The following is a 56,650-nucleotide window of genomic DNA, read 5'->3' as shown; positions in this document are numbered from 1 at the left end:
GCGTCCGCGCCACCCTCACCGCGCAGCACCAACCCGTACACGGTCACCTTCGACCCGGGCAGCGGGACGCGCCCCAGCTCGTGGGCGAGCAGACCACCCACGGTGTCGACGTCCTCGTCCTCGATGTCGAGCCCGTACAGCTCGCCGAGGTCCTCCACCGACAGCCGCGCCGAAACCCGGTAGCGGCCGTCGCCGAGGTCCTCCACCGGCGGGGTCTCGTCGGTGTCGTACTCGTCGGCGATCTCCCCGACGATCTCCTCGAGCACGTCCTCGATCGTCACCAGCCCGGCGATGCCGCCGTACTCGTCGACCAGCAGCGCCATGTGGTTACGGCGGCGCTGCATCTCGTCGAGCAGATCGTCGAGCGGCTTGGAATCGGGGATGAACACCGCGGGCCGCATCACTTCGCGCACCGTCACCTTGCGGCTGCGATCGGCATAGGGCACAAGGTCTTTCAGGTACACCACGCCGAGCACGTCGTCGACGTTCTCGCCGATCACCGGGATCCGGGAATGGCCCGACCTCACCGCCAGCGACATCGCCTGGGACGCGGTCTTGTCGTGTTCGATCCAGACCATCTCGGTGCGCGGCACCATCACCGCGCGGGCCAGGGTGTCGCCGAGTTCGAAGACCGACTGGATCATCCGTCGTTCGTCGTCGGCGACGACGCCGCGCTCCCTGGCCATGTCGACCACCTCGCGCAGCTCGATCTCGGAGGCGAAGGGGCCGTTGCGGAATCCCTTGCCCGGCGTGATCGCGTTGCCGAGCAGGATCAGCAGCCTGCTCACCGGGCTCAGCACCGCGCCGATGACCTGCAGGGGCACCGCGGCGCCCAGCGCGATCGAATAGGCGTGCTGGCGGCCGAGGGTGCGGGGTCCGACGCCGATCACGACATAGGACACGACCACCATCACCGCGGCGGTGACCAGCAGCGCCGTCGCCGGGCTCCACAGTTGCAGTGCCGCGGCGGCCAGCAGGACGGTGGCGGTGATCTCGCACAGGATGCGCAGCAGCACCATGAGATTCACGTACCGCGGGCGGTCGTCGACGATCTTGCGCAGCCGCGCGGCGCCGGGGCGTTCCTCGCGGACCATGTCGTCGAGCCGGGCCCGCGACACCGTGTTCAGCGCCGAGTCGACGCCGGCGAAGATCCCGCCGAGGCCGATCAGCACGATCGTCAGCAGGATCTGGGTGACTGCCGTCACGCGGGGCCCAGCGCGTCACCCGGCGCGGTGAAGCCCGCCTTGCCGAGCAGGCGGGCGTCGCGCTCGGCCAGTTCGGCGCGGCGCTGTTCCTCGCGCAGGCTCACGTACCACTCCTCGAGCAGCTGGCCCTGCAGCGCGAACATCTCCTTCTCCTCCTCGGGCTCGGCGTGGTCGTAGCCGAGCAGGTGGAGGACGCCGTGCACGGTGAGCAGCGCCAGTTCGTGGTCGAGCGAATGCCCGGCCTTCTGCGCCTGCCCCATCGCGAACTCCGGGCACAGCACGATGTCACCGAGCATCGAGGGACCGGGCTCCGGGCTGTCGGGACGCCCGCCCGGCTCGAGCTCGTCCATCGGGAACGACATGACGTCGGTGGGGCCGGGCAGATCCATCCAGCGCACGTGCAGGTCGGCCATGGTGTCGAGATCGACGAGCACCATCGACAGCTCGGCGGCCGGATGCACGTCCATCCGGCCGATCACGAAACGTGCCACGCTGACCAGGTCTTCTTCGGGGACGTCCATGCCCGATTCGTTGGCGATCTCGATGCTCACCTGTTCAGGGTACGGGCCGCGGTTCGAACGAAGAAACCGCATCGGTCCAGCGTGGCGCGGGTAACCGCGGTCCAGCGGATGCGGGTTCCCCAACGGGACCCGCATCCGCTGCTGACTGCTATCCGCGGTTGGCCCGCCCGGCCGCGCGGCGCTGCGCGCGGTTGCCGGGGTAGTGCGGGCCCGGCACCGCGCGGGTGTCGGATTCGTACCGGTCGTAGGCGTCGACGATGTCGGAGACCAGCCGGTGGCGCACCACGTCGGCGCTGGTGAGCTCCGAGAAGTGGATGTCGTCGATGTCGGTGAGGATCTCCGAGGCCGCGCGCAGACCCGAACGCTGCCCGTTGGGCAGGTCGACCTGCGAGATGTCACCGGTGACCACCATCTTCGAACCGAAGCCGAGGCGGGTGAGGAACATCTTCATCTGCTCGGCCGTGGTGTTCTGCGCCTCGTCGAGAATGATGAACGAGTCGTTGAGGCTGCGGCCACGCATGTACGCCAGCGGCGCGACCTCGATGACGCCCGAGGCGAGCAGCTTCGGGATGGCCTCGGGATCCATCATGTCGTGCAGCGCGTCGTAGAGCGGCCGCAGGTACGGGTCGATCTTGTCGTTGAGCGTGCCGGGCAGGAAGCCGAGCCGCTCGCCGGCTTCGACCGCGGGCCTGGTGAGGATGATGCGGGTGACCTGCTTGGACTGCAGGGCCTGCACCGCCTTGGCCATCGCCAGATAGGTCTTGCCCGTACCGGCGGGACCGATGCCGAACACGATGGTGTTGGCGTCGATCGCGTCGACGTAGCGCTTCTGGTTCAGCGTCTTGGGCCGGATGGTCTTGCCGCGCCGCGACAGGATGTCCAGGCTCAGCACCTCGGCCGGTGATTCGGACACGCCTTCGGTGAGCATCGAGACGGTGTGCCGGACCGCTTCGGGGGTGATCACGCGATTGCGGCCGGTCAGCGCCACGAGCTGCTCGATGACGCGCTCGGCCAGCGCGACGTCACCGGCTTTGCCGGTGATGGTGACGGTGTTGCCGCGGACGTGGATGTCGGCCGGGAGCAGCTTCTCCAGCTGACGGAGATTCTGGTCGGCCGAGCCGAGGAAGGGGAAAACAGACTCCGGGGCGAGTTCGATGCTGGAACGCACTGTTCGCGCCGCGGGACCCGCGTTGTTTCCGCCTGCGCCGATGCCTGATACGGGGTTGGTGGGGTCGCCGATCTCGCCTGAGTTCTTCAAAAGTGGCTATGGCCTGCTTCCGGTCTCGACTGTGTGTTCGATGAGCTCAGTTTAACGCGCGGCACCGACACCGCCCAGCGATATAACGACCGGTTCGGCCGAATCGCGATCGACGAGTGATCGCAGGTCACAGCGGGCGCGCTACCACCGCGCGGTGAGCGCGCCGAGGGCGCCGAGGGCCACCGCGGCGGCCGTGGAGGTGCGCAGCACGGTCGGACCGAGCAGCACGATGTCGGCGCCCGCCTCGGCCAGCGCGGTCAGCTCGGTGTCGTCGAGGCCGCCTTCCGGCCCGACGATCAGCACCACCTCGGGCGCCCCGGCCAGGGCGAGCTCGGTGAATTTGTGGGTGCCGGACTCATGCAGGGCGGCGACGATCGCGCCGTCGGCCTTCGCGGCGCGCACCAAGTCGAGCAGGTCACGGGTGCGGTGCAGCTCGGCAACCTCGGGGATGTACGCGCGCCGGGACTGCCGGGCCGCGGACCTGGCCGCGGCGCGCCACTTCTCGATCCCCTTGGCGGCCTTGGCCTCCCAGTTCGCGACACAGCGCGCGGCCTGCCACGGAACGATGGCGTCGGCGCCCGCCTCGGTCATCAGCTCGACGGCGAGTTCGGAGCGATCCGATTTCGGCAACGCCTGCACGACGCGCACCCGTGGGCTCGCCGGGGTGGCCAGCCTGCGGGTGCGCACGGCGAGGTCGAGCCGGTTCTTCTCGGCGGCGACGACCTCCGATTCGGCGAGCACGCCGCGTCCGTCGGACAGGGTGATCGGCTCACCCACCCGGATCCGGCGCACGGTCGCGGCGTGGCGGCCCTCCGGCCCGTCCAGGACCGCGACGGCGCCGGGCTCGGGGACCTCGTCGAGGTAGAAGACCGTCGCGGCCACCGGGTCAGCGTCCGCTGAAGGAGGCGCGCAGCCGGGCGAACAGGCCGCTGTTGTGCTCGGACTGAGCCGACATCACCTCGGCGCGGTCCCGGTCGCGCATGCCCTTGAACTTGCGCAGCAGGTCGGTCTGCTTACCGTCCAGCTTGGTGGGCACCACGATGTCGAGGTGGGCCAGCAGGTCACCGCGCGCGCCCGAGCGCAGCCGGGGCATGCCGTGCGCGCGCAGCTGGATGACCTCGCCGGGCTGGGTGCCCGGCGCGATGGTGAGCTCGGTGGGCCCGTCGAGGATCGTGTCGACCACGACCGTGGTGCCGAGGATGGCGTCGACCATCGGCACGCGCACGGTGCAGTGCAGGTCGTCGCCGTCGCGGACGAAGGTGTCGTGCGGCTGTTCGACGACCTCCACGTAGAGGTCACCGGCGTGACCGCCGCCGGGGCCGACCTCGCCCTGCGCGGCCAGGCGCACGCGCATGCCGTTGGCCACACCGGCCGGGATCGGCGCGGCGATCTCGCGGCGGGCGCGCACGCGGCCGTCGCCGCCACACTTGTGGCAGGGATCGGGGATGGTCTCGCCTGCGCCGCGGCAGGTGGGGCACTGTCGCGAGGTGAGCACCTGACCGAGGAACGAGCGCTGCACCGACTGCACCTCGCCCGCGCCGTCACAGGTCTCGCAGCGCACCGGCTTGGAGTTGCCGTTGGTGCCTGCGCCCTGGCAGATGTCGCAGAGGATGGCGGTGTCGACGGTGAGGTGCTTGGTGACGCCGACGGCGCATTCGGCCAGGCTCAGCCGCGTGCGGATGAGCGAGTCGGCGCCGGGCTGCACGCGGCCGCGCGGCTTGCGCACGCCGCCGCCCTGGCCGCTCATGCCGCCGAAGAACGCCTCGAAGACGTCGCCGAGGCCGCCGAAGCCCGCGCCGCTGAATCCGGCTCCGCCGCCACCGTTTTCGAGCGGGTCACCGCCGAGGTCGACGATGCGGCGCTTCTCCGGGTCGGTCAGCACCTCGTAGGCGGTGGAGACCTCCTTGAACTTGGCCTGGGCGGCCTCGTCCGGGTTCACGTCGGGGTGCAGTTCGCGGGCCAGCTTGCGGTAGGCGCGCTTGAGCTCCTGGTCGGTGGCGTTCTTGCCGACGCCGAGCAGTCCGTAGTAATCCCGTGCCACTTGAGTTCTCTAGTCCTTGGTCGCTGTGGTCCAGCCGAGCGCCGGGCGCATCCTTTAGTCGAATCGACTCAACTTTACCGGCCGAAGTTCCGACTTTACAGTGCGGGTCGGCCGCCCCCGGCTCGCCGTCACCTTTCGGCGAGCACCTCGCCGATGTACCTGGCGACGGTGGCCACCGACGCCATCGTCCCGGGGTAGTCCATCCGGGTGGGCCCGAGCACACCCATGCCGCCCAGGACCGCGCCCGCCGCCCCGTAGCCGGTGGACACCACCGAGGTGCCGCGCATCTGCTCGACCTGGGTCTCCTCGCCGATCTGCACCATCACCTGGCCGGGCTGCTGTGCCGCGGCGAGCAGTTTCAGCACGATGACCTGCTCTTCGAGCGCCTCGAGCACGGTGCGCAGCGAGCCGGGGAAGCCGAAGTCGGCGACATTGCGGGTGAGGTTGGCGGTGCCGCCGAGGACGAGCCGCTCCTCCGGGTGCTCGACCAGGGTTTCCACCAGCACGGTCGAGACGCGGACCAGCACGTCCTTGATCTTGTCGGGCGCCCGTTCGGGCAGCCCGGCCACCGACGCGCTGGCCACCGAGAGCAGCTTGCCGTCCATGGCGCCGCCGAGCAGGCCGCGCAGGGCGGCGAGATCGTCGTCGGAGATCACCGCGCCCAGGTCGACGATGCGCTGGTCGACCCGCCCGGTGTCGGTGATCACCACCAGCAGCAGACGCGCGGGGTTGAGCGCGACGACCTCGATGTGGCGCACGATCGAGGCCGAGACCGTGGGGTACTGCACGACGGCGACCTGGCGGGTGAGCTGTGCCAGCAGGCGCACGCCGCGACGCAGGACGTCGTCCAGGTCGACACCCGATTCGAGGAACTCCATGATCGCGCGGCGCTCGGCGCCGGAGAGCGGCTTCACCTCGGCGATGCGGTCGACGAACTCGCGGTAGCCCTTGTCGGTGGGAATGCGGCCGGAGCTGGTGTGCGGCTGGGTGATGTAGCCCTCGGCTTCGAGGACCGCCATGTCGTTGCGGATCGTCGCGCTGGAGACACCCAGGTTGTGCCGCTCGACGAGCGACTTCGAGCCGATCGGTTCCTTGGTGGCGACGTAGTCCGCGACGATCGCTCGCAGGACCTCGAACCGCCGATCCTCGGTGCTCGACGCCATCGACCCCACCTCCTCGCTCGTGCCGGGTACCTCATCGGCCCGCGTGTATCGCTGCGTTCGTCGCACAGAGTCGCACGCGGACGCTCGCAGCGTCTCGTTCTCCAGTCTAATTGTCCAGCCCGCGATCGCCCGCGCACCTCGTCGTCCCACGCCCGGGTTGTCCACAGGGCGCGAGTTGTCCACAGATCGCCGATCGGGGCTGGTCGAGCTCGGGCGCGCGGCGTACGTTCGGCACTGATTCAGCTGTTCACCAGTGGTTTTCGGACCGGCGGGAGGGGTGCGCGATGCAGCGGGACACGGTGGCGGTGGATCCGGCGGAGTTCGCCGGATTCGATCGGGGGTGTGGGGAGTTCCTCCGGGTGATCGAGGAGATCCGGGTGCTGGCCCGCCGGATCGCCGAGCAGGAGCACTGGGGGCTCGGCGAGGACGACCCACGGCTGGTCTCCGCGGCGGCGCTGGTGGCCGGATTGCGCACCAAGGCGGGCGGCGGCGGAAACAGCGTCGACACCGTGATGGCGGCGCACGCCGTCGTGGTGACGGATCTGCGGCGGACACTCCGGCGGGCGCTGGAGCAGTTCACGCTCGTCGACGAGGAATGGGCCGGACAGCAGAGAGCAGTGGACAGCGTTGTGCCACAGCGGGTTCCGGCGGGAGACCGTGATGGTCGAGTATGAGCCGCCCGGCATTCCGGGCGGAGGTGAGAACGTCCGGAACTGGCGCCACCCGGAGATCGTCGCGGCGTTCGCCCCGCTCGAGGTGACGGGGGCGGTCGCGCAGGCGGACTGTTTCGCACTGATCGCGCACAGGTGGGAGGAGGGGGTCTCCGCGTTCGCCCGCGCCATGCGCGACGCACAGGCGCCCTGGTCCGGTGCCGCTGCGGCCGCCGCGAATGCGGCCCTCACCGCGTATCTCGCTGAGGCGAGGGACCTGTCCACCGCCCTGGTCGAGCTGTCCGGGGTGGTGCGGGCGGCCGCCGAGGCGATCGTGGCCACGAGATACGCGATCCCCGCACTCGTCACCACCGGGATCGGTGACGGCGCGGCGGAATACGGCGCTCAGGAAAGGGCACTGGAGACCGCGCGCACGGCGATGCACGAGCGGTACGTGCTGCCGTTCGGCGCGGTGGACCGCCGGATTCCGGTGCTGCCCATGCCGACTCGGCGAGTCGCCACCTTGCCCGAGGAGCGAGAGGCTTCAGGCGCGGAGGAACGGCAGCCTAGAGGGGCACTCACCGGATCGACGAACAGCAGACTGACAGCCGCGGATCGAACGGATGTCGGCCACGGCGGCACGCAACGACCGAATGACGACCGCGGCAGCACGGAACGACCGAATGACAGCGGCGGCAACGGGAATCATCCACAGCACGCGAGCAGGGACCCGAAGGACGACGAGGCGAGCGAGCGACCGAGGTCAGCTGATGCGGATTCCCAGGACCTGTCCGCGGCGGTGGGAGGCGGGTCGGGTGACCTCGGCGTGCAGGGCGGCCAGTCACCGGAGCAAGGTGTGGGTGAGTCGGTCGTCCGGACGGTGTCGAGCAATGCGGGCGTCGCGCCGCTGTCGGCGCCGGCCAGTGGCTTCGGCCTGCCAGGAGGGACCGCTCCCCTGCCCTCGGCGAGCACGGAGCCGGGCTCGGGGTGGTTCGGCGAACGTCCGGAGCGACACGATCTCTCGCCCGATGCGCGCCAGGCTGTGCGGGACGGCGGCACCTCGGCGACGGGATCGGCCGATCGGGCATGGGCCGGTGGCTCGCGCTATCAGCCGTCGCCACCCTCCGATGCGCTGGAGCCGGGGATCGGTCGCAGTGTCGCCGGCGCGGCGGGGCCGGTCATCGGGGCGAATCCAGCCTCGACGGTGTCCGCGCCGCGCATCCTTGATCGCCTGTTCCACTTCGGCGTACCACCCGGTGGCGGACAGGCGCCGGACCCGGAACATGAGCGGGCGCTGCCGGACTACTTGATCACGACTGCGAATACCGAAGCGCTGCTGGGCGATCGGCGCCCCACGGTCACCGGCGGCGTGATCGGCGGCGTGCCGCCCGCGCCGGACGGTGAGCAGCGATCAGCGTCGGCTCGGGTCTGACATGGCTACGAGCCGAGAGTGCCGGTCGCGGCGGGGCCGCGGGATCCGGCGGCGGGGTCGGCCGCCCGGGATGGGCGGCCGAGACCGAGCTAGCCGCGAGCTGCCGACTGCGCGGCGCCCACCTGCTTGCCCGCGAGGGCATCCAGGCCGAGCATCGCCAGCAGCGATACACAGTCTTCCGCGTCGTTGGAATGCGACGCGACCGTGCGGGCGGCGACCGCGCACTGCCGCGCGTTCTCCGCCTTCTCCGCAGAGCGCGCTTCCGCGAATTCGCTCTGCTCGTGGACGAGGGTGATGTGCCGTTCGGTGGACATATAGCTCCCTAGGATCGAGCCGAAGCCTACGCCCCCAATCGTTATCTTCGGCCGCGAACCCAGCGAAAGCCCCGGTTCGGCACCCCGGTGTCGACGGCCCGCGATGAGGTGTGCATCACGCCGGATCACTCCACTGACCGGGTGATCTTCCACGTCGCTCAGGCAGCGCGCCAGCCCGGAAATTCGGGTCACGAATCAATATCGCGCGGGCTACCCGCGCGCGGCCCGCACCATCCGCAGCTGCCCGATCTCGGCCACGTTCTTCATCAGTTCGGCATCGACCCAGGAGACCTGATGCGCGACCGTCAACCCGGCATCGGCCGGCCACGGATAGGCCGAACCCGCGTCGAGCGCGGCGTCGTCGAGTCCGTCGAGGATCTCGAGCCAGTCCGCGCGCAACCCGCGCAACCACTCGACGGTGGGGGCACCGGGTCCAGGCCAGGAGATCTCGGTCCGTTCGCGGGGCGGCCGGTGCCGCGCGTGGTCGATCGCCACGCTCCACCACCAGCCGATGTGCCAGGTGAGCCAGCCGATGGTCGGCACCGGGATCGGATCGGGTTCGGTGTCCGCCCAGTCCGCGACCCAGATCTCGTCGCCGTGCCGCCGCATCGTCCAGCACAGCTCGCCCGGCTCCCACAGGAAGTCGGCGGGTTCCAGCCGCTCGAGATGGAACGCGAACAGCGACCAGACGAGGTCGAATTGCCAACGCAGCAGGTCGGTTCGGGAGGACGGCACGCCGCGCATCGTGCCACGCCGACCCCTCGGCGGGGAACCGTTTTTCCCTGGCCGGCCGAGCACGCCGAGACCGCCCCCACCGATCCGGAGCGCACCCGCGCGCCGCGATGCGGGCCCGACGACGTCCGCGCTGCCGTCAGTCGGCCCCGCGATCGGTGCGCTCTTCGCGGGCGATGCCGTGTTTCGGCGTTCCGGGTCCGGCGCTCAGGTGAGCAGCTCGCGGACGATGCCGTCGGCGAGCAGGCGCCCCCGATCGGTGAGGATCAGGTGGTCATCGGTGAGCACCGCGAGTCCGTCGGCGAGGACGCGGTCGAGCGCGGGTCGCGCGGAGGGCGCGAGCGTGCCGACGGGGAGGCCGGTGCGGAGCCGGACCGTGAGCATGAGGTGCTCGGTGTAGCGCTCGTCGTCGGTGAGGGCCTCCCAGCCCGCGGCGGGCAGTCCGCCGAGTGCCACGCGGTCGGCGTAGCGCGCGGGATGTTTGACGTTCCACCAGCGGACGCCGCCGACGTGACTGTGCGCGCCGGGTCCGGCGCCGAGCCAGTCGCCTCCGTCCCAGTAGCCGAGGTTGTGCCGGCAGCGCGCCGCGTCGTTCGCGGCCCAGTTGGAGACCTCGTACCAGGACAGCCCCGCCTCGGCGAGGCGGGAGTCGATGCGCTCGTAGCGGGCGGCGAGCACATCGTCGTCCGGCGCGGGCAGCTCACCGCGACGGACCTTGCGCGCCAGTGCCGTTCCGTCCTCGACGATGAGCGAATAGGCGGAGACGTGATCGACTCCCGCTGCCAGCACCGCGTTCAGGCTCGCGTCGAGGTCGGCGTCGGTCTCGCCCGGCGTGCCGTAGATCAGGTCCAGGTTGACGTGGTCGAACCCGGCCGCCCTGGCCTCCTTCGCCGCGGCCACGGCGCGACCCGGCGTGTGCGTACGATCGAGCACCTTCAGCACGTGCTGGGCCGCGGACTGCATGCCCAGCGACACCCGGGTGTACCCGGCGGCCCTGATGCGCGCGAAGAATTCCGGCGAGGTGGACTCCGGGTTCGACTCGGTGGTCACCTCGGCGCCCGCGGCGAGGGTGAAGTTCGCGCGCACGGCGTCGAGGACTGCGGCCAGCCCGTCCCCGCCGAGCAGCGACGGCGTCCCGCCGCCGACGAAGATCGTCGACACCTCGGGCGTCGCGCTCGGCAGCGCGCCGAACTCGGTCGCGGCCGACGCGAGCTCGCCGCGCAGCGCCTCGAGCCACGACTGCGGCGACGCCGAGGTCCCCAGCTCCCCCGCCGTGTAGGTGTTGAAGTCGCAGTACCCGCACCGCGTCGCGCAGAACGGCACGTGCACGTACACCCCGAACGCGCCACCGCCGAAATCGCGCAGCACCGGCCGCTCGGCCTCGGCCGGTCTCACGCCGGAAGCCCCGGGAACAGCGCTGGTAGTCACCCCTCCAGTCTGCCGGGCGCCGCTGGACGCCCGTGCGCAGCCCTCGCGAATGCCCGGCAGACCAGCGGCCGGGGCCGCGGGCGGACGGTACCGAGCGCGCCGAAGCCGGGCGCCTCCTCGGGGTGTCGACACCCGCCGCACGGGCAGCCAGTCGACCGAAGGCGGCGTGAAGACCGCGGGCGGCTGCCCGCACTCTCCCGGTGTTCGAGCCGCCCCCGACCTTCGAGACCAGGCCCGCACGAGTGGCCGTACCACCGGCCACCTGCGCTACGTCAGCGCTGGTGGCCCGGTGGGCCGCCTGGCGACCGGGTCAGTCCGCCACCACCGGGGTGTTCTGATTGGCGGTGAGCACCCAGGCGCCGTCCTCCTTGGTCATCACGTACATCGGGGTGCCCCGGCCGGTGACCTCGCCGTCGAGGTCCACGTAGGTCTGGCGGATCTTGACGGCGGCGACATCGGGGCGCAGGAACAGCACGTGCTCGATCTCGTAGGTCGCCTTGCCGTGCGTGGTGGCGCCGGGCAGGACCCGCGCGGTGAACTCGGCGATCGCCGCACGGCCGAACAGGCGCTTGCCGTGGCCCGTGGTCCAGATCGCGTCCTCCCGGAAGACGCCGGTGAACTCGTCGATCAGCTCGTTGTCCTGCGCATGGGCGATGGTGTCGACGACGGCGCGCAGGGCCGCCAGTTCGGTGTCGAGGTCGGCGGGGGTCCGGCCGGCCACGGTGGCGTCGGTGCTCATGCGATCACTGTGCAACCTCAACGACACTCCAGGTCAACGCGCTGTGCCGTACCGCACACAGCGATCCGAAGACGTATCACCGGTCGCTTACGCGCGGCCGGGTATGACCCCCGTCACAGAACGGGACACCCGTCCAGGGAATTTCCCCCAAAAGTGCGGGAAATATCTCCTCGGGGTCGGAACGACCCGGCTGACATGGCACAATAGGCGCATGCACGCAACTGGAGTACGACTCGTGGCCCGCCGCCACGTCGACTTCCAGCGTGTCTGCAGCGCCTGTTGTCGGCCCGGTTTCCACCGGTAGCGCAGCGGCGTCCCCGCCCGGGTTTCTCCCGGTGCCTTCGACTCTCATCGGCCCGCTGACCACCTGACGCGAGCCAGCCCCTCGCGCCTTCAGCACGGATGTACCACCCACCCCGCAGGAGCGACCCCACATGACGTCGAGCACCGACGCCGCTTCGACCGACCAGTCGACGCCGCAGGCCAGCCCCGAGCGCGCAGCAGCCAAGCGCCCGGCAGCCGAACGCCGCGTGCGGCCCGACCGGCCGCGCAGCGAGGCGCCCGTCGCGCCGCGCGAGCGCACCGGCAAGCCGGTCCGCCGGCGTTCCGAGGGCCAGTGGGCCCTCGGCTACCGCGAGCCGCTGAACCCGAACGAGCAGTCCAAGAAGGACGACAATCCGCTCAACGTGCGCGCGCGGATCGAGAACATCTACGCCAAGGGCGGCTTCGACTCGATCGACAAGGCCGATCTCCGCGGCCGCTTCCGCTGGTGGGGTCTCTACACCCAGCGCGAAGAGGGCTACGACGGCACCTGGACCGACGACGACAACATCGACCTCCTCGAGGCCAAGTACTTCATGATGCGGGTGCGCTGCGACGCGGGCGCGCTCAACGCCGCCCAGCTGCGCACCATCGGCCAGATCTCCACCGAGTTCGGCCGCGACACCGCCGACCTGTCCGACCGCGAGAACGTCCAGTACCACTGGATCGAGGTCGAGAACGTCCCCGAGATCTGGCGTCGGCTGGAGTCGGTCGGCCTGCACACCACCGAGGCGTGCGGCGACTGCCCGCGCGTGATCCTCGGTTCGCCGCTGGCCGGTGAGTCGCTCGACGAGATCATCGACCCCACGCCCGCGATCGACGAGATCGTCAAGCGCTACATCGGGAAGAAGGAGTACTCCAATCTTCCCCGCAAGTTCAAGACCGCGATCTCGGGCCAGCAGGACGTGGTGCACGAGATCAACGACGTCGCGTTCGTCGGTGTGAACCACCCCGAGCACGGGCCCGGCCTGGACCTGTGGGTCGGTGGCGGTCTGTCGACCAACCCGATGCTGGCCAAGCGCGTCGGCGCGTGGGTGCCGCTCGACGAGGTGCCGGATGTGTGGGAAGCCGTCGTGTCGCTGTTCCGCGATTACGGCTACCGCCGCCTGCGCACCAAGGCCCGCCTGAAGTTCCTCATCAAGGACTGGGGCATCGAGAAGTTCCGTCAGGTGCTCGAGGACGAGTACCTGAAGCGCAAGCTCATCGACGGTCCCGCGCCGGAGCAGCCTGCCAAGCCGATCGACCACGTGGGCGTGCAGAAGCTGCGCAACGGCCTCAACGCCGTCGGCTTCTCCCCCATCGCCGGTCGCGTGTCGGGCACCATCCTGAGCAAGGTCGCCGACGCCGCCGAGAAGTACGGTTCGGACCGTATCCGGTTCACTCCGTATCAGAAGCTGATCGTCCTCGACATCGCCGACGACCAGGTCGACGCGCTGATCGACGAGCTCGAACCGCTGGGCCTGCAGGCGCGTCCGTCGATCTGGCGGCGGAACCTGCTCGCCTGCAGCGGTATCGAGTTCTGCAAGCTGTCGTTCGTCGAGACCCGCAAGCGCTCGCAGGTGCTCGCCCCCGAGCTCGAGCAGCGCCTGGCCGACATCAACGCGCAGCTCGACGTGCCGATCACGATCAACATCAACGGCTGCCCGAACTCGTGCGGCCGGTCCCAGATCGCCGACATCGGCTTCAAGGGCCAGCTCGTCGACGACGGCAACGGGAATCAGGTCGAGGGCTTCCAGGTTCACCTGGGTGGCAGCCTCGGTCTGGACAGCGGGTTCGGCCGCAAGCTGCGTCAGCACAAGGTGACCAGCGTCGAGCTCGGCGACTACATCGAGCGCGTGGTGCGCAACTTCGTCAAGAACCGCGAAGACGGTGAGCGCTTCGCGGTGTGGGCGGTTCGCGCCGACGAGGCCGACCTCCGCTAGTGGATGAGGAGATCTCAACTGTGACAACGAATCTCGCCGCCAAGCTGTCCGAGGACGAACTGCGTGCCATCGCCGAGCAGGGCGCGGCCGAACTGGGCCCCGAGGCCTCGGCCGTCGACCTGATCGCCTGGACCGACCGGACTTTCGGCAACAACTACATCGTCGCCTCGAACATGCAGGACGGCGTGCTGGTGCACCTGGCCGCGCAGGCCCGCCCCGGCGTCGACGTGCTGTTCCTCGACACCGGCTACCACTTCGCCGAGACCATCGGCACCCGCGACGCGGTCGAGGCCGTGTACGGGGTGAACGTGGTGAACGTGCGGCCCGAGCACAGCGTCGCCGAGCAGGACGAACTGCTGGGCAAGGACCTGTTCGCGCGCGACGCGGGCGAGTGCTGCCGGCTGCGCAAGGTGGTCCCGCTGAAGAAGTCGCTGTCGGGCTACAACGCCTGGATCACCGGCATCCGCCGGGTGGAGGCGCCCACGCGCGCCAACGCCCCGCTGATCTCCTTCGACGAAGCGTTCGGCCTGGTGAAGATCAACCCGATCGCACCGTGGTCCGACGACGAGATGCAGGCCTACATCGAGGCCAACGGCATCCTCGTCAATCCCCTGGTGGAAGAGGGCTACCCGTCCATCGGCTGCGCACCCTGCACGCGCAAGCCCGAGCCGGGGTCCGATCCGCGCAGTGGCCGCTGGGCCGGCCTCGCCAAGACCGAGTGCGGATTGCACCAATCATGACCGTCACCACCTCTGGGAGTGAGCCTGTGAGTACCCACACCACCGAACGCGATCTCGGCCTGACCGAGTTCGACACCCTCGCGGCGCTGGAGTCCGAGGCGATCCACATCTTCCGTGAGGTCGCCGGCGAGTTCGAGCGGCCGGTGATCCTGTTCTCCGGCGGCAAGGACTCCACGGTGCTGCTGCACCTGGCGCTCAAGGCCTTCTGGCCCGCGCCGCTGCCGTTCGCGCTGCTGCACGTCGACACCGGGCACAACCTCGACGAGGTGCTCGAGTTCCGCGACAAGGTGGTGGACAAGTACGGGCTGCGCCTGCACGTGGCCTCGGTCGAGGAGTACCTGGCCGACGGCCGCCTCACCGAGCGCCCCGACGGCATCCGCAACCCGCTGCAGACCGTCCCGCTGCTCGACGCCATCACCGAGCACCGCTTCGACGCGGTCTTCGGCGGCGGCCGCCGCGACGAGGAGCGTTCGCGCGCCAAGGAGCGGATCTTCTCGCTGCGCAACGCCTTCGGTCAGTGGGACCCGAAGCGGCAGCGACCCGAGCTGTGGAACCTGTACAACGGCAAGCACGCGCCGGGTGAGCACGTGCGCGTGTTCCCGCTGAGCAACTGGACCGAGCTCGACATCTGGCGCTACATCGCCCGCGAGGACATCGATCTCGCCTCGATCTACTACGCCCACGAGCGCCCGGTGTACCAGCGCGACGGCATGTGGATGACCCCCGGCGTGTGGGGCGGCCCGACCGAGAACGAAGTGCTCGAGACCCGGTCGGTGCGGTACCGCACCGTCGGCGACGGTTCCACCACCGGCGCCATCATCTCCGACGCCGCCGACAACGAGGCCATCCTGGCCGAGGTCGCCGCGTCCCGACTGACCGAACGCGGTGCCACCCGCGGCGACGACCGGGTATCGGAAGCCGCCATGGAGGACCGCAAGCGAGAGGGTTATTTCTGATATGTCCGACCTGTTGAGGCTGGCCACCGCCGGTTCTGTCGACGACGGCAAGTCCACTCTGGTCGGACGGCTGCTCTACGACACCAAGTCCGTGCTGGCCGATCAGATCGACGCCGTCACCCGCGCCTCGGTGGACAAGGGTCTGTCGACTCCCGACCTGTCGCTGCTCGTGGACGGCCTGCGCGCCGAGCGGGAGCAGGGCATCACCATCGATGTGGCCTACCGCTACTTCGCCACGCCGAAGCGCTCGTTCGTGCTGGCCGACACCCCGGGGCACGTGCAGTACACCCGCAACACGGTGTCCGGCGCGTCCACCGCGCAGCTGGTGATCCTGCTCGTCGACGCGCGCAAGGGCGTCATCGAGCAGACCCGCCGCCATGCCGCCGTGCTGGCGCTGCTCGGCGTGCCGAAGCTGGTCCTGGCCGTGAACAAGATCGACCTGGTGGACAACCCGGCCGAGGTGTTCGCCGCGATCTCCGCGGAGTTCAACGCGCTCACCGCCAAGCTGGGCTGGTCCGACGACGACGTGCTCGAGATCCCGGTCTCGGCGCTGCACGGGGACAACATCGCCAGCCGCTCGGAGAACACCCCCTACTACGACGGCCCCTCGCTGATCGAGCACCTGGAATCGGTGCCGGTGGACGCGGATTCGACCGGCACGCACGCCCTCGGCCTGCGCTTCCCGGTGCAGTACGTGATCCGTCCGCGCACCGCCGAGTACCCCGACTACCGCGGCTACGCGGGTCAGATCGCGGCCGGTTCGGTCTCCCCCGGTGACGAGATCGTGGTGCTGCCCTCGGGCAAGCGCACCACCGTCGAGCGCATCGACACCCCCGACGGCGAACTCGCCGTCGCGCAGGTGGGCCGCAGCGTGACGCTGATCCTGGCCGACGAGGTCGACATCTCGCGCGGCGACATCATCGCCTCGGTCGCCGACGCCCCGGAGCCGATCGACACCTTCGACGCGACGGTGTGCTGGCTGGGCGACAAGTCGCTGCGTCCCGGTGCGCGGCTGCTGCTCAAGCACGGCGCCAAGACCACGCAGGCGATCGTCGGCGCGCTCGTGGAGCGATTCGACGAGCAGACCCTGACGGCCGAGCCGAGCCCGGAGACCTTGGAGCTCAACGACATCGGCCGCGTCTCGCTGCGCCTGGCCGAGCCGATCCCGGCCGACGACTACCGCACGAACCGGCACACCGGCTCGTTCCTGCTGATCGACCCCGCCGGCGGCAACACGCTGGCGGCAGGCCTGGTGGGCGACGTGCTGACCTCGGTCGAGGTCGGTAGCGCGGTCTGATGTCGCGCACGCTCGCCCCGTCGCGTGGTGCCGCCCCGGTGCCGCGCGGCGTCGGCGGGCCCGCGCTGATCGCGGTCGCCCACGGCAGCCGCGATCCGCGTTCGGCGGCCACCATGGCCGCCGCCGTCGCCGAGATCGCCGCGGCCCGACCGGATCTCACGGTCCGGCTGGCCTTCCTGGATCTGTGCGCACCGTCCGTCGATCAGGTGGTCGACGATCTCGCCGCCCGGGGACACACCGACGCCATCGTCGTTCCCCTCCTGCTGGGCAGCGCTTTCCATGCCCGCGTCGACCTGCCCGCCCTGCTGGACCAGGCACGGCACCGGCATCCCCGGCTTCGGCTCACCCAGGCCGACGTCCTCGGCGCCGACCCACGTCTGATCACGGCACTGCACGACCGCGTCATCGAGGCTGTCGCCGGTGCGCCGGGCGGTGGCGTGGGAGCAGAGGCGGGCACGGCAGTGGGTGCCATCGGCCCTGTGGACGCCACCGGTGCGGCAAGCCGCGCCACTCCCACGGGCGCGAGTGGTCCAGCGGACGCGGCCTCGATCGCAGCCACTTCAGCGGGCGAAGGCACCTCAGCGGTGTCGGGAACCGTTCCCGCCGGCTTCGCTGCCGGTGTTCCCGCGCGTGGCACCGGGACGCTGGGGATCGTGGTCGCCGCGGTGGGTTCGCGCAGCGCCGCCGCGAATCTGCGCACCGCCACGGTGGCTCGCCTGCTGGCGGAGGTGACCGGAGCACGGACCGAGATCTGTTTCGCCACCGTGGAACCCGGTATCGCGGCCGCCGTGGATCGCCTGCGGACGCGGGGCGCGCGGCGCATCGTGGTGGCCCCGTGGTTCCTCGCACCCGGCCTGCTCACCGACCGGCTACACGCCGCGGCCCCTGACCTCCGCCACGCCGATGTCATCGGGGCGCATGCCGCGCTGACCGATGTCGTCTTGGCCCGCTACGACAGCGCGTTCGGGGCGGAACTCGAACTCTCCGCCTGATTTCCGGGTGCGCGATCGCCGAGGGGCGCGCGCAGCAGTCCGACGATCATGTCGACGATCTGCGGCGGGGTGGGGCCGAGAAGGCCGGGCGACTCGCGGGTGCGTTCACCATCGGCCAGCAGCGCGAACAGCGTCGTCGCCATCGACGAGATCCGGCTGTCGCGCTCGAGTGGGGTTCCGCCGGGTAGCAGCGCGCGCAGCGTGTCGGTGATGGTCGCCCAGGCCGGGCTGTGTTCCCCCGGCGGCCAGTCCTTGACCCGGTGACGCATGACCTCGAGGAAACGAAAGTAGTGCGTCGAGCCCTGCTCCGCCGCGGCGTCCAGGAGCGCGGTGACCAGCGCCTCGACCAGCGCACGCGTGTCGCCCTCGTCGATCGCGGCCAGTCGCCGCGCACACGAGGCCTCCACGGCCTCCAGCCGTCGCTCGACGATCGCCCTGACCAGTCCGTCGCGGTCACCGAAGTAGTACTGCACGGCGGAGTTGTTGCGCTGGCCCGCCGCGGCGGCCACCTCACGCAGCGGCACACCCGCGCCGTGGTCGGCGAACATCCGCTCGGCGGCGAGCAGCAGGGCATCGATCGTCACGGGAGAATTCTACCCCCCCTTTCATTAAGCGAACTTGCTTAACAATTCTGGGTATCAACGCTGCTCAGCGCCGAAATCCGCCATACCCCAGCATCATTCGACGCGAGACCCCCTCCCGCTGACCGGGAGATGAATGCGTCACGCTCCGTCCACGTCCGCACAATGAAAAACGCCGCGCGGGCACAGCGACTCCGATCATCACCCAACTGGAGAATGACAATGGGATCACAACCGGACGAAATACGCATGATCGAAACGGGCCGAAATCCGGAGCGATTCGCCCGAGGATGGCACTGCCTCGGCCTGCTGAAGGATTTCCGAGACGGCTTACCGCACCGGATCGACGCCTTCGGCACCGCACTGGTCGTCTTCCGATCCGAGGTCGACGGACGGATCAACGTCCTCGATGCCTTCTGCAGGCACATGGGCGGAAACCTGGCAGACGGAACGGTCAAGGGCGATTCGATCGCCTGTCCGTTCCACGACTGGCGGTGGGGCGGCGACGGCAAGTGCACCGGTATTCCGTACGCGCGCCGGGTACCACCCCTGGCCAGGACCCGCGGGTGGACGACGATGGAGCGGCACGGCCAGCTGTTCGTGTGGCACGATCCGCAGGGCAACCCGCCGCCGGCCGAGGTGACGATTCCGGAGATCGAGGGCTACGGCACCGACGAATGGACCGACTGGAGCTGGAATTCGACGCTCATCACCGGCAGCCATTGCCGTGAAATGATCGACAACGTCGTCGACATGGCCCATTTCTTCTACGTCCATTTCGCCTTGCCGAAATACTTCAAGAATGTTTTCCAGGGGCACATCGCGTCGCAGTACATGTCGGCGATCGGGCGACCGGATGTCCACCTCGGAACCGCCTACGACAAATCCGACGCCGAACTACGTTCCGAAGCCTCGTACTTCGGCCCCTCGTACATGATCAACGGTCAGAAACTCGCCTCCGACGGGCACACCACCGAAGGCATCCTGATCAACTGCCACTACCCGGTGACCTCCGATTCGTTCGTGCTGCAATACGGCGCGATCGTGAAGAAGATCCCCGGCATGCCGGACGAGGTCGCCACCCAGACCGCGGAAGCGTTCGCCACCAGCCTCGAAGTGGCGTTCCGCCAGGACATCGAGATCTGGAAGAACAAGTCCCGCATCGACAATCCCCTGCTGTGCGAGGAGGACGGCCCGGTCTACCAGCTCCGCCGCTGGTACGAGCAGTTCTACGTCGACGTGGCCGACGTCGAACCGGAGATGGTGAATCGCTTCGAATTCGAGGTCGACACCACCCGCGCCCTGCGGTCCTGGGAGCAGGAGGTGTCGGACAACATCGCCAACGGTCGCGAACTGTACGCCTGACATGGAGTAGCGCGGCCGGGCCGACGCGGCGTGCCGGCAGGCGCGACGCGTCGGCCCGAGCCGCGGCCGTCAGGTGACTCAGTTCACATACTCACCCCTTGGTTAGATACCCCCTGGGGGTATATTCTCGGTTCAGAAGCACAGCGAATCGAGAGGCGAACCGATGACCACCAACGCCCACGCCGGCCACCACACCACCGCGCACGCCGCCCACCAGCACCACGCCGGTCACACCGCGGTCGCCACCGATCACGGCGACGCGCACGCCGGTCACGATGCTCACGCCGCCCACGGTGATGCCCACGCCGGGCACGGTGCCGGCACACCAGGCGGCCTGCTGATCACGCAGGACGGCTACACCCTCGACCTCGACACCACGGTCGCCGAGCCGGGCGGGATCGACTTCCGGTTCCGGATTCTCGGACCCGACGGCAAGCCGGTCACCGAGTTCGATCCGATCCACGACCGCGAGCTACATCTGATCGTCGCGCGGCGGGAGCTGACCGGGTTCTGGCATGTCCACCCGGTCCGCGAGACCGACGGCACCTGGGCGATCCGGCTCGACCTCCCCGAGGCGGGCGCCTACCGGGTGTTCACCGACATCGCGCCGCGCGCGCTGGGCCGGACGATCACCCTGGGCGCCGATCTCGCGATCGCGGGACAGTATGCGCCGCAGCCCGTTCCGGCCGTCGGACGGCTCGCGGAGGTCGACGGTTACGCGGTGACCGTCGGCGGCGAACTGCGCGCCGAGGGCGACCTGCTGACGCTGACGGTCCGCAAAGACGGTGCGCCGGTGACGGATCTACAGCCCTACCTGGCCGCCTTCGGCCATCTGGTGATCCTGCGGGCGGGCGACCTCGCCTATGTGCACGTCCACCCCAACGGCGAACCGGGCGACGGGATCACCCCGGCCGGTCCCGAGATCACCTTCCACACAGCGGTTCCCGGCCCCGGCACCTATCGCCTGTTCCTGGACTTCAAACATGGTGACGTGGTCCGCACCGCCGCCTTCACGCTGGCCACGGAGGTCGCCGCGGAACCGCCTGCCGCACACCATCACTGAACTCGACAGCAGCGCCACGGCGCCGTCACCCGGAAACAGGGTGACGGCGCCGTTTCGTATGCCTATGCCGCAGTGCCGGAAAGCAGGCGCGCGGCGATCTTCCGCGCCGTCTCCACCCGTGCCGTGTCCCCGAGCTGGCGAGCGATATTGGCGGCGCTGACGATCGCGTCGAGCTCGAAGACCAGCACGTCGGCGTCGACCCCGGGGAGCTCGCCGAGCTCTTGCGCCTTGCAGATCTCCCCGGTCAGCAACGCGAGCCACTCGTCGTGATCGGCGACCACGGCGTCGCGCACCGGCCCCTGCTTGCTGCTGAACTCGGTGAGGGTGGCGACGCGGAAGCAGCCGCCGGGAAACGGCGGGTCCTCGATGTGCGCGAACCAGCGATCGAGCAGCGAGCGCACCCGGCCGATGCCGCGCGGTTCGCGCAGGCTGGGCGCGATCACCCGCTCGATGAAGACCTCGCGGGCAGTGTGCACGGCGGCGAGCTGGAGCGCCTCCTTGGTGCCGAAGAGCGTGGCGATGCCGCTCTTGCTGAGGCCGAGGTCGGTGGCGAGCATGCCGATGCTGAGACCGTCGAGCCCTTCGACGGAGGCCAGCTCGGCGGCGCGGCGCGCGATGGTCGCCCTGGCCCTCGCCCCTTTGGCGAGTCGTTGATCAACGGGCTCGGTCCGGGTCATGGAGCTCATTCTTCCACTCCCTCTTGCCTAGGTGAACGATCGGTCGTACTTTAATCTACGAACGATCGTACGTTCTTATTTCTCCCTGTGAAGGAACTCCCATGACCGACGTTTCCGCGCGGCCCGACGATCCGGCGATCACACCGCCCGGCACCGCGGGCCGCACCCTGGCCGTTGCGGTCGGTGCCGCGTTCATCGCTTTCCTCGATCTCTCGGTGGTCAACATCGCGTTCCCGACCATCGCCGAGACCTACCCCGGCACCGCGACCAGCACGCTGACCTGGATCGTCAGCGGCTACGCCATCGCCTTCGCGGCGCTGCTCACCCCGGCGGGCAGGCTCGCCGACGTGCTCGGACGGCGCAGGCTGTTCGTCCTCGCGCTGGCCGGCTTCGCCGTCACCTCACTGCTGTGCGGACTCGCGCCCGGCGCGGACTGGCTCATCGCCGGGCGCGTCCTCCAGGGCGCGACCGCCGCCTTCATGGTGCCCGCCGCGCTCGGCCTGGTCCTGGCCGTCACGCCGCGGGCGAAGATCGGCGCCGCCATCGGCGCCTGGTCGGCCGCGGGCGGATTCGCCGCCGTGGTCGGACCGGCGATCGGCGGCGCGCTCGTCGAGACTCTCGGCTGGCGGGCGGTCTTCCTGGTCAACGTGCCGATCGCGCTGATCCTGATCGTGCCGGGACTGCGGCTGCCCGCGGCCCAGCGCCAGGACCGGGACTCAGCGCTCCCCGATCCGGTGGGCATCCTCGCCGTCGCGCTCGGTCTCGGCGCCGTGGTCGCCGCGGTCACCGAGGGACAGAACTGGGGCTGGACCGCCCCCGGCACACTCATCGCGCTGCTCGGCGGCGCCGCGCTGGTGGTGTTCGCGCTGGTCCGCTCCCGACGGCACCCGGATCCGGCCGTGGCCGTATCGCTGTGGCGGGACCGGCGATTCGCCCTCGCGAACGCGGGCTCGTTCCTGTTCGGCGCGACGATGTTCGCCTGGCTGCTCGCCGGGCCCATGTTCCTCGACGCGCTCTGGGGCTATTCGGTCCTCGAATCCGCGGCCGCGCTGACCGTCGGCGCGGTGGCCTCGATGATCACCGCCGTGCTCACGGGCCGGGTCACCACTCCGCGCGGACAGCGCGCGGCAGGCGTCTTCGGGGCGCTGCTGTACACCGCCGCGCTCGCCTGGATGAGCACCGACGCGTTCGGCCCCGATCCGGCGCTGTGGTCGGCGTGGATACCGGCCGGGCTGCTCGGTGGCGGCGGCATCGGCGTGGTCGTCACAGTGCTCGGCACGGCGGCCGCGAGTTCTGTTCCGCCACACCAGTTCGCGGCGGGCATCGGGATGAACCTGACCGCCCGGCAGGTGGGCGGCGCGCTCGGCGTCGCCGTGCTGGCCGCCGTGTTCACCGCGATCCCCGAGACCGTGCGCGCCTTCCACACCCTGTTCGCGCTCTGCGCCGCGCTCGGTGTCGCTGTCGCCGTGCTGCTCGCCGTCCCGGCCCGCACCCCTGTCACCCTCGACGACTAGGAGTTCGAGATGTCTTCCACCACTTCACTGCCCGAGCGGTTCACCGAGGCCGACGATCCGCTGCTGCTCGCCCCGGACGCGGCGGCCGCCCTGCTGCGCGACGCACCGTGGCGGCGCTTCGCGGTGCTCGGCGATTCGATCGCCGCGGGCACGGGCGACCCGAGCCCCGGCTACGCCGCCACGGGCTGGGCCGACCGCGTCGCGGCGACCCTGTCGGTGGTGAATCCCGCACTGGCCTACCTCAATACCGGGCGCATCGGCGCGACCAGCGGCCAGGTCCGCGAGCGGCAGTTGCCCCAGATCCTGGAATTCGGCCCGGATCTCGTGCACGTCAGCTGCGGCGGCAACGATCTGTTCGAAGCGGGCGGTGATCCCGGCGCCCTGCGGGAGAACCTGTCCGCGATCTTCGCCGCGCTGACCGAGGCGGGTGCCGTGGTGTCGACGTTCACGGTGGCCGATGTCTGGGCCGTCGACCGGATGGCGCCCATGCGCGCGATGCGACCGCGCATGGCCGCGATGAACGAGGTGATCCGCGCGGTGGCCGGTGAATACGACGCGGTCCTCACGGAGTTCTGGGAGCACCCGGTACGTACACGACCCAGCCTGATGAGCGCGGACCTCATCCACTTCACGACCAGCGGACACGCGGTGGTGGCGACGGAGGTCACCCGGGCCCTGGCCGGCCGGTTGGGCCGCGACTGACGTCTCAGCGTCCTCGCCCCGGCGCGAACCCGCCACCGTGGGGCGTCCGCGAGCGCGCTGGAGTCGGCACACGGCACGCATCGAGCGCGGAATCAGCTGTTGCCGCGAACCAGTTCGGCGCCGAGGGCCGCCAGTTCCGCCCGTACCTCCGGGGGGCCGACGACTTCCACGTCGGCCCCCCAGCCCGCGAGTTGCCTGGCGACCATCTTCGCCGTGTCCGCGGTGATCTCTGCGCGGATCCGGCCGTCGTCCGCGGGGCCGAGCAGGGTGCAGTGGCGACCCTGCTGGTCGGCGAGGATCGGGGCCAGCGCGGTGGAGACGAGCACAGTCGCGGCGACGGCGGAGCGGCGCTGCTCCATCCTGGTCACGATGCGCGCCCACTCCGCCTGCAAGTCGAAATCGGCCGGCCGGTCGAAGGATTCGTCGAGCAGCGTGACTTCGCCGACCCGATCGAGGCGGAAGGTCCGGCGACCGCGGTCGGTGCCCGCGATCAGGTACCAGATCGTTTCCTTCTCCACCAGGCCCCACGGACTCAGCTCGCGCACGGTGCGCTCGCCGAATCGCACGTATTCGATGCGGACCCGGCGGCGATCGACCACCGCCTGTTGCAACGGGGCCAGCGCCGCGGGCGGCCGCGGGTCGGGCCGGCCCCAGCGGGCGGGGTCGACGACGACGGCGTCGGCCGCCGCGGCGGCGTCTTCCCGGAAGGTCTGCGGCAGCGCCCGCACCAGTTTGCGCAGCGCGGACTTCAGTTCGGGCGCGGCCTGCGCGGCCGGGCCTGCCAGCAGGAACAGCGCGCGCGTCTCCCCCGCCGTGAGCCCGGACAGGTCCGTGCGGGCACCGCCGATCAGCGACCACCCGCCGCCGCGCCCGGCCTGCGGATAGACGGGGATGCCCGCCGCCGACAAGGCCTCGAGATCGCGCCGGGCCGTCGCCACCGACACCTCCAGCTCGGCGGCGACCTCCGCGGCCGTCACCCGGCCGCGCGCCTGCATCAACAGCAGGGTGGCCACCAATCTGTCCGCTCGCATACTCGGTGATTCTGCCGAACAAAGTGCTCATTCGGTGAGCACTTTGCCTGGCAGAGTCGTTCTCGACACCGACGACGACCAAGGAGCCGACATGCTGCGCGGAATGGCCACCACCACCTACTACGCCGACGACCTCACCGCCGCCAAGGACTGGTACACCGAATTCCTCGGCCTCGCCCCGTATTACGAGGTGCCGGGCGGCTACTACGAATTCCGGGTGGGCCCGCTGCAGGCTGAGCTCGGCATCATCAACCGCGCCTACGCCCCGGCGGGCGCGCACAACGCGCCCGGCGGCGGCGGAGTGGTGTTCTGGCAGGTCGACGATCTCGCCGCCACCTTCGCCCGGCTGCTGGAGCTGGGCGCCACGGAGTACGAGCCGATCACCGCGCGGGGCGACGGCGAAGGTTTCGCCACGGCCGCGGTGCTCGACCCGTTCGGCAATGTCCTCGGGATCATGAGCAATCCACACTTCGTCGCCATGACCGAGCGGGAAACATCGCGGCACTGAGCACGCGATGTCGTGATTTCTCGCGCGACCAGGTCAGGCGGGGAACCAGCGCTCGAGGACGGTGGCGACGCCGTCTTCGAGCACATCTCCGGTCACCTCGTCGGCCAGGGCGCGCACCGGTTCGGGCGCGTTGGCCATGGCGACGGAATGGGCGGCCCAGCCGAACATCTCGCGATCATTGAAGCCGTCACCGATCGCGAGGGTCGCGGCCGGATCGATGTCGAGGGTCTGCCGGAGTCGTTCGAGCGCCCAGCCTTTCGACACGCCCTTGCGCGACACCGTGACCCACGGACCGAATTCGCCGTGCACCCAGGACGCGTCGGGGACCTCGAGCGCCCCGAGCAGGCGCACCATCTCCTCGGCCGTACCGCTGGGCCACCAGCCGTTGAGGCGTGGTGTCGGCGCGCTACTCAGCGCCTGGTGGTCGACGAGCAGGAATTCGCCGATCGGGAATTCGCCCGGCCCGTGCCCGGTGGCCCAGGTCCCCTCCCCCACGCGTTCGGCCGCGAAGATCATGTCGGGGAACAGGGTTCGCAGTGCCAGGACGGCGGGCGCCGGGTCGAAGGACTGCACCGCGAGCGGCTCGCCCCGCGCCACGTCGACGTGCACGGCGCCGTTGGAGCACAGCGCGTGCCCCTCGGTGAGCCCCAGGCCCTTCAGGACCGGCAGCGTCGTCACCACGGTGCGCCCGGTGGTGACCACCACGTGCGCGCCCGCCGACACCGCGGCCGCGACCGCCGCCGACACCCGTGCGCTCACCTCGAACCCGTCGACGAGCAGCGTCCCATCGACATCGAGCGCGATGAGTTCCGGCGCTCCCCCACGTACACCCATCACCCCATTGTGCCCGGCCCGACCGACACCCACCCGCGATTTCGGGACCGAGAACGGCACGGCAACCCCCTGCCGCCGCCGCGCGAAAAGCGGCGTGATCAACGAGGTTTCGCCCGAGTCGCGCCACGTGGTTCGCCGTCGCCACGATGCGGATGTCGACGGGACCCTCGGCATCAACGCCCAACAGCAGCTACAGATGTGTCCGTGGCGATCGACAGCCGCGGCGCATCGACCGTCGCACGCGGTGACTCGGTGATCCACCTCTATAGGTGGTCTCCACAGCACATGGCGCACGGCCGCAACGGCTCGTGTGCGAGCAGGGCCAAGAGCGCGTCGTCTCGGTGCCGCGCCGGCGATCTGGCCGGTCTCGATCTCCAGGTTCGGCACACGATCATCGCGGGCCCGCGCGAAGCAATGCCTCGAACCGGTCGCATCTGCCGGGTTCCAGCCCTATTCGCGATTCGAAGCCGCTCCAACGAAAGCCGTAGCTGCGGCATCGGACATGACACCCGTGCCGCACTCACTACTCCGCCGGTCGAGCCGGTACGCGGCGAAGGGCCTGCCCTGCCGGACGAACGGTCTGATCCACCCTGGATGGCGGTCCGCTCAGCGGCGGGAACCCCCGCCACCGCCGGCGCCCCCACCGCCACCGCCGGACGCACCGCCGGAGTCGCCACCACCGGAGGCCGCACCACCGGAGGTGCCGCCGCTCGACGTACCACCGCCGGACGTACCGCCGTTGGAGGCACCGCCGGATGTGCCGCCGGACGAGGCACCTCCGCTCGAAGTACCGCCGGACGCACCGCCACTCGTCGCGCCACCGCTAGACGCACCGCCGCTCGCGCCACCCGAGTCGCCGCCGGACGCACCACTTCCGCCGGACACACCACCACCGGCCGCACCGCCACCCGAGGCACCGCCGCCGGACGCGCCGCCGGAGTCACCCCCGCCGGACGCGCCGCCCCCGCCGGTGCCGCCACTGGACGTTCCACCGCCAGAGGTCCCACCACCCGATGCCCCGCTCGAGGACGAGCCGCCGTCCGTACCGCCGGTCGATGCGCCGCTGTCGCCGGTGCCGCCGGGCGAGGTCGTGCCGCCGGTGGTGCCACCGGGCGAGGTCGTGCCACCGGTACCGGTGCCGCCGCCGGACGTCCCCGTGCCGCCGGTCGACGTGCCGGGTGTGCTCGTGCCCGTACCGGTTCCGCCCGTCGTGGCGCCACCGCTCGGTGACGGGTCGACGCCCGGAATCGAAGCCCCCGGCGACGTCGAGGTTCCGGGCAGCGAGGAGCCCGGAGTTGTCGACGTGCCCGGAATCGAGGGCGAGGTTCCGGGCACCGAGGGGTCGACGGGGCCTGGGCCTGTGATGGGGTCCAGATCGGGCAGATCAGGGGAACCGGGGTTGGTCGGAACGTTCTGCGGCTGCGTCGACTTGGCGAAGGGCAGCGGGTTGATGAAGCTGGCCGGGTCGCCGTAGGTGGTGCGGGCGAGGACCGGCGACTTGCAGTCGTTGCGGACGTCCTGATGGCCACCCCCGCCCCGCTCCCCCGCACCGGACTTCTTGCTCACCGGCTTGTTCGGCGCCACGATCATCTCGTACGCCGTCTGTGCCGCGGCGGCCGCGCTCGCGACGCGCACGCGGGCGGTGTGCGGGTCGATATCGCCGACCAGCCCCGAGGTCTGGGCCGCGACGAAGTCGGCGCTCATGTCGTAGAGCAGCGCGTCGGCGGGCGCACCGAGCACGGGGAAGCGTTCGAGCGCGGGCGTCAGGCCGGGATCGAAGGGGCTGCCGAACACCGTCATCGCCGACATGGCCAGCGCGGAAACGACGGCGGCGCTGGAGAATACGGCCACATGCGGCGCGGACGGACCGTGCTGCTGCACGGGTGCGAAGGTGCGGGCGGCGAGAGCCGCCGCGCCCGCGGCGACCACCTGGCCGGGATCGGCGACGGTGACGAGCGGGACGCCGAGTTCGGCGAGGGTCTGCGCCACCTCGGGCGGACGGGAAGCCCCGCCGACGACCAGGATTCGCGACAGATCGGCCAGCCGCAGGCCCGCCGCCGCCACGGTCTTGCTGACCAGCGGGAAGGTGTCGCGGATGTGTTCGGTGCGCAGCGCGTCGATGTTCACCATCGAGGTGAGCGTCTGCGTCGCGCGGCCCGAGCGCGGTGACCCGGCATACCGGGCGACCATCTCGCCCAGCGGCTTGCCACCGAAGTCGGTGCAGCGCACGGGAGTTCCGATCATCGGATGATGCGGCCAGTCCGGACCGACCCGCAGCACGGTGAGGTCGAGACTGTTCGCGCCCAGGTCGTAGACGAGCACGAAGCCCGGCGCGAGCGGGCCCTGGTCGGCGTCGAGCCACTCGGCGGCGGCGACCGGCTCCGGCGCGAGCAGCACCTGCCCGGCCCCCGCCAGATGCAGCGCCTGCCCGAGGAGCGCGACCTGTTTGTCGGAATACACTGCCGGATAAGTCAATACGACACCGGGCGCCGGCTCGGCCAGCTCGATGAGCCCGGTGGCGACGGCGGCGATCAGATTGGTCGCCGAGTAGAACCGGCCCCCGATCACCATCGGCTCCGGCTCCCGGCTCAGGTCCGCGAAATCAGTGACGGCCGAGGCGAATTCGTTGATCGCCCCGATGCGGGGGCGCCCCGCGTCGTCGAAGGTGAGTGCGGTACGCCGTGTGCGCACCGTCGGCTTGGCCGGATCCTCGGCGGCGACCGCCGTCATCGCATTGACCGTACCGATGCTTAAGCCCAGACCTCTGGTCATGTAATTGCTATCCCGTCAACGCACCGTGACCACGTCCAGCACGCGAGCGCACCATGTGGCCGCGGTCGTCTTCCAAACAGCCCGCATAGATTAACCGGCATAAAGCCGAATTGCTGCCCGATTGATACGAGACACAGGACCTTTGGCCCTTGCACGAGGGTTTTCGCAGGTAGAGATGCTTACGGTCACGCGTCCAGTCCCCTGAACGGCATGTCGGCGACCTGCAGACTCCGAGAAGCAGCTACCCGGGAGTAATCGCAATAAGCCCCCAACGATTACATTCCTAAGGTTTGTTATCGCCCACTTCTGGCACACTTACCGACTGGTAACCGATTCAATTACTACTCGAATGAATTCGAAAATCGACATTTCGATACACCGCATAATGAAGTAGACGCCAAACCCAATGACACGTCAATAGCGGAGGCAGATCTGGTCCGCACCGTGTCGACGGACGGGTGCGTGCACGCCGAAGGCCCGCCCCGGAATACCGGGACGGGCCTTCGGTTCTCGTGGAATCAGCCGCGGGCGAGCAGTCGCTTGAGCGAACCGTGCCGCGGCGGCAGCGCCGCGCCACCGGCCACGGCCTGCGGTCGCCGCGCGCGCACCAGCCGGTCGAACTCCTGCGCGTCACGGGTGGGCTCACGCAGTGCGCCACTGTTGAAGTCGGCGGCCAGCTGCTCCACCGTCTCCTGCGCGCAGGACTTGTTGGTGCCGATGAAGCCCGTCGGTCCGCGCTTGATCCAGCCGGTCACATACGTTCCGGTGACGACGTCGCCCGCGGGCGCTGTCAGCACGCGGCCACGCTCGTTCGGGATCACGCCGCGCGCCTCGTCGAACGGCAGGTCCTTCGTCGGCACGCCGCGGTAGCCCACCGAGGTGAGCACCACACCGGCTTCGAGCAGCTCGACATCGCCGGTCGGCACCGCGCTGGTCCGGCCGTCGGCGTCGGTGACGAGCTCGTTGCGCTCGACCCGCACGCCGGTCACCGTGTCGGTGCCGACGATCTCCACCGGTGAGGACAGGTAGCGGAACACGATCCGGCGACGTGCGCCGAACGGACGGTTCGCGACGCTGTGCAGCAGCCGCAGCTTCTGCTCCACCTTGAACGGCAGCTCCGCGGTGACCTCGGGCAGCTCGCCCTCGATCGCGATGTCGATGTCGGCGGCCAGCAGGCCGACGAATTCGGGCACCGTGAACGCCGATTCGGCCGGGCCACGACGTCCCAGGATCACGACCTCTTCGACCTTGCTCTCGCGCAACGCCTTCAGCGCGTGCGGGGCGATGTCGGTGCCGGCGAGAGTGGCCGGGTCGACGGTCAGGATCCGGGCCACGTCGAGGGCCACGTTGCCGTTGCCGACGATGACGACGCGCTTCTGATCCAGATCGAACTCGTCGTCGACGTGCTCGGGATGACCGTTGTACCAGGCGACGAAGTCGGTGGCCGACACATTGCCGGCCAGCCCCTCACCTGGGATGCCGAGCTTGCGATCCGAGGACGCGCCCACGGCGTAGATCACGCCGTGGAAGTGCTCGAGCAGCTCGGCGTGGCTGATGTGCTTGCCGATCTCCACGTCCAGGTAGGTCCCGAAGTCCTCCTGCTTCGACATCACGTCGAACAGGTCGGCGACCTGGCGGGTGCGCTTGTGATCGGGCGCGACGCCGAGCCGGGCCAGGCCGTAGGCCTGCGGCAACCGGTCGAACATGGTCACCGCGACGCCGGGCTGGGTGAGCAGCTCGTCCGCGGCGTACATCGCCGACGGACCCGACCCCACGATCGCCACGCGCAGCGGCGAACGCTGGGTGTCGATCGCGGGCGGCATCACCGGGCGAGCCAACGTCGGCCGGTCCCGCTGGATGCGGTAGAAGTCGGCGTTGATCTCGATGAACGGCTTCTGCTCTTCGGTCAGCTTCTTCGACGAGGTGATCGCGTCGACGGGGCACGCGGTGGCGCAGGCGCCACAGTCCACACAGGCCGCCGGATCGACGTAGAGCATCTCCGCGCTGAGGAAGTCCGGCTCATCCGGGGTCGGATGAATGCAATTCACCGGGCATGCGTAGACGCACGAGGCGTCGCTACAGCATGACTGGGTAACGACATATGGCATATGGCTATCGTCTCAGGCGGCGTGCTTGGCGGAGCGCTTGGGCTCCGAACGGTACCGGCTGGACGGGCCGTCGATGCCGAGCAGCTTCCACACCTTCTTGGCGACCGGGTTCATCAGCCCGATCTCCTCGGCGAGGGCGCGCACGTCGATGAAGTAGTCGGCGAAGACCTGCTTGGACTCCTTGGAGCCGTAGAACAGTTCCTTCTTGACTTCCTTCGGCATGTCGAACTGCTTGAAGAAGGTCTTCGGCGGGGTCGCGATGGCGCGGCCGAGCACGAACATGACGATCGGCATCGCGATCGAGAGCACGAACTTGTTGACCGCGGGCTGCGCGGGCACGTTCTTCTTCAGGAACTCGTGGGCGAAGGAGATGTGACGAGCTTCCTCGGCCACGTGGATCGCCATCACGCCGCGCATGATCGGGTGGATGTCATCGCCCGAGCGCAGGATGTCCTTCTGGATGTGGTCGATCGGCTCCTCGCCGGCGAGCACGGCCATGAAGAAGAAGTTGGGGAACAGCGCACCGGCCGGGGCGGCCAGGTGGCGCAGCTGACGCACGAGCGGGTTCATGCCCGGCACGTCGGCGACGCGGTTCACCATCTCCTGGAACATCAGAGTGTGGTTGTGCTCTTCGATCATCTCGTGCGAGCAGTACCGGAACTCCGGGTCGTTGTTCTTCAGGTTGAAGATGTGCTGCATCATGCCGATGATCAGGATGGCCTCGAACTGCAGGCCGACCTTGGCCACATTGGCCTGGCGGACCTTGCCGATCTCGATCTTCTTGTCGAGCGGCAGCGCCTGGTACCAGGGGTGGCGACCGATGGGGTCCGCCGAGGTGACCAGGACCCAGCGCTCCGGCTTGTGGTTCGGGTCGAAGTCCGGGTTGTCCCAGTCGATGTCCTCGAACGGGTCGAAGTGACGGTTGACCGACGCCTCGGACAGCATCAGCAACTTCTCGGCGTACGCCTGAGCCTCGGCGACTACAGGATCGACGTCAGGGGTGGTGGGCGCAGACATCGTCGTCACTGCCTCTCCTCAAGGGACGTTTACTGTTTCCAATAGTTACACCTACGAGGAGTCACGTCAACTCCGACACCGTCCGAATTCTCCGTGTCCGGCGTGGCGAAATCCGCGGAGAAAAAGCTACTCACCAGTAAAAACGGCTCTACCTGTGACACTGCGTCATGCACACCCGCGCGGGGGCCGGGAAAAACAGTTCCCGCTCGGCTCCGGCGTTTCGCCGTGCGAACCGGCGGTACCGGTTATCCTCCCGCGGCACAGAACGCGATGGCCGGGCAGTGGCTGTTCAGCAACACTGCCCGGCCGGGTCGGGACAACCGGTCAGCTCGTCGGCAGATCCGGGATGCGGGTGGCACGGGCGTAGACCGTCTCCCCCTCGCTCAGGTGCAGCGCGGCGGCGTCACCGCGGGTCACCTGCGCGGCGAACTGATCGCCGGTCGCGGCGTTGCGCAGTTCCAGCCGCACCTCGAAGCCGAGCCGGACGATGCGTTCGACGGTGGCTCTGGTGACGCCTGCGGATTCCGCGGTGCCCTCGTGCTCGGCCAGCGCCATGGACGGATCGCGGCCGATCCGGATGTCGTGTGGCCGGACCAGGTGGCCGTTGAGCCGCGCCACCGCGCCGAGGAAGGACATGACGAACTCGTTGGCGGGCCGGTCGTAGACTTCCTCGGGCGAGCCGACCTGCTCGATGCGGCCCTTGTTCATCACCGCGATCCGGTCGGCGACGTCGAGCGCCTCCTCCTGGTCGTGGGTGACGAGCACGGTGGTCACGTGGACCTCGTCGTGCAGACGACGCAGCCACTGCCGCAGATCGGTGCGCACCTTCGCGTCCAGCGCGCCGAACGGCTCGTCGAGCAGCAGCACCTGCGGATCGACGGCCAGGGCACGGGCCAGCGCCATGCGCTGACGCTGACCACCGGACAGCTGCGCCGGATACCGGTGCTGGAAACCGTCGAGGCCGACGATGCCGAGCAGCTCGTCGACGCGCTTGTCGATCTCCTTCTTCGGCCGCTTGCGGATGGTCAGGCCGAAGGCCACGTTGTCGCGCACGGTCATGTGCTTGAACGCGGCGTAGTGCTGGAACACGAAGCCGATGTCGCGCTTCTGCGGCGCCACGTTGGTCACGTCGTTGCCCGCGATCGTGACGATGCCGCCGTCGAGCGACTCCAGGCCGGCGATCGACCGCAGCAGTGTCGACTTGCCCGACCCCGACGGGCCGAGCAGCGCGGTCAGTTCGCCGGAGGGGATGTCGATGCTGACATCGTCGAGAGCGGCGAAGGAACCGTAGTTCTTGCGCGCGTTGGTCACGGTGATCATTCGGAGCCCCGCTTGCGTTCGAGGAGAGTCATCAGGAGAAGAACGACCAGCGCCATGGCCATCAGCAGTGTCGCCGCGCTGTAGGCGCCGAAGGTGTTGTGGTCGTTGATGTAGCGGCCGTGCACCAGCAGCGTCAGTGTCTGCGAGCGGCCGGGCAGCGCGGTGGAGACCATGATCACCGCGCCGAACTCGCCGAGCGCGCGGGCCACGGTGAGGACGACGCCGTAGGTCAGGCCCCAGCGGATGGCGGGCAGGGTGATCCGCCAGAAGGTCTGCCAGCGCGAGGCGCCGAGGGTGGCCGCGGCCTGTTCCTGGTCGTCGCCGATCTCGTGCAGCACCGGCTCGACCTCGCGGACCACGAACGGCAGCGTCACGAAGATGGTGGCGATGACCATGCCGGGCAGGCTGAAGATCACCTTGAAGCCGAGTGACTCCAGGCCACCGAACCAGCCACCGGCGCCCCAGAGCAGGATCAGCGAGACACCGACGACCACCGGCGACACCGCGAACGGCAGGTCGACGATGCCCTGCACCAGATTGCGCCCGGGGAACTTGCTGCGTACCAGCGCCAGCGCCGTGATGACGCCGAACACCACGTTCAGCGGCACCACGATGGCCACGATGATCATCGACAGCTGGAACGCCGAGATCGCCGCGGGCGTGGTGACCGAGTCGAGGAACGCGCCGATCCCCCGCTCGAAGGTGCGCCACAGGATGATCACCAGTGGCAGCACGAGCAGGATGAACAGGTAGCCCAGGGCGACCGTGCGCAGCGAGAGCCGGGTGAACAGCGACAGCTTCATCGGGCCGCCTCTTCCTTCCGCGCGGTGCGCTCGGCCAGCAGGCGCAGCACGAGCAGGCTGGCGAAGGAGATCGCCAGCAGCGCCACCGACACCGCGGCCGCGTTGATGGGCCGGTCCACCTCGATCTGCTGCTGGATGTACTGCGAGGTCATCTGGGTCTCGCGCGGGATGTTGCCGCCGATCAGCACGACCGAACCGTATTCGCCGATCGCCCTGGCGAAGGCCAGACCGCCGCCGGAGATGATCGCCGGCGCCAGCGTCGGCAGCACGATGCGCCGGAAGGTGATCCAGTTGCTCGCGCCCAGCGAGAGCGCGGCCTGTTCCACTTCCTTGTCGACCTCGATCAGCACCGGCTGCACCGAGCGCACCACGAACGGCAGCGTCACGAAGGCCAGTGCCACCACCAGACCGGGCTGGGTGGCGTTGAGGTGGATGTCGATCGGGCTGTTCGGGCCGTAGAGCGAGAGCAGCACGATCGAGGCGACGATCGTCGGCAGCGCGAACGGCAGGTCGATCAGCGCGTTGACGATCCCCTTGCCGGGAAACTCGTCGCGCACCAGCACCCAGGCGATGAGCGTGCCCATCACCACGTTGAGCACGGCGACGACCACCGAGACGCCGACCGTGATGCGCAGCGAGTCCAGGGCCGCGGGCGCGGTGACCGCGTCCCAGAAACCCGACCACCCGTCCTCGAACGAGCTGACGGTGAGCGCGGCCAGCGGCAGCAGCACGATGACGCTCAGCCACAGCACGGCGACGCCGATGCCGACCGGGCCGACCGAACCGGTCACGCGCAGCCACTCCCGGCGACGGCGCGCCGGCGCGGATTTCTCCAGGTTCACGGCAACGCCGGGATCGGGCGTTTCCCCGGTCCCGGCGTGCCCACTGCTGTCAGTCACAGTTGTCCAGTATCGCGTGTGTGCTGGATCACGCCTACTTGGTGGCCTGGTCGTAGATGACCGCGACCTTGCCGGTGCCCTGCGCGAACAGTTCCTTGTCGACGACCTTCCAGCCACCGAGGTCATCGATGGTCCACAGCTTGGCCGGGGTCGGGAAGTCCTTGGCGAACTCGGCGGCGACCTTCGGGTCGACCGGGCGGAAACCGGCCTGCGCCCAGGCCTTCTGCCCCTCCGCGGTGAACAGGAAGTCACGGAACGCGGTGGCCTTGGCCAGGTTCTTGGAGTTCTTCAGCACCGCGACCGGGTTCTCGATCTTGAAGGTGGTCGGCGGGTTGATGTGCTCGATCGGGTCGCCGTTGCGCTCGGAGAAGATGGCCTCGTTCTCGTAGCTCAGCAGCACGTCACCGGTGCCCTGCAGGAAGGTCTCGGTGGCTTCGCGGCCCGACTTCGGCTGCACCTTGACGTGCTCGGGCGAGATCAGCTGGCTCAGGTAGTCCAGGCCTGCCTGCGGGTTCTTGCCGCCGTCGCTCTTGGCGGCGTACGGCGCGAGCAGGTTCCACTTGGCCGAGCCGGAGCTGAACGGGTTCGGGGTGACGACCTCGACACCCGGCTTCAGCAGGTCGTCCCAGTCCTTGATGCCCTTGGGGTTGCCCTTGCGCACGACCAGGGTCACGACCGAGCCGAAGGGGATGCCCTTGCTCGCGTCGGCGTTCCAGTTCGACTCCACCAGGCCGGCGTCGACGAGGCGGGTGATGTCGGGCTCGACCGAGAAGTTCACGACATCGGCTTCGGCGCCGTCCTTGACCTTGCGCGACTGGTCGCCCGAGGCTCCGTAGGAGGCCTGGATCTGGACGCCCTTGCCCGCATCGGTCTTGTTGAACTCGGGGACGACCTTGTCGAAACCAGGCTTGGGGACGGCGTAGGCGTAGAGATTGAGAGTGCCCCCGCTGCCGTCGGCTCCGGTGCCGCCGCCGTCGGTGGAGTCGCTGGCGCCACCGCCGCACGCGGTCAGCGCGACCGCGGCGACAGCAGTGAGAGCGATGGCGGCGGCGCGGCGGCGCGAGCCGATCCAAGTGGTGCGAGACATCGGGGTGAACCTTTCAGGAAAGGACCTGCGATGCAGCGGTTTTCGCTGCCGCAGGGAACGCTCTTGTCGATCGGTAGACCTGCCGTGCACGGAGCGACACGACAGTTGGCGCGACTCGGGCCCAACGGCCCCCGGAGTAACGGACTACGACTGCGAAAGGAAAGCGCGCGCCAGTCTACTGGGCAGAAACGCGCAGAAGCGTCCGGTGGCCGATCATCGACAGAGGATGTCCGCGACCGCGAGGTTGCCGACAGCGATCAACGCCAGCTCATGGCGGATCTGCGGGGCGACACTCGACGACACAGGCAGACTGTAGCAGATTGCGACATGATGATTCGAATCGGCGAGAGTTCAACTTCGAGGGGGGATTTCATCCTATGACCATGGCTCCAGACCGCGTACGCGCGCGCTTCCCGGAGATCAGTACCCGCGCCTGGGAGCATCCGGCCGACCGCACCGCCCTGGTCGCGTTGCGGGCGCTGACCGGGTTCGACACCGTGCTCAAGGCCCTGTCCAGCTTGCTGCGCGAGCGCCAGCACCGGCTGCTCTACCTGGCGACGGCCGTCCGCGTGGACGATCGCCAGTTCCGCACGCTGCACGAGCTGCGCGCGGACTGCGTCGGTGTGCTCGACGCGCGGTCGACGCCGGAGATGTACGTCCTGCAGGACCCGACGGTGAACGCCTTCACGATCGGGATGGACAAGCCGTTCATCGTCCTCACCACCGGCCTGCTCGATCTGATGGACACCGAGGAACTGCGCTTCGTCATCGGCCACGAGCTCGGCCACGCCCTGTCCGGGCACGCGGTGTACCGCACGATGCTCATGCATCTGCTGCGGCTGTCGGCGTCGATCGGCTGGATGCCCGGCGGCGGCTGGGCGCTGCGCGCGATCGTGGCGGCGCTGATGGAGTGGAGCCGCAAGTCGGAACTGTCCGGCGACCGGGCCGGTCTGCTGTGCAGCCAGGACGTCGAGGCCTCGGTCCGGGTGCACATGAAGACCGCGGGCGGCACCTGGCTGAAGGAGATGAACCACGGCGCCTTCCTCGACCAGGCCGACGACTACCTGCGCTCGGGCGACCTGCGCGACGGCGTGCTCAAGCTGCTCAACCTGGAACTGCAGTCGCATCCGTTCTCGGTGTTGCGGGCGGCGGAGCTGCGCCGCTGGATCCAGTCCGGCGAGTACGACCGCGTGCTCGGCGGCAGCTACCCGCGCCGCGAGCACGACCGCGACGCGCGCATCAGCGAGGAGGTCAAGCACGCGGCACGCAGCTACCGCGAGTCCTTCGACCAATCCGACGACCTGCTGATCCGCACGGTCCGCGACCTGGGCAAGGACGTCGGCGCGGCGGTGAGCACCGTCAGCCAGGAAGTCGGCCAAACCGTCGCCGACCTGGGCAAACGCCTCACAGACTGGCGCCGGAACTAGCGTCACCAGGTAGGCGGCGCGCCGGCGCTCCGCCTACCTGGTGAAGAACCAGGCGATGACGACGAGTACGAGCAGGGCGACGAGGGCGAGCTGAACGCGGGACCGTGGCATCAGCGGGCACCACTGCCGACGGTCGGGCGCGCAGGCGCCGCCACGGTCGCGGGGATCGGGGCGCCGTCGGTGGGCTCGTCGCGGCGCAGGGCGCGGAAGATCGCGCGCAGCGTGCGGTCGAGCAGGTAGGCGATGGCGAAGCTGATCGGGACCATGCCGACCAGCACGACGAGGAACTGGGGGATGAAGGGCAGCCCGGCTACCCAGAGTTCGAAGCCGTCCCACCAACCTGCGATGCGTTGCACGCGCCCAAGACTAGTCGGTCGTCGTGAACGGGCGAATTCCGCGGCCGTGACCTGCCGCTTCACGAAGCCGACACCCGCGCGCGGTGGACGAGTGGCTGGTACCGCCGTGATGATGGGGTATGGAGTCTTCCAGTGCCGACAAACTGCCGATTCTGAGTCCGGTCTCCTCCAGTGGTCGTCGCGGCGCCTTCCCGCCGATCGACGACTACGCGTTCCTGTCCGACTGCGAGACGAGCTGCCTGATCGCGAGCAGCGGTTCGGTCGAGTGGATGTGTGTGCCGCGCCCCGACTCCCCCAGTGTGTTCGGCGCCATCCTGGACCGCAGCGCGGGACACTTCCGGATCGGGCCGTACGGCAAGCACGTGCCCGCCGCACGGCGCTATCTGCCCGGCGGCATGATCCTCGAGACGACCTGGCAGACCGAGACCGGCTGGCTGATCGTGCGCGACGCGCTGGTGCTCGGCCCCTGGCACAACAACATGGCCAGGTCCAAGACCCATCGCCGCACCCCGATGGACTGGGACGCCGAGCACGTGCTGCTGCGCACGGTGAAATGTGTCAGCGGCACAGTCGAATTGGAGATGAGCTGCCAGCCCTCGCTGGACTATCATCGCGGCGGCGCCCGCTGGGAGTACACCGGCAAGGTCTACGAGCAGGCCACCGCGGTCGCGGTCAACCATCCCGACGGTGGACCGTCGCTGGTGCTCAACACCGACCTGCGGCTGGGCCTGGAAGGGCGCGAGGCGCGGGCGCGCACCAGGATGAGCGAGGGCGACGCCGTGTTCGTCGCCCTGTCGTGGTCGGACCTGCCCGCGCCCGCCACCTTCGACGAGGCCGCGACGAAGATGTGGACGACCGCGGAATGCTGGCGGCAGTGGATCACCCTCGGTGATTTTCCCGATCATCCGTGGCGCAGCTACCTGCAGCGCAGCGCGCTGACGCTCAAGGGCCTCACCTACGCGCCCACCGGCGCGCTGATCGCGGCCGCCACCACCTCGCTGCCGGAAACCCCCGGCGGGGAGCGCAACTGGGACTATCGCTACACCTGGGTGCGCGACGCCAGCTTCGCGCTGTGGGGCCTGTACACCCTCGGGCTCGATCGCGAGGCCGACGACTTCTTCAACTTCCTCAACGACGCCACCACCGGCGAGAACGGTGACGCGCTGCCGCTGCAGGTGCTCTACGGCATCGGCGGCGAGCGCCGGATCACCGAGGAGGTGCTGCCCGAGCTGTCCGGCTACGACAACTCGCGTCCGGTGCGCATCGGCAACGCCGCCTACAACCAGGACCAGCACGACATCTGGGGCACCATGCTCGATGCCGTGTACCTGCACGTGAAGTCGCGGCAGCAGGTCCCGGAATCGTTGTGGCCCATGCTGGAACGCACCGTGAACGCGGCGATCTCGCGGTGGCGCGAACCCGATCGCGGCATCTGGGAGGTCCGCGGTGAGCCGCAGCATTTCACCTCCTCGAAGGTGATGTGCTGGGTCGCGCTCGACCGTGGCGCTCGGCTGGCCCAGCTGCACGGCCAGTTCGAGCGGGCCATGGAGTGGTTCGACATCGCCGAGGAGATCCGCGCCGACGTGCTCGCCAAGGGCGTCGACGAGGAAGGCGTGTTCACCCAGACCTACGGCGGCCACACGCTCGACGCGTCCCTGCTGATGATCGTGCTGACCCGGTTCCTGCCGCCGGAGGACCACCGGGTCAAGGCCACGGTACTGGCCATCGCCGATCGGCTCACCGTGCACGGACTGGTGTTGCGCTACGACACCGACACCACCGACGACGGGCTCAGCGGCGAGGAGGGCACCTTCACCATCTGCTCGTTCTGGCTGGTCTCGGCGCTGGTGGAGATCGGCGAGCTCGAGCGCGCCACCCAGCTGTGCGAGCGGCTGCTCGGGCTGGCCAGCCCGCTGCGGCTCTACGCCGAGGAGATCGACCCGCACACCGGCAGGCACCTGGGCAACTTCCCGCAGGCGTTCACCCACCTGGCGCTGATCAACGCGGTGACCCACGTGATCAGGGCCGAGGACTCCCGGCAGGCGGGCCAGTTCCAGCCGGCGCACACGCCGTCGAACCGGCCGAACTGAGTCAGTAGGCGAGCCGCTCGGCGCGTTCGCGCAGTCCGGCGAGCGTCCGCAGTCCCGCGTCGATCTCGGTGAGGCGCAGCTCGCGCTGGTCGCCGTAGCGCAGGCCGGTCTCCTCGGCCGCGCGCAACGCCTCCTCGGCGGTGCGGCCGACCTCGGCCGCGATCTCGGTGTAGTGGTCGCGCAGGACCCGCTGCAGCGTGCGCAGCCGGTTGCGGGATTCCTTGCCCACCTGGAAGATCACGTCGTCGGCCAGCCGGGCGACGGCCACCTTGGCCTCGGCCTGCCTGCGCTGCTTGCGGCTGCGCCGGTCGTCCCACAGGGCGTTCACACCCAGCAGCACACCGGCACCCGCCGAGTACCAGTTGACCAGCGACATGCCGAGCAAACTGGTGGCCAGACCGACCATCAGGATGCCGCCGTAGGAACCGCGCAGCGCCGAGAGGGCCTGCTGTCCCACACTGGATTTCGCGCTCTCCAGCGTTTCCAGCGACTGCACCGGCTCGAGCACGTCACCGGGGTTGGTCAGGCGCAGCTCGGGCAGCGGCGGGGTGCGGTTGTCCGGCGGGAACTTCGCGGCGACCTGCTCGGCCAGTTCGACGGCGCGGTAGTGCGCCATCACGAAGTTCTCCTCGACGGCCTCGCAGATCCTGGCGTCGAGCTCGGTCGCGAACTCCGACCATTTGCGGGCCGGATCGGTGCGGGAGATCTCGGCCTCGGCCTCGCGGACCAGGGTGCGCAGGCGATGCCGCAGATCGTGTTCGATGTCGGCGCTCAGCTCGGAGCTGCCGTCGACGAGGGTGACCTGCCAGGTGGCAGTGCGCTGGCGCAGCTGGTCGGCCTCGGTGCGGGCCGCGGCCAGCCGCTGGGTGATCTCGGCCCGGCGCCGCGGATCGCGCAGGGTGTCGGCCTCGGCGCGCAGGGTGAAGCCGAGCTGGTCGGTGACCGAGGAGATGTCGCGTACCGCGGCGGCGACGGCGACCGAATCCGCCTGGGCCACCACGTAATCACGCAGGTGATCGATGAGCTGGGGCACGCCGGATTCGATGTCGCGCTGCTGGTCGCCCGATTCGCGCGACTCCCGGTGCAGAACCGCCGAGACCGGCGCGACCGCGAAGTTCAGCCCGGCGCCGTCGAGCAGGGCGCGGTTGCGGCGCTGGGTCAGCGACCACTGCGGGTTGCGGTCGATCTTGGTGAGCACGCACACCACCGACGGGCACACCTGCTCGACGCGGCGCAGGTATTCGAGCTGGGCTTCGGTGAGTTCGGCGGCGGAGTCGGTGGCGTAGAGCACCACGTCGGCGGCGGCGATCATCGACCAGGCGGCGCTCTCGTGGGTGGCGGAGCCCGGGGCGTCCATCACCACCAGGCCGTCGGCCAGCAGCGCGCTCGGTTCGGCGAACTCGGCGCGCAACACCCCGAGCGCGGTGAGCGCGGGACCGGGGTTCAGCGGGTCGACGGGCACCCGCTCGACGCGACCGCGCTGACCCGACTTCACCAGTGTGGCGGTCGGCGCCGGACCGTACTCGACGATCACCGGGACACTCGGCTTACCGTCGGTCGCGCTGACCGGCGTGCCGACCATGCTGTTGACCAGCGTGCTCATACCGGCCTGCGATTCGCCGACCACGACCAGACGCACGCGGGGATCGGTGAGCCTGGCCCGGACCATGCCCAGCCTGGCGTCGAGATCGTCGCGACCGCCGGTGCGGACCAGGTCCCGCAGTTCGTCGACGAGAGACACGACCGGAGCCATCACATCCGGATGCTTCACCGTCGCGGCCTGCAGTCCGGCAGCGGCAGACAACCTGTTCCTCACTCTCGTTGCATGAGCCCGGCCGAGACGCTGGGGGCACTAGACGAAGTCATACCCGTGGGGCTCGGCGGGAAACACCGCGGCCTGATCGACCCCGGCGAGTCCCGTGTCGAACAACCCGGCCGACACGCCATGGTAGCCGCCCGCGTGGTGGTCGAAATCGGCGGCGATCGGCTTGGTGTCGATGACCGGCGGCTTGATGGTCGGCTGCACGGTCACCACCGGCGGCGGCGTGACCACCGAGGGCGGGTCGATGTCGACGGTGGGCACCTTGGTCGGCACCGGCTGGGTCGGCACGCTCACGGTGGGGTTGGTCACCGTCGGATCCGGCACGTCGACGGTGGGCGCGGTGGACGGCGTCCCGCCGCCGGTCGTGCCACCCGGAGTCGTACCGCCGCCGGTGGAACCGCCCGGCGTCGTGCCACCTGGCGTGGTGCCGCCACCGGTGGAACCGCCCGGTGTGGTGATGTCGTCGTCACCGGGACGGGTCGGCTTCACCGGTCCGGTGCCGGTTCCCGCGGTCGGCGGCGTGGTGACGTGCGGCGTGCTGACGTCGGGCACCGAGGCGGTGGGCTTCGGCAGGTCCGGCAGTTTCACCGTGGTCGGCGTCTCGATGTCGGCGGTCGGCAGCTTCGAGGGCGGCGTCACCGTGGCGGGCGACGGGCTCGAGCTCGTCCCGCCTCCCGAGACGTCGGGCACCACAACGGGTTTGGTGGTCGGCGTGAGTGGCGCGAACAGCGACGGCGCGGTGGCCGCAGGTGCCGTCAGCGGCGAGGCGGCGCCGGTCGCACCACCGAAGACGTTGGCGATCGGGGTCGAGGCCGCGTCGGGCTGGATCGTGGTCTGCAGGGGCGTGCTGACCACCGGGTTGAGCGCGACCGGGGCCGGAGCGGCGGGCGCGACCGGAGCCGGCGCCGGGGCGACCGGGGCGGGCGGAGCCGGTGCCGCCGGGGCGGGCGCGGGGGCCGGAGCGTGCGACAGCGGGGCCGCGGGCGCTGCGCCGGGCAGCGCGGGCGCGGCGGCGCCGGGCAGCGGGGTGGCGCCGGTCGACGGGGCCGCCGGGCCACCGGGCAGCGGAGCACCGGTCGAGGGCGCCCCGGTGCTGCCGGGCAGGCCGACACCCGAGGACGACGAGCCCGGCAGGCTCGGCCCGGTCGGCGAGCTCATTCCGCCGCCGTCGGCCCCGCCGGGGACCTTGATGCCGTCCCCGAGCCACTTGCCGTAGTCGTCGAGCTGATCTCCGACCTGGCCCACCTGGCCGGTCACCTTCATCTGCGAGGTGAACCACACACCGTCGAGGCCGACGTGCGCGTCGACCTGCCACTCGGTGTTCACCATGGCGCCGAAACCGTCGAACATGTCGCCGATGCCGTCGAACGGCCCGTCCCCCGGCTGGGCGGACACCGAATCGTTGGGACCGCCGATCCCGCCGAAGCCGGGCAGCCCCCCGGCGTGGCCGGGCAGCGCGTCATAGCCGGGGATACCGATCCCCTGGCCAGGGAGTCCGTCGAACCCGGGGATGCCCATCCCCGGGCCGGGCAGGCCGAGGCCGGGGCCGCCGGGCAGGCCGAACGGGTTGTCGTCGTCGAGGCCGAGGCCCGGCTTGGTCGGCGCGGGCGTGTAGGACGGGATGCCGAAGCTGGTGGAGGTCTCCCCGGAGCCGGGGATCCGCATCTCGGTGTCGCCGTCGGAGCCGGGAATCTCGGGGCGCCAGCCGGATTGGGCCTCGGTGGAGCGCCCGACCATCGTCACCTCGGGCTCGGCGGGCGGCCGGGCGCCGAACGGGGCGTGCGGCGCGGCGGGCGCGGGGGCGGCGGGCTCGGGCAGGTCGGTCAGGTCGGGGAAGGTCATGACCGGGCTCGGCGCGTCCGGGCTCGGGTCGCCGGACACCGTCTGCGTCGACCAGCCCGCGTAGCGGCTGTCGGCGTTGCTGGTGCCGGGCGTGGTCTCGGGCGCGGTGCCGTTCGCGGCGACCAGTGCGCCACCGGTGACATAGGCACCCGCACGGGCGACCCGGGCGACACCGTTGGCTACGCGGTAGGCCGTATCGGACCCTTCCGCGCGCGCGGCATCGTCATCGAGAGGCAGATCACGCGTCATCAATGCTCCAACATTCGCTCACTGTCGGCCCCCCACCACGTTCGAGCGAAGTGAAGATCATCCAACACTGTAGGCACCCACTTTATGGCGAGCAACGAATTTCGGCGACCCGATGGAATCGGGGGGCCGCGATCCCAAGAGAACTCTAACGATTGCTCAACAGAGGCTGAAGATCGGCTGCTTAGCGTCGGTTTCGCCGATCGAGCCGATCGGCGCAAACCCTGTGAGGAGACCCACCATGATCCGATCGACCACCCGTCGCCGGCTCGCCGCCGTTCTCGGCGGCACCGCCCTGTTCACCGTCGCGGTCGCCGGTGTCGCCGCGGCCCATCCCGTCGATCAGGGCGACCGCACGCTGGTCCTGTGCGGTGCGCCCGGCGAACCCGCGGGGCCGGGCCCGCGCATTCACATCGAGCGCGGCGAACTCGGTGACGGCGGCCACTTCGAGCGCACCCGACCCATCGCACCGGGCGAGCCCGCGCTCGGCTTGCCCGCCGAAGCGGTCGAGCCGGGCCAGTGCGTGCGGATCGACCCCGACGGCGAGCGCACCCTGCTCCCCGCGCCGGACGGCCCCGTCGTCATCGCCCCGAGCCGTCCGCGCTGACCAGGGCCGACAGGTGAACCGCACTAGGGTGGGCGCATGACCGGACAGCAGATCTTGGTCGTCGACGACGAGGTCCGCGTGCTCGCGTCGCTGCGGCGCGGCCTCGAACTCTCCGGCTTCGACGTCCTCACCGCGAGCGACGGAGCCGCCGCGCTCACCCTGGTGCGTTCGGCCACGCCCGACGCCATGGTGCTCGATGTGAACATGCCCGAGCTCGACGGTGTCGGCGTGGTCACCGCGCTGCGGGCGATGGGCGACGACATCCCCATCTGTGTGCTCAGCGCCCGCAGCGCGGTGTCGGACCGGATCGCGGCGCTCGAACGCGGCGCCGACGACTACCTCACCAAGCCGTTCGACCTCGGCGAGCTGGTCGCTCGGTTGCGCGCGCTGCTGCGCCGCAGGGCCGCAACCGCTGCGCCACAGGGCAAGACGGTGCGGGTGGGCGAGGTGGTGATCGATCCGGCCGCGCACCGGGTGCACGCGCGCGGACGACAGGTCGAGCTCACCAAGCGCGAGTTCGAGCTGCTGGCGCTGCTCGCCGAAAACGTCGACATCGTGCTGGGCCGCGAGCAGATCCTGTCCGCCGTCTGGGGTTACGACTTCGCCACCGACACCAACGTGGTCGACGTGTTCGTCTCCTATCTGCGGCGCAAACTCGAAGCCGACGGGGCGGCCCGGGTCGTGCACACCGTGCGCGGTGTCGGATTCGTCCTGCGGGACCGTCCGTGAGGCGCGGTTCGTTGTCGCTGCGGACGCGGGTGGCCCTCGTCTCGGCGGCGGTCGCCGCGCTGGTCGCGGTCACCCTCGGCCTCACCTACGCGGCGCTGCTCAAAGTGGCGGGTGACCGCCAGCTCGACCAGACGGTGTCCACCATGCGGGTGCTCGCGGTACCGGGCGGGGACAGCGCGCCCGCGCTCCCGCTGCCCGCGCCGGCGCGCCCACTCCCCGATCTCCCGGAGCGGCCGCGGCCCGGCACCACCGTCGTCGATCCCGAACTGGCGCCGGTGCTCGGGGCGCCCGGTCTGGTCGTCCGGCTCGATCCCGATCGGGAACGGGTCGAGGCCGCCGTCACCCGCAGTCAGCTGATCGGTCTCGGCATCGGCGTCGCCGGTGTCCTCGGCGCGGCCGGATTGGGTTGGGTGCTGGCCGGTTTCGCGGCGCGACCGCTGCGCAGGCTGGCCACCGCCACGCACGAGATCGACACCCTGGACCAGCTGCCGCCGCTGTCCGGCCGGGGCGTGCGCGAGGCCGAGGACCTCTCCGACGCGATCACCCGGATGCTGGCGCGGCTCGAGACCGCGCACGGCGAGACCAGCCGGGCACTGGCCGGCGCCCGCGATTTCGCGGCCGTCTGCGCGCACGAACTGCGCACTCCGCTCACCGCCATGCGCACCGATCTGCAGGTCCTCGCCGGCGCCGAGCTGCCCGCCGACCAGCGCGGGGCCGTGCTCGCCGATGTGCTGGCCGCGCAGGGTCAGATCGAGCGCACGCTCGACGATCTGGAGCGCCTCGCCGTCGGCGAGCTCACCGATCGCGGCGCGTTCGAACCGTTCGAGTTGTGCGAGACGCTCGATCGGGCCGTCCAGAACGCCCGCCGGGCACGGCCCGGCGTCGACATCAGCCTCACGGCCTGCGAACCCGTCCCGATGACGGGCCTGCCCGGCGGCATCCTGCTGATCGTCGGCAATGCCGTCGCCAACGCGGTCCTGCACGGGCACGCCACCGAGATCGCGGTCGCCGCGCGCGCCGACGACGGCGGCATCACCATCACCATCGACGACAACGGCACCGGAGTCCCGGAACACCTGTCCCCCACCGCGTTCGACCGGTTCGCCAAAAGTCCCGGTTCACCCGGTTCCGGGCTCGGCCTCGCCCTCGTGCGACAACAGGCCGAATTGCACGGCGGCACGGCCGAACTCACCGAGAGCCCGCTCGGCGGGACGCGCCTGCTGGTGCGCGTCGCCGCCGAACCGGACTGAGCTACTTGCCCTTCGGCTTGTCCGAGGCGGCATCGGAGGACAGCGCGGCCACGAAGGCCTCCTGCGGCACGTCGACCCGGCCGATGGTCTTCATGCGCTTCTTGCCCTCCTTCTGCTTCTCGAGCAGCTTGCGCTTACGGCTGATGTCACCGCCGTAGCACTTGGCGAGCACGTCCTTGCGGATGGCGCGGATGTTCTCGCGGGCGATGATCTTCGAGCCGATCGCGGCCTGGATGGGCACCTCGAACTGCTGACGCGGAATGAGTTCGCGCAGCTTGGTGGTCATCTTGTTGCCGTAGGCCTGGGCGGCGTCCTTGTGCACGATGGCACTGAACGCGTCGACAGCCTCGCCCTGGAGCAGGATGTCGACCTTCACCAGCGCGGACGACTGCTCGCCCGCCTCCTCGTAGTCGAGCGAGGCGTAGCCGCGGGTGCGCGACTTCAGCGAGTCGAAGAAGTCGAAGATGATCTCGGCCATCGGCAGCGTGTAGCGCATCTCCACACGGGTCTCCGACAGATAGTCCATGCCGAGCAACTCGCCGCGGCGGCTCTGGCACAGCTCCATGATGGTGCCGACGAACTCGCTCGGCGCGATCACCGTGCACTTGGTGATCGGCTCGAAGGTCTGGCGCACCTTGCCCTCGGGCCAGTAGGACGGGTTGGTGACGACGTGCTCGGCGCCGTCCTCCATGACCACGCGGTAGATCACGTTCGGCGCGGTCGAGATGAGGTCGAGGCCGAACTCGCGCTGCAGCCGCTCGCGGGTGATCTCCATGTGCAGCAGACCGAGGAAGCCGCAGCGGAAACCGAAACCGAGCGCCACCGAGGTCTCGGGCACGTAGGTCAGGGCGGCGTCGTTGAGCTGCAGCTTGTCCAGCGCGTCACGCAGGTCCGGGTAGTCGGAGCCGTCGACCGGGTACAGGCCCGAGTAGACCATCGGCCGCGGTTCCTGATAGCCGGCCAGCGCCGAGGCCGCGCCGTCGCGGGCGGAGGTGACGGTGTCACCGACCTTGGACTGGCGCACGTCCTTCACGCCGGTGATCAGGTAACCCACCTCGCCGACGCCGAGACCCTGCGTGGGCTTGGGTTCGGGCGAGACGATGCCGATCTCGAGCAGCTCGTGCTGCGCGCCGGTGGACATCATCTTGATCTTCTGGCGCGGGGTGAGCTTGCCGTCGACCACACGCACGTAGGTGACCACGCCGCGGTAGGTGTCGTAGACCGAGTCGAAGATCAGCGCGCGGGCAGGCGCGTCGGCGTCGCCGACCGGCGGCGGGACCTCGGCGATCACCTTGTCGAGCAGCGCGTCGACGCCGACACCGGTCTTACCCGAGACCCGCAGCACGTCGTCGGGCTCGCAGCCGACGATGTGCGCGATCTCGGCGGCGTAGCGGTCCGGGTCGGCGGCGGGCAGGTCGATCTTGTTCAGCACCGGGATGATCACGAGGTCGCGTTCCATCGCCAGGTACAGGTTCGCCAGCGTCTGCGCCTCGATGCCCTGGGCGGCGTCGACCAGCAGGATCGCACCCTCACACGCCTCGAGCGCACGCGACACCTCGTAGGTGAAGTCGACGTGGCCCGGCGTGTCGATCATGTGCAGGACGAACTCCTCGCCGTCGACACTCCACGGCAGGCGCACGTTCTGGGCCTTGATGGTGATGCCGCGCTCGCGCTCGATGTCCATCCGGTCCAGGTACTGGGCACGCATCGCCCGCTCCTCGACCACACCGGTGAGCTGCAGCATCCGGTCGGCCAGGGTCGATTTGCCATGGTCGATGTGCGCGATGATGCAGAAGTTCCGGATCCGGGACGGATCGGTGAACGTCGTATCGGCAAAACTGGAAGCCACTCCACTCCTCGAGGGGTATCGGCGAACTGGGTCCATCGTCCCATGGCCGGATCCGCGGCTCTGTCACCGGTGCACCGAAGCGCCGCGCACCGTTATATTTCAGGGATGGCCAGCAGTTGGAACACTCTCGGCAAGCAACTCGGCGTCATCGCCAAGGAGCAGGGGCCGAAGATCGTGCGCAAGCAGGGCCCGAGGCTGCTCGAGAAACTGGTGGGGGCGCTGGCGGCCAAGCCCGAACCCACCGTCGCGGTCCGTCCGACCGCCTCGACGCCGGTACCGACGGCCCACCGCGCCCGGCAGATCGTCTACTGCCCGCAACTCGACGGACGCGCCGATCCCGGGGAGATCGTGTGGACCTGGGTGCCGTTCGAGGAGGACCCCACCAACGGCAAGGACCGGCCGGTGCTGGTCGTCGGGCGCGATCGCAAGACCCTGCTCGGGCTGATGCTGTCGTCCAAAGCCGAACGCGCGCACGACCGCAACTGGGTCGGGATCGGGTCGGGCCCGTGGGACCACGACGGACGCCCCAGCTGGGTGCGGCTGGACCGGGTGCTCGACGTGCCGGAGGACGGTATCCGGCGCGAGGGCGCGATCGTCGAGCGCAAGACCTTCGACCTGGTCGCGCACCGGTTGGTCGCCGAATACCAGTGGAGCTGAACAGCACGGAACCCCGATCCGGCGCGGGCCGGGTCGGGGTTCCGTCGTCGCGGGTCTAGCTCAGCACGTCCCTGGACCGGCCGAAGATCAGGCCGTAGACCAGCGCACCGAGCACGCCGCCGATCAGCGGGAACACCACGAACGCCCACACCTGCCCCATCGCGCCGTCCTGATAGGGCGCCACGCCCAGGCTGCGGGCGGGGTTGACCGAGGTGTTGTCGACCGGGATCGAGACGAGGTGGATCACCGCGTAGGTGACGCCGATCGACAGTCCGGCCAGCGGGACGTCGGAGATCTGGTCGGTGGAGGCCAGCACCACGAAGACCAGCAGTCCGGTGAGCATCACCTCGATGATGATCATCGCGGCCATGCCGTACCCGTTCTGTACGACCACCTCGCCGAGCGGGCCGGTCACCGCCGCCGGGCTGTGCGCGCCCCAGCCGTTGGCACCGAGCCCGTCCACCGGGCGGTCGTAGGCGGGCAGGTTCTTCGCCAGCGCGAACAGCACCAGTCCCGCCAGGAAGGCGCCGACGAGCTGCGCGATCACGTAGCCGGCCGCGGCGACCGCGGAGATGCGCCCGAGCAACAACTGGCCGAGGGTGACCGCCGGATTCACATGGCAGCCCGAGATCGGGCCGATCGCGTAGACGAGGAACACCAGCGACAGCCCGAAGGCCAGGGCGATACCGAGCGCGCCGACCCGATCCCCGGCGAGCACCGCGGTGCCCACACCACAGATCACGAGAATGAACGTGCCCAACCCCTCGGCCGCCCACTTCTTGGGCTCGGGGACGACTTCGGGTTCGACGAGTTCCTGTGCAGTGGGCGACATCGGCTACCACCTCTCCGAGAGGATTCATCCCCGCGGCGAGCGGGGTCCGCACGAGCGAAATGGACATTACGCGAGGCGGGTCACCTCTACAACGACCTCGAGGTCTGTCGAGCCACCGCCCGAGAACACCCCCTTCAGTGGTGGTACATCCGCGTAATCGCGCCCGACGCCGACGGACACGTGCTGCTCGTTGACGGCGAGATTGTTGGTCGGGTCGTACCCCCACCACTGCCCCGTCCACGCCTCGATCCAGGCGTGGGACTGCCCGGCGACCGTCTCCCCGATCTCCGCGCCCGGTTTCGGATGCAGGTATCCGGAGACATAGCGACTCGGAATACCCATGCTGCGCAACAACACCAGCGTCAGATGCGCGTAGTCCTGGCACACCCCGCGCCGCTCCGCGAACGCCTCGAGCGCCGAGGTGTGCACCGAGGTGGTGCCCGCGATGTAGTCCATCTCCTTGTGCACCCATTCGGCCGCGCGCACCACCGCCTTGGCGGGCTCCTCGCCCCGGGAGAGCTGGCGGGCGATGGTGGCGAGCTTGCGGTCACGCGGCACGTACGCGGTGGGGCTGAGCATTTCGTCGAACCGGTCGACGATCCGGCCGCCGCGCAGCTCCTCCCAGCCGGCTTCGCCCGGCGGTTCGGCGAACGGCTCGGTCTCCACCACCGAGGACCCGGTCACCTCCAATTCGGTGTGCGGTGCGTGCAGGTCGAACGCGGTGACCGCGGTGCCCCAGTAGTCGGTGTAGCGATACGACCTGGTGGCAGGGACGGTTTCGACGCGATTGAGGATCACGTTCTGCCTGCTGTCCGCGCGCGGCGTGAGCCTGGCCTCGTTGAACGAGCGCGTCACCGGCGCGTCGTAGACATATCCGGTGGTGTGCACCACCCTGATCCGCCAGCTCACAGTTCCCCCTCCACCTGGACGCGCACGTCCGAGCTGCTGCGCACATCGGTCCACGCCACCCACGGCGCGGCGTGGAAATACTGGCGCGACACGGCCTCGCTCACCTCGCGGCACGACTTCTGCAGCGCGAGCAGGCGGCTCTGCAGGTCCTCCAGCAGCACGCCGGGCGGGAGGAACTCGAGTTCGCTGCGGGCCCGGCCGAGCACCCGCTGTGCCTCGTGCCTGGCGCCGACGCGGCTGCCGGGCCGCTGGTCGAGTTCGGTCAGGCAGTCCTCGGCGACGCGCAGGGTGTGGAACACCGAGCGCGGGAAGAGCCGGTCGATCAGGATGAATTCGGCGACCCTGGCCGCATCCAGCGCGCCGCGGTGGGTGCGCAGGTAGGTGTCGTGGGCGCCCGCCGAGCGCAGCACGGTCACCCAGGCGGGCGAGGAGGTGCGGTCGCCCGCGCGCGAGAGCAGCAGCCGCACCATCATGTCCACGCGCTCGATGGACCGGCCGAGCAGCAGGAACCGGTAGCCGTCGTCGCGCGAGAGGGTGGAGTCGGTCAGGCCGGTGAACATCGCGGCCCGGTCCTTGATGTAGGAGAAGAACTCGTGCGGGCCGAGCCCACGCGCGGCCTTCTCCGCCGCGGCGAGCCCGTTGTAGGTGGCGTTGAGGCACTCCCACATCTCGCTGGAGGTGACTTCGCGTGCGCCGCGGGCGTTCTCGCGCGCCTTGCCGATGGAGTCGCTGATGGAGACGCCGTGATCGTGGCTGAAGGCGACCAGATCCGTCACCGACCACACGTCCAGGCGCAGGCCGTCGGGTGGTTCGATGCCGAGCACCTTCAGCAGGACCCGGGAGGTGCGGTCGGCGTCGACGGTGGCGTCCTCGAGCAGCTGGTGCACGGCGACGTCGAGAATGCGCGCGGTGTCGTCGGCGCGCTCGACGTATCGGCCGATCCAGTAGAGGGATTCGGCGTTGCGAGCAAGCATGTGTTCAGTCCCCGATCAGCCGCTGCGTCTGTTGTTGTTGCTGCTGTTGCTGATTCGCCTGCGGGGCGCTGAGCTCGCGACCGAGCTCGAACGAGTCGGCCTGCGGCGGGTCGCTCACCAGCTCCGGTCCGGCCAGCTCCCGGTCGACCGGGCCCGAACGTCCGGCCAGCACCCAGGTGTCCTTGCTGCCGCCGCCCTGACTGGAGTTCACCACCAGCGAGCCCTCCGGGAGCGCCACCCGCGTCAGCCCGCCGGGTAACACCCAGATGTCGTCACCGTCGTTGACCGCGAAGGGCCGCAGGTCCACGTGGCGCGGCACGAGCTCGTTGCCGATCTTGGTCGGCACGGTCGACAACTGCACCACCGGCTGCGCGATCCAGCCCCGCGGATCGGCCTTGACCTTGCGCCGGACCGCCTCCAGCTCGCGCGGCGTCGCGTCGGGGCCGATCACGATGCCGTACCCGCCCGAGCCCTCGACCGGTTTGACCACCAGTTCGGCGACGCGGTCGAGCACTTCCTCGCGTTCGTCGTCGAGCCAGCAGCGGAAGGTGTCGACATTGGGCAGGATCGGCTTCTCGCCGAGGTAGTACTCGATGATCGTCGGCACGTAGGTGTAGATGAGCTTGTCGTCGCCGACCCCGTTGCCCACCGCGCTCGAGATCACCACATTGCCCGCGCGGGCGGCGTTGAGCACCCCGGCCACGCCGAGCACGGAGTCCGGCCGGAAGTGCATGGGGTCGAGGAAGGTGTCGTCGATGCGCCGGTAGATCACGTCGACCTGCCGTTCGCCTGCGGTCGTGCGCATGTAGACGACATTGTCGCGGCAGAACAGGTCGCGGCCCTCGACCAGCTCCACCCCCATCTGCCTGGCCAGCAGCGAATGCTCGAAATAGGCCGAGTTGTGCACCCCGGGGGTGAGCACGACCACGGTCGGATCGGCCTCGTTGGGCGCCGCGGAGGCACGCAGGGCGCGCAGCAGGTGGCCGGGATAGTCGCCGACCGCCCGCACCCGGTGCGAGGAGAACAGGTCGGGGAAGACCCGCGCCATCGTGCGCCGGTTCTCCATCACATAGGACACCCCGGAGGGCGAGCGCAGGTTGTCCTCCAGCACCCGGAAGTCGCCGCGTTCGTCGCGCACCAGGTCGATGCCGGAGACGTGGATGCGCACCCCGTTCGGCGGGACCAGCCCGGCGGCCTCGCGATGGAAGTGTTCACACGAGGTGACCAGCCGCTTGGGTATCACCTGATCGCGCAGGATGTTCTGCTCGCCGTACACGTCGGCCAGGAACAGCTCCAGCGCGGTGACCCGCTGCTTGATGCCGCGTTCGAGCTTGGTCCACTCCGCGGCCGCGATGACCCGCGGCACCAGGTCCAACGGGAAGGGCCGCTCCTGTCCCGAGAGCGAGAAGGTGATGCCCTGGTCGATGAAGGCCCGGTCCAGCGCGTCGGAGCGTTTGGCCAGGTCGTCGACGTCGTTGGCCGCCATCGCGGCGTGAATGCCCTTGTACGGGGCGCGGACCCGGCCCGCCGCGTCGAACATCTCGTCGAACGCCTCGGCGAAGCGGCCTGGGCCGTAGCCCTCGAACAGGCCGGTGTGGGTGGTCGTGGCATGCCCGTTCGTTCTCACCAACGCCGGTGACGCGGATCGAGCCGTACCCGGCGCTGTGGTGGAGGTCATGGGAAAAACTGTGCATCACCCAGGGGTTGGGTCGTGTGAGACACAGGTAAATTTCTCGCATCACCTGAAACGGGTGAAATTCGGCGGCGCGACCGCGCCGTCGTCCGATGCCCGATTTCGTCGCTCGGTGCCGAGCTGGTAACCTCGATCTTCGGCGCGGTGTTACCCGTAGTTCAGCACCATCTGCTGCATCGTGGGCGCGCGCCCGACGAGCTTTCAAGACATACCACCCAGCGACAGGAAACCAGAGGATACAGGCGTGGCCAACATCAAGTCCCAGATGAAGCGGATCCGTACCAACGAGGCGGCGCGCAAGCGCAACCAGTCGGTCAAGTCCGCGCTGCGCACCGCGATCCGCAACTTCCGTGAAGCTGCCGCCAGCGGTGACAAGGAAAAGGCTGCCGAGCAGCTGCAGTTCGCGAGCCGCAAGCTCGACAAGGCCGCGTCCAAGGGCGTCATCCACGCCAACCAGGCGGCCAACAAGAAGTCCGCGCTCGCGCTGGCTCTGAACAAGATCTGATCGGAGCGGGCCTGGTACCCGCTCAGCACGACTTCGCAAGACGCAGCCGCCGTGGCCTCGATGACCACGGCGGCTTTTGTCGTCGGCTACCATTCCGCGCATGTTGACGGTGTACGCGAATCAGACGGTGGTACGAGGCGACGACCTGGCCGAGGTGATCCGCGCCGCGGAGATCCTGGGGATCGGCCTCAAGATCGAGAACGTGATGGTGCCCGACGAGGACGGCGGTCTCGCTGCCGCGTGGATCGTCACCCGCGAGGACGAGGTCCCGCTCTACGACGAGTGGGAAGGCCGCTACGAGGACGGCGAGGACGACGACGAGCAGCTGTCCCTCGTCGGCGAGTAGTCAGTTCACGCAGGGAACCTGCCCGGAGGTGAGATCGGTGCGCACCGGCCTGCCCGCGTCCGGGGTTCCCGAGGGCGGCGCACTCGCGCCGGTGCTGCTGGTCGTCGGACGGCCCGTGGAGTACGCGCGGGAGGTCGGCACCGGCAGGCCGAAGGCCGTGGCGACCTCCCGGCGGATCGCCGTCCGGTCGATGATGTTCACGTCCTGACCGTTGATCACGTCGTAGCGCAGGATCGGCAGGGTCCGGAATTCGATCTGCGGATCCTCGGCGCGACCGAGCGTGCGGACGAATTCGGTCATGTTCCAGCCGTCGGAGAGCACGATGTTGCGGTGGGCCACGGCCATGAGCGCGTTCAGCCTGCCCGGATCGGTGAGTGTGCCCGCGCCGCGCAGTTGCCGGGCCACCGAGGTGAGGAACGCCTGCTGCCGGTGGGTGCGGTCCAGATCGCCGTGTTCCAGCCCGTGCCGCTGCCGCACGAAGGCCAGCGCCTGCGCGGGGTCGAGGCGCTGGCGGCCCGCGGGGAAATCGGCGCCGGAGAACTCGAGATCGCGCACCGGGTTGTTCAGGCACACCTCCACCCCGCCCAGCGCGGCGGCCAGATCGTAGAAGCCGGCGAGGGTCACCTCCGCGAACCGGTCGATCGGCACCCCGGTGAGGTCCCGCACGGCCTTGACGGTGGAGGCCCGGCCTGCCTCCCTGCCCGCCTGTTCCAGCGGGCGCGGATCGGTTTCGCCGCGCGCGATCAGCTGGTCCTGCACGGCCTGCTTCTTCAGCCCGTAGGTCTCCTTGATCTTGGCGTGGGTGTAGCCGGGGATACCGGTGACGGGGACGTAGTTGTCGCGCGGGATCGAGACCGCGACGATTCTGTCCATGGCGGCCGGGATGTGCACCAGGATCAGCGTATTGGCGTTGTATCCGCCCTCGTCGCCGTCGCCGGCGTGCAGTTGGTCGAGCACCTCGCGCGGCAGTTCCTCGCCGTTCTGGTCGCGGCGGGTGTCGAGGCCGATCAGCAGGATGTTCAGGTCACCCCCGAGGGAATGCGGTGCGTCGTCCTCCAGTGCCCGTGATCGCGAGAAGCCGGTGTCGAAACTGCCCGCGGTCGACCATCCGTAGGCGGTCACCGCCACCACCGCTGCGGACAATCCCGCCGCGACCCCCCTGCCGATCCCTCGCACCCACCGGCCCACGCCTGACCCGGTGCGTCGGCCCCGCCCGCGCACCGCATCCCGGCCACCGCCCGGCTCGTCCATGTCATGATCAACTCTGCCAGGAGTGATAGCCGTCGGATATCGCGATCGGGTTTCGATTCGGCGGCGCGTAGGACCCCGACGACGGGGACCGCGTCAGGGGCCGTGCGGCGTGGGCAGGGTGGCGGTCAATTCGCGGCGCGCAGGTCCAGGATGCGGGACAGGGCGTGTTCGACGGCGTAGGTGGCGTCGGCGGCGCCGCCCTTGACGTCGGCGTTGAGGGTGGCCACGACCTGGAGTGCGGTGCCGATGGTGGCGGGGTTCCAGCCGCGGGCTTGCGCCTGGGCCTTCTTGACCTTCCAGGGCGGCATGCCGAGTTGCTGGGCGAGCTTGAACGGGTCGCCGCGGCCCGCCGAGCCGACGCGGGCGATGGTGTGCACCGAGTCGGCGAGGGCATCGGCCAGCAGCACGTGCGGGACGCCGCGGTCGGTGGCCCAGCGCAGCGCCTCCATCGCGGCGGGACGATCACCGGCCACCGCGAGTTCGGCGACGTCGAAGCCGGTCACCTCGGCCCGGCCGGAGTAGTAGCGGCGCACCGCGTTCGCGTCGACCTTGCCGCCGGTGTCGGCCACCAACTGGGAACAGGCCGCTGCCAGTTCGCGCAGTTCGGAACCGACCGACTCGATCAGGATCTGGACCACGTCGGCCGGGACCTTCACCCCGACGGCGCGGAACTCGGCGCGCACGAACTCCATCCGTTCGGCGGCCTTGGTGAGCTTGGCGCACTCGTGGACCACGGCACCCTGTTTCTGCAGCGCGGGAGCCAGCGCTTTCGCCCGGCCACCGCCGGAGTGCAGCACCAGCAGCACCACGCCCGCGGGCGGGTCGGCCGCCGCCTCGGTGATGACGGCGACGGCGTCCTTGCCCGCCTCGGCGGCCGATTCGAGCACGATCACCCGGTCCTCGGCGAACAGTGACGGACTCAGCAGCTCGGCGAGTTCGGCCGTGCTCGCATCGCCCGCGCGCAACCGGTCGACCGGCACCGCCTCCGGATCGGGCGCGCCGGCACGCACCTGACCGATCACCTGCGCGACCGCGCGTTCGACCAGCAGCTCCTCGTCACCGAGAACCAGATGCACCGGGGCAGGGCTTTCGCTCACCAGGCGATCCTACGTTCGCGCGCCGACAGACCCGCGGAGCGCGTGCCGGTTCCGTGTTCGCAGTGGTGAACCAGCGGTGGCCCGGTTCCCGCCTGCCCGTCGTTGTCGTGACCTCCCGTCCTTCGACAATGCACACGGGGCCTTCGTCGACGCCCATCCGGACGGCATCGAAGGTT

The 56,650-nt window shown here is 69.8% G+C and carries 53 protein-coding genes (2 of these 53 only partly in view); 20 read left to right on the top strand and 33 right to left on the bottom strand.

Going from position 1 to position 56,650, the window contains the following annotated elements; genetic code table 11:
- The 6 genes from AB0H56_RS07880 to hrcA form a co-directional block, all read right to left on the bottom strand.
- A protein-coding gene (locus AB0H56_RS07880) for a hemolysin family protein (protein ID WP_357158856.1) crosses the window boundary here: on the bottom strand, positions 1-1,205 show its 5' portion. Its footprint begins 139 nt before the window's first position; 1,205 of the gene's 1,344 nt are visible here — the first part of the coding sequence; its start codon is at positions 1,203-1,205; the stop codon falls past the left edge of the window.
- Positions 1,202-1,756 (bottom strand): rRNA maturation RNase YbeY, encoded by a 555-nt coding sequence (ybeY, locus tag AB0H56_RS07875; protein WP_019045862.1) that lies wholly within the window; start codon positions 1,754-1,756, stop codon positions 1,202-1,204. Before ybeY ends, AB0H56_RS07880 begins: the two co-directional genes overlap by 4 nt.
- A gap of 118 nt (positions 1,757-1,874) precedes the next feature.
- Positions 1,875-2,936: a PhoH family protein gene (locus AB0H56_RS07870; RefSeq protein ID WP_110039634.1), complete on the bottom strand. Its 1,062-nt coding sequence runs from the start codon at positions 2,934-2,936 to the stop codon at positions 1,875-1,877.
- 189 nt (positions 2,937-3,125) lie between these two features.
- On the bottom strand, positions 3,126-3,866 hold the full coding sequence (locus AB0H56_RS07865) for a 16S rRNA (uracil(1498)-N(3))-methyltransferase (RefSeq protein WP_357158853.1): 741 nt from the start codon (positions 3,864-3,866) through the stop codon (positions 3,126-3,128).
- Positions 3,867-3,870: 4 nt separating this feature from the next.
- Positions 3,871-5,025 (bottom strand): molecular chaperone DnaJ, encoded by a 1,155-nt coding sequence (gene dnaJ / locus AB0H56_RS07860; protein ID WP_357158850.1) that lies wholly within the window; start codon positions 5,023-5,025, stop codon positions 3,871-3,873.
- Between the two features lie 128 nt (positions 5,026-5,153).
- The gene (gene hrcA / locus AB0H56_RS07855; RefSeq protein WP_110039633.1) at positions 5,154-6,188 is read right to left on the bottom strand and encodes a heat-inducible transcriptional repressor HrcA; all 1,035 of its coding nucleotides are present in this window, start codon (positions 6,186-6,188) and stop codon (positions 5,154-5,156) included.
- Between the two features lie 284 nt (positions 6,189-6,472).
- On the opposite strand from hrcA, the gene AB0H56_RS07850 reads away from it, so the two are divergent.
- Together AB0H56_RS07850 and AB0H56_RS07845 are read left to right on the top strand one after the other, a co-directional pair.
- Entirely contained in the window at positions 6,473-6,862 is a 390-nt protein-coding gene (locus AB0H56_RS07850; protein ID WP_357158847.1) for a hypothetical protein, read from the top strand.
- A complete protein-coding gene (locus AB0H56_RS07845; RefSeq protein WP_357158844.1) occupies positions 6,849-8,270 on the top strand; it encodes a hypothetical protein in 1,422 nt (473 codons plus the stop codon). The genes AB0H56_RS07850 and AB0H56_RS07845 overlap by 14 nt, the downstream gene beginning before the upstream one ends.
- A gap of 89 nt (positions 8,271-8,359) precedes the next feature.
- Here AB0H56_RS07845 and AB0H56_RS07840 read toward each other — a convergent pair whose 3' ends face one another.
- The 4 genes from AB0H56_RS07840 to AB0H56_RS07825 form a co-directional block, all read right to left on the bottom strand.
- Positions 8,360-8,584: a hypothetical protein gene (locus AB0H56_RS07840; RefSeq protein WP_110039567.1), complete on the bottom strand. Its 225-nt coding sequence runs from the start codon at positions 8,582-8,584 to the stop codon at positions 8,360-8,362.
- Between the two features lie 210 nt (positions 8,585-8,794).
- Complete coding sequence (locus tag AB0H56_RS07835; RefSeq protein ID WP_357158841.1) at positions 8,795-9,328, bottom strand: DinB family protein; 534 nt, start codon at positions 9,326-9,328, stop codon at positions 8,795-8,797.
- A 195-nt stretch (positions 9,329-9,523) separates the two neighbouring features.
- On the bottom strand, positions 9,524-10,711 hold the full coding sequence (hemW, locus tag AB0H56_RS07830) for a radical SAM family heme chaperone HemW (protein ID WP_357158838.1): 1,188 nt from the start codon (positions 10,709-10,711) through the stop codon (positions 9,524-9,526).
- Positions 10,712-11,054: 343 nt separating this feature from the next.
- Complete coding sequence (locus AB0H56_RS07825) at positions 11,055-11,483, bottom strand: SgcJ/EcaC family oxidoreductase (RefSeq protein ID WP_357158835.1); 429 nt, start codon at positions 11,481-11,483, stop codon at positions 11,055-11,057.
- Between the two features lie 434 nt (positions 11,484-11,917).
- Here AB0H56_RS07825 and AB0H56_RS07820 point away from each other — a divergent pair, with 434 nt between their 5' ends.
- The 5 genes from AB0H56_RS07820 to AB0H56_RS07800 are packed head-to-tail and all read left to right on the top strand — an operon-like array spanning position 11,918 to position 17,711.
- Positions 11,918-13,726 carry a nitrite/sulfite reductase gene (locus tag AB0H56_RS07820; protein ID WP_357158832.1) on the top strand — a complete coding sequence of 603 codons (1,809 nt, stop codon included), beginning with the start codon at positions 11,918-11,920 and terminating at the stop codon, positions 13,724-13,726.
- 20 nt (positions 13,727-13,746) lie between these two features.
- A complete protein-coding gene (locus AB0H56_RS07815; protein WP_357158829.1) occupies positions 13,747-14,466 on the top strand; it encodes a phosphoadenylyl-sulfate reductase in 720 nt (239 codons plus the stop codon).
- Positions 14,467-14,492: 26 nt separating this feature from the next.
- Positions 14,493-15,422, top strand: a complete 930-nt coding sequence (gene cysD, locus AB0H56_RS07810; protein ID WP_357158826.1) for a sulfate adenylyltransferase subunit CysD — start codon at positions 14,493-14,495, stop codon at positions 15,420-15,422.
- A gap of 1 nt (position 15,423) precedes the next feature.
- Positions 15,424-16,719: a GTP-binding protein gene (locus AB0H56_RS07805; RefSeq protein WP_357158823.1), complete on the top strand. Its 1,296-nt coding sequence runs from the start codon at positions 15,424-15,426 to the stop codon at positions 16,717-16,719.
- A complete protein-coding gene (locus AB0H56_RS07800; protein WP_357158820.1) occupies positions 16,719-17,711 on the top strand; it encodes a sirohydrochlorin chelatase in 993 nt (330 codons plus the stop codon). The genes AB0H56_RS07805 and AB0H56_RS07800 overlap by 1 nt, the downstream gene beginning before the upstream one ends.
- On the opposite strand, the gene AB0H56_RS07795 is transcribed toward AB0H56_RS07800, so the two are convergent.
- Positions 17,669-18,295 (bottom strand): hypothetical protein, encoded by a 627-nt coding sequence (locus AB0H56_RS07795; RefSeq protein ID WP_357158817.1) that lies wholly within the window; start codon positions 18,293-18,295, stop codon positions 17,669-17,671. The genes AB0H56_RS07800 and AB0H56_RS07795 overlap by 43 nt on opposite strands.
- A gap of 213 nt (positions 18,296-18,508) precedes the next feature.
- Between AB0H56_RS07795 and AB0H56_RS07790 the strand changes: the two genes are divergently transcribed.
- On the top strand, positions 18,509-19,657 hold the full coding sequence (locus AB0H56_RS07790) for a Rieske 2Fe-2S domain-containing protein (RefSeq protein ID WP_357158814.1): 1,149 nt from the start codon (positions 18,509-18,511) through the stop codon (positions 19,655-19,657).
- A gap of 163 nt (positions 19,658-19,820) precedes the next feature.
- On the top strand, positions 19,821-20,720 hold the full coding sequence (locus AB0H56_RS07785; RefSeq protein ID WP_357158811.1) for a hypothetical protein: 900 nt from the start codon (positions 19,821-19,823) through the stop codon (positions 20,718-20,720).
- Between the two features lie 62 nt (positions 20,721-20,782).
- On the opposite strand, the gene AB0H56_RS07780 is transcribed toward AB0H56_RS07785, so the two are convergent.
- Positions 20,783-21,397: a TetR/AcrR family transcriptional regulator gene (locus AB0H56_RS07780; RefSeq protein ID WP_357158808.1), complete on the bottom strand. Its 615-nt coding sequence runs from the start codon at positions 21,395-21,397 to the stop codon at positions 20,783-20,785.
- Between the two features lie 101 nt (positions 21,398-21,498).
- Between AB0H56_RS07780 and AB0H56_RS07775 the strand changes: the two genes are divergently transcribed.
- Both AB0H56_RS07775 and AB0H56_RS07770 read left to right on the top strand, forming a co-directional pair.
- Complete coding sequence (locus AB0H56_RS07775; protein ID WP_357158805.1) at positions 21,499-22,911, top strand: MFS transporter; 1,413 nt, start codon at positions 21,499-21,501, stop codon at positions 22,909-22,911.
- A gap of 9 nt (positions 22,912-22,920) precedes the next feature.
- Entirely contained in the window at positions 22,921-23,613 is a 693-nt protein-coding gene (locus tag AB0H56_RS07770) for an SGNH/GDSL hydrolase family protein (RefSeq protein WP_357158802.1), read from the top strand.
- A 92-nt stretch (positions 23,614-23,705) separates the two neighbouring features.
- Here AB0H56_RS07770 and AB0H56_RS07765 read toward each other — a convergent pair whose 3' ends face one another.
- Positions 23,706-24,644 carry a YafY family protein gene (locus AB0H56_RS07765; protein ID WP_357158799.1) on the bottom strand — a complete coding sequence of 313 codons (939 nt, stop codon included), beginning with the start codon at positions 24,642-24,644 and terminating at the stop codon, positions 23,706-23,708.
- A gap of 91 nt (positions 24,645-24,735) precedes the next feature.
- Between AB0H56_RS07765 and AB0H56_RS07760 the strand changes: the two genes are divergently transcribed.
- Positions 24,736-25,152, top strand: a complete 417-nt coding sequence (locus AB0H56_RS07760) for a VOC family protein (RefSeq protein ID WP_357158796.1) — start codon at positions 24,736-24,738, stop codon at positions 25,150-25,152.
- Between the two features lie 33 nt (positions 25,153-25,185).
- Here AB0H56_RS07760 and AB0H56_RS07755 read toward each other — a convergent pair whose 3' ends face one another.
- The 9 genes from AB0H56_RS07755 to AB0H56_RS07715 all read right to left on the bottom strand — a co-directional run bounded on the left by AB0H56_RS07755 (position 25,186) and on the right by AB0H56_RS07715 (position 36,295).
- Positions 25,186-25,986 (bottom strand): HAD family hydrolase, encoded by an 801-nt coding sequence (locus AB0H56_RS07755; protein WP_357158793.1) that lies wholly within the window; start codon positions 25,984-25,986, stop codon positions 25,186-25,188.
- A gap of 606 nt (positions 25,987-26,592) precedes the next feature.
- Positions 26,593-28,716, bottom strand: coding sequence for an Hsp70 family protein (locus AB0H56_RS07750; RefSeq protein ID WP_357158790.1), 2,124 nt, complete (start codon positions 28,714-28,716; stop codon positions 26,593-26,595).
- 560 nt (positions 28,717-29,276) lie between these two features.
- Entirely contained in the window at positions 29,277-30,866 is a 1,590-nt protein-coding gene (locus AB0H56_RS07745; protein WP_357158787.1) for an FAD-dependent oxidoreductase, read from the bottom strand.
- Positions 30,867-30,878: 12 nt separating this feature from the next.
- Positions 30,879-31,883 (bottom strand): diiron oxygenase, encoded by a 1,005-nt coding sequence (locus AB0H56_RS07740; protein ID WP_357159195.1) that lies wholly within the window; start codon positions 31,881-31,883, stop codon positions 30,879-30,881.
- A gap of 324 nt (positions 31,884-32,207) precedes the next feature.
- A complete protein-coding gene (locus AB0H56_RS07735; RefSeq protein ID WP_357158784.1) occupies positions 32,208-33,203 on the bottom strand; it encodes a sulfate ABC transporter ATP-binding protein in 996 nt (331 codons plus the stop codon).
- On the bottom strand, positions 33,200-34,006 hold the full coding sequence (gene cysW / locus AB0H56_RS07730; RefSeq protein WP_357158781.1) for a sulfate ABC transporter permease subunit CysW: 807 nt from the start codon (positions 34,004-34,006) through the stop codon (positions 33,200-33,202). The genes AB0H56_RS07735 and cysW overlap by 4 nt, the downstream gene beginning before the upstream one ends.
- The gene (gene cysT, locus AB0H56_RS07725; protein WP_357159192.1) at positions 34,003-34,848 is read right to left on the bottom strand and encodes a sulfate ABC transporter permease subunit CysT; all 846 of its coding nucleotides are present in this window, start codon (positions 34,846-34,848) and stop codon (positions 34,003-34,005) included. Before cysT ends, cysW begins: the two co-directional genes overlap by 4 nt.
- A 91-nt stretch (positions 34,849-34,939) precedes the next feature.
- Entirely contained in the window at positions 34,940-35,992 is a 1,053-nt protein-coding gene (locus AB0H56_RS07720) for a sulfate ABC transporter substrate-binding protein (RefSeq protein ID WP_357158778.1), read from the bottom strand.
- A gap of 213 nt (positions 35,993-36,205) precedes the next feature.
- A complete protein-coding gene (locus tag AB0H56_RS07715) occupies positions 36,206-36,295 on the bottom strand; it encodes an Ms4533A family Cys-rich leader peptide (protein WP_019045829.1) in 90 nt (29 codons plus the stop codon).
- Positions 36,296-36,369: 74 nt separating this feature from the next.
- On the opposite strand from AB0H56_RS07715, the gene AB0H56_RS07710 reads away from it, so the two are divergent.
- Positions 36,370-37,419 carry a M48 family metallopeptidase gene (locus AB0H56_RS07710; RefSeq protein ID WP_357158775.1) on the top strand — a complete coding sequence of 350 codons (1,050 nt, stop codon included), beginning with the start codon at positions 36,370-36,372 and terminating at the stop codon, positions 37,417-37,419.
- Between the two features lie 110 nt (positions 37,420-37,529).
- Here the strand turns inward: AB0H56_RS07710 and AB0H56_RS07705 are convergent, their stop codons facing one another.
- Positions 37,530-37,775 carry a hypothetical protein gene (locus tag AB0H56_RS07705; protein WP_357158772.1) on the bottom strand — a complete coding sequence of 82 codons (246 nt, stop codon included), beginning with the start codon at positions 37,773-37,775 and terminating at the stop codon, positions 37,530-37,532.
- 119 nt (positions 37,776-37,894) lie between these two features.
- On the opposite strand from AB0H56_RS07705, the gene AB0H56_RS07700 reads away from it, so the two are divergent.
- Positions 37,895-39,865 carry a glycoside hydrolase family 15 protein gene (locus AB0H56_RS07700; RefSeq protein ID WP_357158769.1) on the top strand — a complete coding sequence of 657 codons (1,971 nt, stop codon included), beginning with the start codon at positions 37,895-37,897 and terminating at the stop codon, positions 39,863-39,865.
- 1 nt (position 39,866) lies between these two features.
- Here AB0H56_RS07700 and AB0H56_RS07695 read toward each other — a convergent pair whose 3' ends face one another.
- Positions 39,867-41,669, bottom strand: a complete 1,803-nt coding sequence (locus AB0H56_RS07695; RefSeq protein ID WP_357158766.1) for a hypothetical protein — start codon at positions 41,667-41,669, stop codon at positions 39,867-39,869.
- Positions 41,670-41,717: 48 nt separating this feature from the next.
- Positions 41,718-43,778: a hypothetical protein gene (locus AB0H56_RS07690; RefSeq protein WP_357158763.1), complete on the bottom strand. Its 2,061-nt coding sequence runs from the start codon at positions 43,776-43,778 to the stop codon at positions 41,718-41,720.
- A gap of 238 nt (positions 43,779-44,016) precedes the next feature.
- Between AB0H56_RS07690 and AB0H56_RS07685 the strand changes: the two genes are divergently transcribed.
- From AB0H56_RS07685 to AB0H56_RS07675, 3 genes are read left to right on the top strand one after another with little or no spacing between them, the layout of a single operon-like run.
- Positions 44,017-44,382, top strand: coding sequence for a hypothetical protein (locus AB0H56_RS07685; protein WP_357158760.1), 366 nt, complete (start codon positions 44,017-44,019; stop codon positions 44,380-44,382).
- Positions 44,383-44,418: 36 nt separating this feature from the next.
- Positions 44,419-45,111: a response regulator transcription factor gene (locus AB0H56_RS07680; RefSeq protein ID WP_357158757.1), complete on the top strand. Its 693-nt coding sequence runs from the start codon at positions 44,419-44,421 to the stop codon at positions 45,109-45,111.
- Between the two features lie 11 nt (positions 45,112-45,122).
- The gene (locus tag AB0H56_RS07675) at positions 45,123-46,361 is read left to right on the top strand and encodes a HAMP domain-containing sensor histidine kinase (RefSeq protein WP_357158754.1); all 1,239 of its coding nucleotides are present in this window, start codon (positions 45,123-45,125) and stop codon (positions 46,359-46,361) included.
- Between the two features lies 1 nt (position 46,362).
- On the opposite strand, the gene lepA is transcribed toward AB0H56_RS07675, so the two are convergent.
- Complete coding sequence (lepA, locus tag AB0H56_RS07670) at positions 46,363-48,246, bottom strand: translation elongation factor 4 (protein WP_357158751.1); 1,884 nt, start codon at positions 48,244-48,246, stop codon at positions 46,363-46,365.
- Between the two features lie 69 nt (positions 48,247-48,315).
- Between lepA and AB0H56_RS07665 the strand changes: the two genes are divergently transcribed.
- The gene (locus tag AB0H56_RS07665; protein ID WP_357158748.1) at positions 48,316-48,867 is read left to right on the top strand and encodes a type II toxin-antitoxin system PemK/MazF family toxin; all 552 of its coding nucleotides are present in this window, start codon (positions 48,316-48,318) and stop codon (positions 48,865-48,867) included.
- 55 nt (positions 48,868-48,922) lie between these two features.
- On the opposite strand, the gene AB0H56_RS07660 is transcribed toward AB0H56_RS07665, so the two are convergent.
- The 4 genes from AB0H56_RS07660 to AB0H56_RS07645 all read right to left on the bottom strand — a co-directional run bounded on the left by AB0H56_RS07660 (position 48,923) and on the right by AB0H56_RS07645 (position 53,122).
- A complete protein-coding gene (locus AB0H56_RS07660) occupies positions 48,923-49,699 on the bottom strand; it encodes an aquaporin (RefSeq protein WP_357158745.1) in 777 nt (258 codons plus the stop codon).
- 66 nt (positions 49,700-49,765) lie between these two features.
- Entirely contained in the window at positions 49,766-50,608 is an 843-nt protein-coding gene (locus AB0H56_RS07655) for a transglutaminase family protein (protein WP_357158742.1), read from the bottom strand.
- Positions 50,605-51,582 carry an alpha-E domain-containing protein gene (locus tag AB0H56_RS07650; RefSeq protein WP_357158739.1) on the bottom strand — a complete coding sequence of 326 codons (978 nt, stop codon included), beginning with the start codon at positions 51,580-51,582 and terminating at the stop codon, positions 50,605-50,607. Before AB0H56_RS07650 ends, AB0H56_RS07655 begins: the two co-directional genes overlap by 4 nt.
- Before the next feature lie 4 nt (positions 51,583-51,586).
- Complete coding sequence (locus tag AB0H56_RS07645) at positions 51,587-53,122, bottom strand: circularly permuted type 2 ATP-grasp protein (protein ID WP_357159189.1); 1,536 nt, start codon at positions 53,120-53,122, stop codon at positions 51,587-51,589.
- Between the two features lie 397 nt (positions 53,123-53,519).
- Here AB0H56_RS07645 and rpsT point away from each other — a divergent pair, with 397 nt between their 5' ends.
- Both rpsT and AB0H56_RS07635 read left to right on the top strand, forming a co-directional pair.
- Positions 53,520-53,780, top strand: coding sequence for a 30S ribosomal protein S20 (rpsT, locus tag AB0H56_RS07640; RefSeq protein WP_019045815.1), 261 nt, complete (start codon positions 53,520-53,522; stop codon positions 53,778-53,780).
- 100 nt (positions 53,781-53,880) lie between these two features.
- Positions 53,881-54,126, top strand: a complete 246-nt coding sequence (locus AB0H56_RS07635) for a hypothetical protein (protein WP_110039535.1) — start codon at positions 53,881-53,883, stop codon at positions 54,124-54,126.
- Here the strand turns inward: AB0H56_RS07635 and AB0H56_RS07630 are convergent, their stop codons facing one another.
- From AB0H56_RS07630 to AB0H56_RS07620, 3 genes are all read right to left on the bottom strand, one after another.
- Entirely contained in the window at positions 54,127-55,269 is a 1,143-nt protein-coding gene (locus AB0H56_RS07630) for an LCP family protein (protein WP_357158735.1), read from the bottom strand.
- A 233-nt stretch (positions 55,270-55,502) separates the two neighbouring features.
- Complete coding sequence (gene holA / locus AB0H56_RS07625; protein ID WP_357158732.1) at positions 55,503-56,474, bottom strand: DNA polymerase III subunit delta; 972 nt, start codon at positions 56,472-56,474, stop codon at positions 55,503-55,505.
- Positions 56,475-56,483: 9 nt separating this feature from the next.
- Positions 56,484-56,650, bottom strand: partial view of a ComEC/Rec2 family competence protein gene (locus AB0H56_RS07620; RefSeq protein WP_357158729.1) — the 3' end only. It continues 2,896 nt past the right edge of the window; only the last 167 of its 3,063 coding nucleotides appear in the window; its start codon lies beyond the right edge, outside the window; the stop codon is at positions 56,484-56,486.

The organism is Nocardia sp. NPDC050717, from assembly GCF_040654275.1.
Taxonomy (GTDB): Bacteria; Actinomycetota; Actinomycetes; order Mycobacteriales; family Mycobacteriaceae; genus Nocardia.
The sequence above is the reverse complement of the archived record's forward strand: the minus strand, read 5'-3'. Positions and strand labels throughout refer to the sequence as shown.

Excerpts from the sequence above, each read along its gene's own strand:
- AB0H56_RS07850 (WP_357158847.1), top strand. The coding sequence starts at position 6,473 with ATGCAGCGGGACACGGTGGCGGTGGATCCGGCGGAGTTCGCCGGATTC.
- AB0H56_RS07820 (WP_357158832.1), top strand. The coding sequence starts at position 11,918 with ATGACGTCGAGCACCGACGCCGCTTCGACCGACCAGTCGACGCCGCAG.
- AB0H56_RS07840 (WP_110039567.1), bottom strand. The coding sequence starts at position 8,584 with ATGTCCACCGAACGGCACATCACCCTCGTCCACGAGCAGAGCGAATTC.
- AB0H56_RS07685 (WP_357158760.1), top strand. The coding sequence starts at position 44,017 with ATGATCCGATCGACCACCCGTCGCCGGCTCGCCGCCGTTCTCGGCGGC.
- AB0H56_RS07790 (WP_357158814.1), top strand. The coding sequence starts at position 18,509 with ATGACAATGGGATCACAACCGGACGAAATACGCATGATCGAAACGGGC.
- AB0H56_RS07785 (WP_357158811.1), top strand. The coding sequence starts at position 19,821 with ATGACCACCAACGCCCACGCCGGCCACCACACCACCGCGCACGCCGCC.
- cysW (WP_357158781.1), bottom strand. The coding sequence starts at position 34,006 with ATGAAGCTGTCGCTGTTCACCCGGCTCTCGCTGCGCACGGTCGCCCTG.
- AB0H56_RS07645 (WP_357159189.1), bottom strand. The coding sequence starts at position 53,122 with ATGTTCGACGCGGCGGGCCGGGTCCGCGCCCCGTACAAGGGCATTCAC.
- AB0H56_RS07650 (WP_357158739.1), bottom strand. The coding sequence starts at position 51,582 with ATGCTTGCTCGCAACGCCGAATCCCTCTACTGGATCGGCCGATACGTC.
- AB0H56_RS07775 (WP_357158805.1), top strand. The coding sequence starts at position 21,499 with ATGACCGACGTTTCCGCGCGGCCCGACGATCCGGCGATCACACCGCCC.
- AB0H56_RS07710 (WP_357158775.1), top strand. The coding sequence starts at position 36,370 with ATGACCATGGCTCCAGACCGCGTACGCGCGCGCTTCCCGGAGATCAGT.
- hrcA (WP_110039633.1), bottom strand. The coding sequence starts at position 6,188 with ATGGCGTCGAGCACCGAGGATCGGCGGTTCGAGGTCCTGCGAGCGATC.
- AB0H56_RS07690 (WP_357158763.1), bottom strand. The coding sequence starts at position 43,778 with ATGACGCGTGATCTGCCTCTCGATGACGATGCCGCGCGCGCGGAAGGG.
- AB0H56_RS07770 (WP_357158802.1), top strand. The coding sequence starts at position 22,921 with ATGTCTTCCACCACTTCACTGCCCGAGCGGTTCACCGAGGCCGACGAT.
- AB0H56_RS07835 (WP_357158841.1), bottom strand. The coding sequence starts at position 9,328 with ATGCGCGGCGTGCCGTCCTCCCGAACCGACCTGCTGCGTTGGCAATTC.
- AB0H56_RS07680 (WP_357158757.1), top strand. The coding sequence starts at position 44,419 with ATGACCGGACAGCAGATCTTGGTCGTCGACGACGAGGTCCGCGTGCTC.
- AB0H56_RS07755 (WP_357158793.1), bottom strand. The coding sequence starts at position 25,986 with ATGGGTGTACGTGGGGGAGCGCCGGAACTCATCGCGCTCGATGTCGAT.
- AB0H56_RS07825 (WP_357158835.1), bottom strand. The coding sequence starts at position 11,483 with ATGAGCACCGACGCCACCGTGGCCGGCCGGACCCCCGCCGACCTCGAC.
- AB0H56_RS07800 (WP_357158820.1), top strand. The coding sequence starts at position 16,719 with ATGTCGCGCACGCTCGCCCCGTCGCGTGGTGCCGCCCCGGTGCCGCGC.
- AB0H56_RS07745 (WP_357158787.1), bottom strand. The coding sequence starts at position 30,866 with ATGCCATATGTCGTTACCCAGTCATGCTGTAGCGACGCCTCGTGCGTC.
- AB0H56_RS07740 (WP_357159195.1), bottom strand. The coding sequence starts at position 31,883 with ATGTCTGCGCCCACCACCCCTGACGTCGATCCTGTAGTCGCCGAGGCT.
- AB0H56_RS07760 (WP_357158796.1), top strand. The coding sequence starts at position 24,736 with ATGCTGCGCGGAATGGCCACCACCACCTACTACGCCGACGACCTCACC.
- AB0H56_RS07750 (WP_357158790.1), bottom strand. The coding sequence starts at position 28,716 with ATGACGGCGGTCGCCGCCGAGGATCCGGCCAAGCCGACGGTGCGCACA.
- AB0H56_RS07735 (WP_357158784.1), bottom strand. The coding sequence starts at position 33,203 with ATGATCACCGTGACCAACGCGCGCAAGAACTACGGTTCCTTCGCCGCT.
- AB0H56_RS07720 (WP_357158778.1), bottom strand. The coding sequence starts at position 35,992 with ATGTCTCGCACCACTTGGATCGGCTCGCGCCGCCGCGCCGCCGCCATC.
- AB0H56_RS07780 (WP_357158808.1), bottom strand. The coding sequence starts at position 21,397 with ATGACCCGGACCGAGCCCGTTGATCAACGACTCGCCAAAGGGGCGAGG.
- AB0H56_RS07665 (WP_357158748.1), top strand. The coding sequence starts at position 48,316 with ATGGCCAGCAGTTGGAACACTCTCGGCAAGCAACTCGGCGTCATCGCC.
- lepA (WP_357158751.1), bottom strand. The coding sequence starts at position 48,246 with ATGGACCCAGTTCGCCGATACCCCTCGAGGAGTGGAGTGGCTTCCAGT.
- AB0H56_RS07700 (WP_357158769.1), top strand. The coding sequence starts at position 37,895 with ATGGAGTCTTCCAGTGCCGACAAACTGCCGATTCTGAGTCCGGTCTCC.
- AB0H56_RS07845 (WP_357158844.1), top strand. The coding sequence starts at position 6,849 with ATGGTCGAGTATGAGCCGCCCGGCATTCCGGGCGGAGGTGAGAACGTC.
- AB0H56_RS07765 (WP_357158799.1), bottom strand. The coding sequence starts at position 24,644 with ATGCGAGCGGACAGATTGGTGGCCACCCTGCTGTTGATGCAGGCGCGC.
- AB0H56_RS07805 (WP_357158823.1), top strand. The coding sequence starts at position 15,424 with ATGTCCGACCTGTTGAGGCTGGCCACCGCCGGTTCTGTCGACGACGGC.
- AB0H56_RS07635 (WP_110039535.1), top strand. The coding sequence starts at position 53,881 with ATGTTGACGGTGTACGCGAATCAGACGGTGGTACGAGGCGACGACCTG.
- AB0H56_RS07660 (WP_357158745.1), bottom strand. The coding sequence starts at position 49,699 with ATGTCGCCCACTGCACAGGAACTCGTCGAACCCGAAGTCGTCCCCGAG.